Source organism: Acidiphilium rubrum, from assembly GCF_900156265.1.
Lineage (GTDB): Bacteria > Pseudomonadota > Alphaproteobacteria > Acetobacterales > Acetobacteraceae > Acidiphilium > Acidiphilium rubrum.
In genome coordinates this window covers 115,343-172,098 of sequence record NZ_FTNE01000008.1, presented here as the reverse complement: position 1 = coordinate 172,098, position 56,756 = coordinate 115,343, and the positions used below count along the sequence as shown (strand labels likewise).

Sequence of the window (56,756 nt, the reverse complement as noted above, 5' to 3'; positions counted from 1 at the left end):
CGAATTGGCACGACATACGAGGTCAAAGCCCGCCGATAATGAACGAATTTCGACGATCGAGATCAATCAGGCATTTTTTGACGTTACGACATATGCGCCAATTGACGAGTCGGCAGCGATGCTTCAGCGCCTACCATATCTCGGACGTGTTGGTTCCGGAAGCTCGGATCGAATATTTATTGATCCGTACGCTAAGGACGGTCTTAGAGGTATGTCAGAGGCGAATTCATTTGCTCGCTCGGATAGGAAAGTTGCTCAAAGCAAATGGCTTCAGCCGCTAGAGAGGTTCGGCGTTCGCGTCTTTGGAAACCGCATCAAGTGCGGGGTTGAGCCGGAAAAATTCGTTCGACTATGCATCAATCACGGCAACTATCAGGTCGCATGTGATTACATCGCCCTTAAAATAATGCAAAGCAATGAAATTTGTGACTTTCAAGGATTGAGCGTTTCAGACGGAAAGATTCCCTACCTGGAGTTCGTAGAAACAGAGCTTAAAAATCTGCACCTCTCTGGAATCGAAATCGATGAAGTTACTATTGAAGCTGCCAGATTTCACAACGTGGATGTTCGAGACTGCGTTATTGGGTCATTAAAGGGGGTAGGTAGCACCGACAAACTTCCGGATGTTTTCCAAAATTGTCATATCGAACGATTTCAAGCGGCTCTCACGATTTCCAGGATCAGCGAACTAAATCTTCCAAATTCACAAAAAACACTCCTTGCTCTTATCAAGAAATTGTTTTTTCAGCCTGGAGCGGGAAGACAGGAGCAAGCCCTTTTGCGTGGCGCAGAGAATTATTGGGATACCGTCGCCGCACAGGATGTGTTGTCGTATATGCAGCACCATGATCTCATTCTGAAAATACCTGGAGACCATGGCGATGTCTTCATCCCCAGACGGCGGCACACACGCCGAATGGCCCGGATTTGGGAACTTCAGTCTAACTGCGATGATGAATTGTGGCTGAATATGAGGAGAGTTTAAACGATCGCTTTCAATGCGTCTGAAGCTATAATTTCTATCGTTAGCAGTCGATGCATCTTCGTGATTTCATCTAAGCATCATCGCGAAGTCGTCTTTAGGCGGTTAGGCTGTTTACGGCCCACCATGTTGTTGAGGCGTGCGTCCGGCTACCTTGGCCGACCCAGGTAGCGGACAGGCAGTTCACCACCCCATTTCCGCCATCCAGCGGCTTGGATGACGGGTCTGCTTTTGCTGGTGCCGACGAACCGCCATAGATGACTAGGAAGGGCGCGTTGTCGTTAATACTGGCCGACACGGAATGACCGCTCCTGAGATTACGTCCCGAGCCAGCCAACGCCCGACTTGGGTCGAAACCCGCCAGCTCAACTACCTGCCACCAATCTCCGCTTACCTACATCTTTGCTCCCGAAGCCGTCAGGCAGCTCCCGGCCAACTCTTGCCATATGGCGAAGGTCCAATATCCGTGTTCGTCCGCCGTAAGCAGTCCACCACGTGTTGTTCAACAATTTCGGGACCAGCAAGCGCGGGGTGAGATGCTCTTTCGTACGCCATCCTTTCGGGGCCATAATGGCGACGGTGAAATCAGATGGTGAAAGGATGCCACAATATCGGCGACATTACGTCGACGGCGGGACGTATTTCTTCACTGTTGCCTTGGTGGATCGGCGCGGCGATCTGTTGGTGAGGGAGGTTGCCGCGCTGCGCGCTTCTGTTTCACGGGTGCGCGCGCTTTATCCGTTCACGATCGATGCATGGGTTGTGTTGCCTGAGCATTTGCATGCGGTATGGACATTGCCGGATGGTGATGCTGATTTTTCGGGGCGGTGGAGTCTTATCAAGCGCGGATTCTCGGCGAGGGTTGGGAGAGGTGAGAGCAGATCCGCCTCGCGGATTGCGAAGGGCGAACGCGGTATCTGGCAGCGCCGGTTTTGGGAGCACGCGATCCGTGATGAGGCTGATTTCAGGCGTCACGTCGATTATGTTCATTTCAATCCGGTCAAGCATGGGTTGGTCGGGAATGCTTGGGATTGGCCGTTCTCATCGTTTCGGCGGGCTGTGGCACGCGGGGATTATCCGGCCGATTGGGGTGGTTTGGGGGAGATGGGTGGTGAGTTTGGTGAGAAATCGGAGGGGTGATGTGGGGTGAAGGTGGTGGGGTGCGGAAGGGCACCCCACCCTACGGGGGCTCATAAAGAGTCGGAAAGTTTTTTGCGCGCTTTTTTTCAAAAAAGCGCTACTTGCTTCCTTGCAGCATCGTGATCCCCAGATAGATCGCGAGGCCGATGCCGAGGATGACGATCAGGCCGGCGAGGATGAGGTCGAGGCGGTCGTTTTCGGCGGGGTGGGTTTCATCGTCGATGATGTCGGCGCGGTTTTTGACGAAGCGGAGCATCGAGGCGGCGACCATGGCGGCGCCGGCGATGATCAGGGCGAGGCCGACGAGGCTGCCGGCGACCTGGCCGGACATGGTGAAGGTTTTGCCGAGGGATTTGCCGGCGATTTTCAGGAATATGTCAAAGCGTTCGACCAGGAAGCCGAACGCCATGACGGCGATGGCGGTGCGGACCCAGGCGAGGAAGGTCCGCTCGTTTGCCGCGTGATCGGTGAAGCGCGGGACGCTCACGCGGCGCGCTTGGCGACCTCGGCCGGGGACATGCGGACCAGGGCGTCGTAATCGTCGATCAGGGTGCGGGTGAGTGCGCCGGGGGTGAAGTGCAGGTCGCCGATCTGGCGGACGGGGGTGACTTCGGCGGCGGTGCCGGCGAGGAAGACCTCGGTTGCCTGGGCCATTTCCTCGGGCATGATGAGGCGTTCGTGCACGGGGATTTGGCGGGCGCGGGCGAGGGCCATGACGGTGCGGCGGGTGATGCCATCGAGGAAGCTGTCGGGCGTGGGGGTGTGCAGGGCGCCGTCGATCAAGAAGAAGATGTTGGCACCGGTGGCTTCGGCGACGTGGCCATCGAGGGTGAGCATCAGGGCGTCGTTGAAGCCTTCGGCTTCGGCGGCGTGTTTGGAGAGGGTGCCGATCATGTAGAGGCCGGCGGCTTTGGAGGCGGTGGGGGCGGTGCGCGGGTCGGGGCGGCGCCATTTCGCCATGCCGAGGGTGACGCCCTTCATGCGATCGGCGCCGAACAGGTTGGGCCAGGCCCAGGCGGCGATGGCGAGGTGGATTTTGGTTTGTTGGGCGGAGACCGAGAGTTGTTCGGAGCCGCGCCAGGCGAGGGGGCGTATATAGGCATCGGTGAAGCCGTTGACTTCGAGGACCTGGTTGCAGGCGGCGTCGATTTCATCGGCGGTGTAGGGAATGTCGAAGCCGAGCAGCTTGCCGGACTGGATCAGGCGGTTGGTGTGGTCGCGCAGGCGGAAGATGTTGCCGGCGTAGGCGCGTTCGCCTTCGAACACGGCGGAGGCGTAGTGCAGGCCGTGGGAGAGGACGTGGAGATTGGCTTCGCGCCAGGGGCGCAGGGCGCCGTCCCACCAGATCATGCCGTCCCGGTCGTCGAATGGTATCAGGCTCATTGGTCACGTTCCCCTCATGGTAGGCCGCAGCCGGCTGGGGCTGGCTGGACGTTCGGGATTATCTTTAGAGAGGTGGCGCGTGGCAGCCAAGGGGGATCGGGTGGGGCGGGGGTTGGGTTGGGGCGGGAAAGTCATGGTTGCGCCACATTCGAATTCTAAATAGGGAGTGATCCTGTCTTATCACATAGCACCCATACCAGTATTGCTGAGCCAGCCATGCATGACAAACTAAATCAGACTGGGCCGACGGCCGGACTTTTGTTTTTACGCGAGGACGAGATCCGTCTGGCGCAGGACATGATTTTTTTCGCCAATCGCGATCTGGTGGCGACGGCGGATGCGATGCTGGCGGAGATGGGGTTCGGGCGGGCGCATCATCGGACGTTGCATTTCATTGCGCGCAACCCCGGGCTGCCGGTGGGGGAGTTGCTGCATATTCTGGGGATTGCGAAGCAGAGCCTGGCACGGGTGCTGGGGCCGCTGATCCGGCAGGGGTATGTGCAGCAGACGCCGGGGCGGACGGATCGGCGGCAGCGGCTGCTGTCGTTGACGCCGAGCGGGGCGGCGCTGGAGCGGCGGTTGTTCGAATTGCAGCATGAGCGGTTGACGACGGCGTTTCGTGAGGCGGGCGGGCCGGCGGTGGAGGGGTTTCGCAAGGTGTTGCGGGGCATGATGAAGGAGGAGGCGCGGCAGTGGCTCGATCGGGCCGAGGCGGCGCGCGCGCCGAAGCGTTGAGCGGGGTGCGGCGATGAACGGCACGGCGGCGCATATTCTGCTGGTCGATGACGATGCGCGGCTGCGGGGGTTGATGTCGCGCTATCTGATCGAGAACGGGTTTCGGGTGACGACGGCGGAGAGTGCGGCGGCGGCGCGGGAGACGTTGCGGATTGTCGATCCGGATATGCTGGTGCTGGATGTGATGATGCCGGAGGAATCCGGGCTGGCGCTGACGGAATCGCTACGGGCGGAGCGGGCGCCGACCTTGCCGATTTTGCTGCTGACGGCGCGCGGCGCGCCGGAGGACCGGATTGCCGGGTTCGAGGCGGGGGCGGATGATTATCTGGGCAAGCCGTTCGATCCGCGGGAATTGCTGCTGCGGATAAGGGCGATGCTGCGGCGGACGACCACGCCGGTGGCATCGTCCGGCCCGGTGCAGCTGGGGCGGGCCAGTTTCGATCCGGATCGCGGCGAGTTGATCACCGAGCGCGGGCCGATCCGGCTGACCGGGGGCGAGGCGAGTTTGCTTGGTGTGCTGGCGTCGCGGGCTAATGAGGTTTTGTCCCGCGAGGGGTTGGCGCAGATTTTGGGGATGGACGAGGCGGGGGAACGCGCGATCGATGTGCAGGTGACGCGGTTGCGGCGCAAGATCGAGGCGGACCCGCGGGAGCCGCGGTATTTGCAGACGGTGCGGGGGCGGGGTTATATTTTAAAGCCGGGGCCATGACGGGGTGGGGTGAGGGTAGGTCTTCTTTTTTTGTAAAAAAAGAAGCAAAAAAACTTTTATTCGCTGGGGCTGTGCTGTTGGAAGCGCCCGTGCATCAAATTAGGGAAAGTTTTTTGCTTCTTTTTTACAAAAAAGAAGTGCTTCCTTCCCTGAATTCTTCTGCATGAGACTAGTCCCGCACGGTCTCGAACCCGACCGCGCGCTGCGCAAGATTTTGCCGCGCAGCCTGTTCGGCCGCACCTTGCTGATCGTGGTGCTGCCGCTGATCCTGCTGGAGGGCGTGGCGCTTCAGATATTTTATGGCAGTCATCTCGATACGCTGTCGCGCCGATTGGCGGGGGGTGTGGCGGGTGAGATTGCGTTCGTGCTGGATCAGGCGGATGCGTTTCCCGATGCGCGGTCGCAGATTTTTGCCAATGCGGCGTATCGGTTCGAGTTCGCGTTTCATTTTCATCCGGGGCGGAAGTTGACGCCGCGGCGTTTGCCGCATGTGTTCGGGCCGGTCGATACCGATTTGGCGTCTGCGCTGTCGGTCGGGTTGGGGCGGCCGTTCGTGCTGGTCTGGCATGGGCCGCCGGGGATGGTGCGGGTGGATATTCAGGTGTCGGACGGGGTGCTGACGATCGATGTGCCGCGCAAGCGGTTGTATATCGGCGAGCTTTACATTTTTTTCGCCTGGCTGGGCGGCACCACGTTGATTTTGCTCAGTCTGGCGATTTTGTTTCTGCGCAATCAGGTGCGGGGGATTCGCCGGCTGGCGCTGGCGGCCGAGGCGTTCGGCATGGGGCGCGATACCGGGCCGATCCGGCCGGAAGGCGCGACCGAGGTGCGGCGCGCGGGGGCGGCGTTCAACCGGATGCAGGATCGGGTGCGGCGGTTTCTGGCGCAGCGGACCGCGATGCTGGCCGGGGTTTCGCATGATCTGCGCACGCCGCTGACGCGGTTGCGGCTGGCGATTGCGATGCTGCCGGGCGAGACCTCGGATATCGACGGCATGACCAGCGACATCGATGAGATGGAGCGGTTGATCGGGCTTTATCTGGCGTTCGCGCGCGGTGAGGGGACGGAACAGGCGCAGGTGACCGATCTTGCCGTGCTGATCGAGGAGATCACGGCGCGGGCGGCGCGCGGCGGGGCGGTGATTGCGCTGAATATCGCGCCGCTGCCGAGCATTACGCTGCGGCCTGAGGCGATGCGCCGGGCGCTGGCCAATCTGCTCGACAATGCGGCGCGGCACGCCAGGCGGATCGAGTTTGCGGCGCTGCCGGAGGGCGAGCGCAGTGTGCGCGTGCTGATCGATGACGATGGGCCGGGCATTCCGGTCGAGCGGCGTGAGGAGGTATTTCGCCCGTTCGAGAGCGGCAGCGCGGCGGGGACCGGGTTGGGGCTGGCGATTGCGCGCGATATCATTGCGGCGCACGGCGGGGATATCAGGCTCGATGACAGCCCGCTCGGCGGGTTGCGGGTTGTGGTGGTGCTGCCGGTATGATTTTGCGCCCGATGGTCGAGACCGATGCGGCGGCGGTGATCGAGGCGAATCGGGCGAACCGCGCCTATCACGCGCCATGGGTGCAGCCGCCGGTCGATCGGGCGTCGTTCGATCGGTGGTTTGCCAGCGTGGCGGCGGGGCGCACCGTTTCGATGCTCGGGTCGATGCCGGATGGCGCGGTGATCGGGGTGCTGAACTTCAGCGAGATCGTGCGGGGGAATTTTCTGTCGTGCTATCTGGGGTATTACGGCATGGCGGCGTTTGCCGGGCGGGGGTTGATGAGCCTGTGCCTGCGGGCCGGGTTGATCCATATGCGCGAGGCGGTGGGGTTGCACCGGGTGGAGGCGAATATCCAGCCGGGCAATCTGCGCTCGCGGGCGCTGGTGGAGCGGTTGGGGTTTCGCCGCGAAGGGTATTCGCCTGCGTATTTATACATCGATGGCGCGTGGCGCGATCATGAGCGGTGGGCGATTTTGCTTGAGGCGGTGTCCGCCGTGGTGCCTGCGCGATGAACTGGTACGAGCGGGTGGTGCTGCCGCGGGTGCTGAATTTCGCGATGCGCCAGGAGGTTTTGCTGCCGTTTCGCCGCCGGGTGATCGCTGATGCGCGGGGGGCGGTGCTGGAACTCGGGATCGGGTCGGGGTTGAATCTGGCGTTGTATGGGCCGGGGGTGAGCGCGGTGACCGGGTGCGATCCCTCGGCCGCGCTGCTGCGCATGGCGCGGGAGCGGGCGGCCTCGGCGATCGTGCCGGTTGAATTGATCGAGGCATCGGCCGAGGCTTTGCCGGTTGCTGATGCCAGCATCGATACCGTGGTGACCACCTGGACGCTGTGCACGATTCCCGATGCGGCGCGCGCGCTGCGTGAGGCGCGGCGGGTGCTGAAACCGGACGGGGTGCTGCTGTTCGTCGAGCACGGCCGCGCGCCCGAACCCGGCGTGGCGCGCTGGCAGGACCGGCTGGACCGGCCGTGGGGGCTGGTGGCCGGGGGCTGCCATATCAATCGGCGGATCGATGCGCTGATCGGCGATGCCGGATTCCGGATCGAGCATTTGGCGCATGACCGGATGCCCGGACCACGGACCCATAATTATCTGTATCAGGGCCGCGCGCGGGTCGGATAGGGCCATCTGCGGCCGCGGCGGGTGGCGGTGATGCCGTTTGGGCATCGAATTGATACCTCGACTTTGTCGGTTACTGGATACATGTAAAGCCTGTCAGTCGATAGACCTGACACGGATCAATACTTGTTATTCGACGATATATGACAGACAAACTCAGGAGGATACCATGACAAATACTTTGAAATCATTGATGGCTGCAGGCTTGCTCGCGGCTGTCATCGGTGTGCCCGGGCTTGGCCATGCCGCTGGCGGCGGTGCCGAGGGCGGGGCGGCGTTTCCTGACACGGTGGGGACGCATATCTATTCACCGGGGCCGATGGCGCCGGCGCAGCCGTTTCGCCTGGAAATGCAGATGTCCGCGCCGGCGATGACGGTGATCCATACCGACATGATGATGCATCCGAGTATGGCGGGCACGACGAAGATTGCCTGCATCATGCAGCCGGTGCCGCACCATCGGGGCATGGTCGTTCTGACGTGTACGCCAGGCGCCTGAGGCGGAGCGGCGTTCGATACCACCAAAATTCAAATCATGGTCTGGCCCGGTTTTGCGGCCGTGGCTGACCTCATCAAGGACCTCATCATGAAACTATCACGTTTCGCTCTTGCTCTCGGAATTGTCATGGCCGGATCGTTTTTGGCGCGTGCCGATGCTGCGGCACCGCCCGCATTGTCGCCGGCGCAGATGACGGCGATGCATGCAAAGCTCAGCCAGGCCCAGAAATTGATCAACGAGATCGATCAATCATACGGCACGCAATTCGCCATCGGCCCGAAAATGGAAATGATGGCCATGAGCCATATGGCGAAGGCCAATATGGAAATGGCGAAGGCCATGATGGAGATGCAGGAGATGTGGACCGGCACGCCGTCGCCTTCGGCCTATCCGTCATCGCTGGGTGGTCAGTAGACAGCCTGACCGTTTGCGGCTGGCGCTGCTGCGTCAGCCGCATCTGGTGGGACGGATCGCGGCATGATCGATTTCGAGCGATCGTGCCGGGGGATTATTCGGCGGCGGCGGCGTAGTCGGTCATGGGGGCGCAGGAACAGACCAGGTTGCGGTCGCCGTAGACGTTATCAACGCGTTTGACCGGTGGCCAGTATTTGGTGGTGGTGAGGTAGGGCAGCGGGAAGGCGGCTTGTTCGCGGGTGTAGCTGTGGCTCCAGGTGGTTGCGGTGAGTTCGGCGGCGGTGTGGGGCGCGTTTTTCAGCGGGTTGTCGTCGCGCGGCATGGTGCCGGCGGCGATCGCGGCAATTTCGGTGCTGATCGAAATCATCGCGTCGCAGAACCGGTCGATCTCGGCTTTGGATTCGCTCTCGGTTGGTTCGATCATCAGCGTGCCGGGCACCGGCCAGGACATGGTGGGGGCGTGGAACCCGTAGTCCTGCAGGCGTTTGGCGATGTCTTCGACCTGGATGCCGGTGGTGGCCTGAAAACCCCGACAGTCGATGATGCACTCATGGGCGACGGTGCCGCCGGCGCCGGTGTAGAGGATGGGGTAGTGGGGTGCCAGGCGGTGGGCGATGTAGTTGGCGTTGAGGATGGCGATGGAGGTGGCTTCGCGCAGGCCTTCAGGCCCCATCATGCGGATATAGGCGTAGGGGATCGGCAGGATCGAGGCGCTGCCGAACGGGGCGGCGGCGATCGGGCCGTAGCCGGTGGCGGGGCCGGCGTCGTCGCGCATCGGGTGATTGGGCAGATGGGGTGCGAGATGGGCGGCGACGCCGATCGGGCCGACGCCGGGGCCGCCGCCGCCGTGCGGGATGCAGAAGGTCTTGTGCAGGTTGAGGTGGCAGACATCCGCGCCGATCGCGGCGGGGCTGGTCAGGCCGACCTGCGCGTTCATGTTCGCCCCGTCCATATAGACCTGGCCGCCGGCGGCGTGGACACGGTCGCAGATGGTGCGGATGGTGGATTCGAATACGCCATGGGTCGAGGGGTAGGTGATCATCAGCGCGGCGAGGTGTTCGGCGTGCTGGCTGATTTTCGCATCGAGATCGGCGAGGTCGATGTTGCCGGCCTTGTCGCAGCCGATCACCACCACACGGTAGCCGGCCATGGTGGCGGAGGCGGGGTTGGTGCCGTGGGCGGATGAGGGGATCAGGCAGATGTCGCGCGCGCCTTCGCCGCGGGCGGCGTGGTAGGCGCGGATGCTGAGCAGGCCGGCGAATTCGCCTTGCGCGCCGGAATTGGGTTGCAGCGAGACGGCGGCAAAGCCGGTGATGCGGGCGAGATCGGTGCTGAGTGTTTCGATCAGGGCGCGGTAGCCTTCGGTCTGATCGGCCGGGGCGAAGGGGTGGATGTCGGCGAAGGCGCGCCAGGTGATCGGGATCATTTCGGCGGTCGCGTTGAGTTTCATGGTGCAGGAGCCGAGCGGGATCATGCTGCGGTTCAGCGCGATGTCCTTGTCCTCGAGGCGTTTGAGGTAGCGCAGCATGGCATGTTCCGAGCGATGGGCATGGAACACCGGTGCGGTCATGAAGGCGCTGCGGCGGGTGAGCGGGGCGAGCGGTGAGGCGAGGGCTTCGGCGCCGGTGGTGAACAGGGTGGTGAGGGATTTGAGTTCGGCGTGGGTGATTGCTTCGTCGAGCGTGATGCCGATGGTGGTGGCATCGATCCGGCGCAGGTTGAAGCCGGCGGCGAGGGCGCGGGCCATCAGGGCGTCGGTCTGGGCGCCGGTTTCGAGCGCGATCGTATCGAAGAACGTATCGTGGCGCAGGGTGAAGCCGGCGGCGGTCGCGGCACCGGCCACGATGCGGGCGGCGAGGTGGATGCGGGTGGCGATGCGCGCGAGGCCGTCCGGCCCGTGCCAGACGCCGTAGAAGCCGGCGATGACGGCGAGCAGCACCTGGGCGGTGCAGATGTTCGAGGTCGCTTTTTCGCGGCGGATGTGTTGTTCGCGGGTTTGCAGCGCGAGGCGCAGCGCGGGGGCGCCGGCGGCATCGATCGAGACGCCGACCAGGCGGCCGGCCATGTGGCGTTTCAGACTGTCGCGGGTGGCGAAATAGGCGGCGTGCGGGCCGCCGAAGCCCATCGGCACGCCGAAGCGCTGGGTCGAGCCGACCACGATGTCGGCCCCCATTTCGCCGGGCGGTTTGAGCAGGGCGAGGGAGAGCGGGTCGGCCGCGACGATGGCGAGCGCGCCTGCGGTGTGGGCGGCGGTGATTTCGGTTGTGAGATCGCGCACGCCGCCGGTGGTGCCGGGATATTGCAGCACCAGAGCGAAGGGGGCGGCGCGTTCGATGGCCGCGATATCATCGGGTTCGATGTCGGTCAGGGTCCAGCCGAGCGGGGCGGCGCGGGTGGCGATGACGGCGCGGGTTTGCGGGTGCAGATCGGTCGCGACGGCGATGGTGGTGGATTTGCCTTTATGGACGGCGTGGGCGAGGGCGACGCCTTCGGCGGCGGCGGTGGCTTCATCCAGCAGCGAGGCGTTGGCGATCGCCATGCCGGCGAGTTCGGCCATCATGGTCTGGAAATTCAGCAGCGCTTCGAGCCGGCCCTGGGCGATTTCGGCCTGGTAGGGGGTGTAGGCGGTGTACCAGCCGGGGTTTTCCAGCACGTTGCGCAGCACGACCAGCGGCGTGACGGTGCCGTGATAGCCGAGGCCGATCAGGCTGCGCTTGACCTGGTTTTTTGCGGCGAAGATGCGCAGATCGTCGAGGATTTCACCTTCGGTCAACGGTGGCGCGAGGTCGAGCGGGTTTTGGGTGAGGATGGCGCCGGGCACGGTGCGGGTGATCAGCGCCTCGATCGAGGCATCGCCGAGGGCGCGCAGCATGGCGTCGCGCTCGGCGGTGCCGGGGCCGATGTGGCGATCGGCGAAGCGATCGGCGGCGAGGATGGTATCGAAGGCGGCGAAATCATGGGGCATGGCGTGGGCTCCGATCAGAGCGATTGAACGAAAGCCTGATAGGCATCGGCGGTGAGCAGCACATCGAACGCGGCCCGGTCGGCGAGGCGGAGTTTGAAGAACCAGGCGCCGGCTTCGGCATCCTTGTTGACCAGAGCGGGGTCGTCGGCGAGGGCGGCGTTGTGTTCGGTGATGGTGCCGGCGAGCGGGGCATAGACATCCGACGCGGCCTTGACGCTTTCGACCACGGCGCAGGCCTCGGCCTCGGCGACGGAGCGGCCGGGCTCGGGCAGTTCGACGAAGACGACGTCGCCGAGGGCGGATTGGGCGTGATCGGTGATGCCGATGGTGGCGATGTCGCCATCGAGGCTGACCCATTCATGGTCTTTAGTGAAGCGGATCTCGGTCATGATCGGGCCTTTCAGCGGGCGTAGCGGTGGGGGACGAAGGGCAGCGGGCTGACGTGGAGCGCAATGGCGCGGCCGCGCAGCGTGGCGGTGAGGGCGGTGCCGTCGGTTGCCAGATCGGCGCGGACGTAGCCCAGCGCGATCGGGGCATCGAGGCTGGGGGCGAAGGTGCCGGAGGTGATCTGGCCGGCGGCGGCGCCGGCGGCATCGTGCAGCGTGGCTCCGGCGCGGACCGGGGCGCGGCCTTCGGCGCGCAGGCCGACCAGGCGTTCGGCGGGGCCGTTGTCGTGCGCGGCACGGACAGCGGCGCCGCCGAGGAAATCCCAGGTCATTTTGCGGCGTTTGCCGATGGCGAAGCCGAGGTTGGCGGCGATCGGGGTACGGGATTCATCGATATCGTTGCCATAAAGCGGCAGGCCGGCTTCGAGCCGGAGCGAGTCGCGGGCGCCGAGACCGGCGGGTTTGACGCGGGGGTCGGCCAGCAGGGCGGTGGCGACATCCGCGGCATGGGCGGCGGGCATGCCGATCTCGAAACCATCCTCGCCGGTGTAGCCGGAGCGGGTGATGGTGAGGTCGGTGCCGAGGGCGGTGGTTTCGATCGCGTCCATGAAGCGCATGGCGGCGGTGGCGGGGATGAGTTCGGCCAGGACGGCGGCGGCCTGCGGGCCTTGCAGGGCGAGGAGGGCGCGGTCGAACGCTGGGGTGAGGGTGACGCCGGTGGGGAGATGGGCGGTGATATGCGCGACATCGGCGTGTTTGCGGCCGGCGTTGAGGACGAGGAGGAGGTGATTGCCGAAATTGGCGACCATCAGATCGTCGACGATGCCGCCGGCCTGGTTCATCAGCAGGGTGTAGCGCTGGCGGCCGGGTTTGAGGGCAGCGATGTCGCCGGTGACGACGCGTTCGAGGGCGGCGGCGGCTGCGGGACCGGCGAGCGTGGCCTGGCCCATGTGCGAGACATCGAACAGGGCGGCGCCGGTGCGGCAGTGCAGATGCTCGGTGATGATGCCCTCGTATTGCACGGGCATCAGATAGCCGGCGAAATCGACCATGCGGGCGCCGTGGGATCGGTGCCAGGCATCGAGCGGCACGGTTTGGGGTTCGTGGTCAACCAAGGGTCGCGTGTCTCCCGCGTGTGCAGCGGACGGGTGCAGAACCGTCCAGACTGACCCCCCTCTGTCGCGGAACCTGAGAGATTCGGATCGGGGTTGACCCGGTCCTTACGCCGTCGGTGCGGCGCAGGGCGCCGGCTTTCCAGAGATTCGTTTTTCCGCGCGGTCCCTGGTGCCTGAGCGTTTCCGGGGGCCGGTTGCGCCTTCGGCGGTGATGCTCGGGTGGGCGTTGGTTACCCTGGCAGCACACTCTCCCGCGGGGGAGTTCGAATGACATGGTGATGACGGAGATGGCGGGTAAAAGCAAGCGGGATGTCGGGGGGAGGAAAGGCTTCTTTTTTGTAAAAAAGAAGCAAAAAACTTTTTGACTCGGGGCTGCGGGCGGTTTTACCGGCACGGGATTCGGTCAGTGGACCTATTTGCTTCTTTTTTGTTCACAAAAGAGAAGACTCTCTTTCGCCTTTCGATTGACGCGGATCAGACCGACATATTGAGCAGGGAGCCGCGCGGCATCGGGCTGGGGCCGACGGGTGCGGGGGCCGGTTGCGGCGCGCTGGATTGCGGGGTGGGGTTTACCGGTGCCATGCGCATCGGCGGGGTGCTGAGGCTCGACGACCCGATCGGGGCGGCGAAGGCCGAGAAGGATGCTGCTGCGATCATGAACATGAGTATAATCACCATTCCCTAATAATAAGTTAACAGATCGCATCACGCCATCGATCTTAAGTCGTATTCCTCGTGGCTTGCAGGGTTGCCAGCACCGCGGGCAGGGCTTCCGCGAGGTCTTCGGCGATCAGGCCGGGTCCGTGGGTGTGGGCGGCCGCACCGTGCAGCCAGACGCCGGCGCAGGCGGCTTCGAATGCCGGCATGCCCTGGGTGAGCAGGCCGGCGATGATGCCGGACAGCGTGTCGCCCGATCCGGCGGTGGCGAGGCTGGGGGGCGCGTTGTCGTTGATCGCGGCGCGGCCATCGGGGGCGGCGATGACGGTATCCTCGCCTTTCAGGACGACGATAGCGCCGGTGATTGTGGCGGCGGCGCGGGCGCGGGACAGTTTATCGCCGGCGAGGTGGGGGAAGACGCGGCTGAATTCGCCCTCGTGCGGGGTGATCACGCGCACGCCGTGCAGGCGGTCCGGGTGATCGGCGCAGGCGGTCAGGGCATCGGCGTCGGCGAGGATGGTGCGGTTGGCGGCGATCAGGGTCGCGAGCAGCGGACCCGCCCGGTCGATCCCGAGGCCGGGGCCGCAGAGCCAGACCTGGCGGCGGTGATCGGCGAGCAGGGTGTCGATGGGGTCGGTGCGGATCATGATGCCCGGCGCGGTGCCAGTGAGCGGGGTATCGGTGAGCGAGGTTTCGGTGAGCGAGGTTTCGGTGGCGAGGCTGAGCAGGCCGACGCCGGCGCGGCGGGCGGCGTTGGCCGCGAGGATGGCGGCGCCGGACATCGGGCCGGCGAGGATGGTGAGGTGGCCACGGTCGAATTTATGGCCGGCGGCGGCGAGGACGGGGAGTTGCCAGAGTGCCGGCGTATTGCGCCACAATGTGGGTGTGATGGTCGCGACCGCGCCGGCCGGCATGCCGATGTCGGCGCAGAGCACGATACCGCAGTGCGCCTTGCCTGGCAGCAGCAGATGGCCGGGTTTGCGGGCGACGAAGGTGATGGTGAGGGCAGCCTGGGCGGCCTTGCCGCGCAAGGCGCCGGTTGCGCCATCGACGCCGCTGGGCATGTCGATCGCGACCAATGTGCGGGCGGCGGCGAGCAGGCCAGCGCACTCCGGCGTGATGGCGCGCGCGAGGCCGGCGCCGAAGATCGCATCGATGACCAGCGCGGCGGCGGCGACTCGGGCGATCGTGGGTTCGACCAGCGGGCCGCGCCATCGCGCTGCGGCGTCGGCCGCTGGCGAGCCGGGACGGGGCGTGCCGACCGGCGCGACAACGACTGGCCAGCCGCGCGCTGCGAGGTGGCGGGCGGTGACGTAGCCGTCGCCGCCATTGTTGCCGGGACCGGCGAGGACCAGCACGCGACACGGTCGGTAGCGGCGGTGAATGGCGCGGGCGACCGCGCTGCCGGCATTTTCCATCAGGGCGGGCACGTTGGCACCGTGGGCGGGGGCGGCGTGGTCGATCTCGGTCATTTCGGCGGGGGTGAACAGAGCTTCCATGGTGGATATGTGGGACAGGCGCGCCGGGATTTGCTAGGCATAATGCGAAACCGGAGGCTTGGATGGTGAAAGTGATCGCGGTGGCGCAGCAAAAGGGCGGCGCGGGCAAGACCATGCTGGCGGCCCAGCTGGCGGTGGCGTTGGCGCCGGGGCGGCGGGTGGCGGTGCTGGATATCGATCCGCAGGCCTCGCTGACCGCCTGGGGACGGCTGCGGGCGGCGAACCCGAAGGCGGCGGCGGCTGTGACGGTCGAGACCGTTTCAGGCTGGCGGTTGGCGGCGGCGCTCGATGGGTTGAAGCGCGATCATGACATCGTGCTGATCGATACGCCGCCGGTGCTCGATTCCGACGCGCGGCGGGCGATCCGGGGGGCGGATCTGGTGCTGGTCCCGATGAACCCGACGCCACCCGATTTATGGGCGGCGGAGGGGACGCTGAAACTGGCGGCGGAGGAGCGGCGCCCGGTGGCGCTGGTGTTCAACCGGGCGGCCGCGGCATCGAAGCTGCGGCGGCGGTTGGAGGCGGAGATCGCGGCGCGGCGGCTGGTGCTGCTTGATGAGGCGCTGGGTAATCGGGCGGGTTATGCCAATGCGTTCGCCGAGGGGCTGGGCGTGGCGGAATCGGCGCCGGCGAGCGTCGCGGGGATCGAAATTGGCGCGCTGGCGGCGCGGGTTGTGGCGCTGCTGGGCGCGGCGGCATGAATTATGATGCCGTTTCGGCGGTGCTGGCGGTGCATTTGCTGGCATTTGCCGGGTGGACCGGGTTTTTGGCGGGGTATTTGTTGATCGGCCCGCCGGCTTTGCGGCTGTTGCGGTGGTGCCTGATGATCATGCCGGTGTCGCTGCTGTCCGGGTGGGGGCTGGCGTTGGTGCAATATGGCGGGCCGGCGGGATGGCCCTGGGCGATCAATGCGATGCAGACGGCGGGGCTGGCCATGGCGATCGTGCTGCTGATCGCGTGGTTCGGCGGGGTGCTGCTGGTGCGCGACGCCGAGTCTGCCGCTGATCCGCTGGCGATGGCCGTCGCGGTGCGGCGGTTGACCCGGTTGGTAGCGGTCGATGTGCTGCTCGGGGTGCTGATTCTGGGGTTCGCGGTGCTCGGCCGGTTCGGGTGAAACGCGAATGTATCAGAAATTAGCGCGGTCATATCCGTTTGTAATACATTTTTTCTTTCAATACCCCCGGTACGACACGAAAGGGTCTTGCTCGATTGTCAAAAATCCGCCATTTATCAGGTGTGGCGCTTACGGGAATTCGGCAGGTCGCAACTGACCTACAAAATTTTCAGCGGTGCCAGCCGCCAAGTTTAGGGAGCCTCTTTATTGCATCAGAATGATGCCGGCCGGTCAAAGACCGGCCTTTTTTTATGCGCGGTTGCGGGCGCGGATTGAGGCTTTGCATGTGGGAACAGTGGGGGGCTTCTGTTGCCCGGTGCCCCCCGAACCGCGCTTATCGCTTATGCAGCGACAGCGAATGCCTCGAAATTATCGTTGGCACTTGTGATATAGCCCGATAACGGCGGTACAATGCCGAGCGAAAGATGGGTCTTTACCGTGCGTGTCGAGCCTGTTTCACCCCCATGATCTGCCTCGGAGGGCGGAGTTTGCCCCAAAGCCAGAATTTGGTGGAGGCGCCGGGTACTGCCCCCGGGTCCACAACACTTATTCCACGCACCGTTTATCGCCATAGCCGGTTGCCCGGCTCGACCTATATAGGCGATATGAGCGCCCTGCGAAAGGGACCCCGATGAACCTCACCGAATTCGACCAGGCCGAGATTGCCGCGGCGCGCGACCAGAACGCGCCGACCAGGCGCGCCACCGTGCCCGCGCTGGAGGCGCTGCTGTTCACGCCCGTGCCGGTGCTCGATCATGGCTTTGTGCGCGTGATCGATTACATGGGCGACGATGCGGCCGTGGTGCAGGCGGCGCGGGTTTCGTATGGGCGGGGCACGCGCAAGGTGAGCGAGGACGAGGGGCTGATCCGCTATTTGATGCGCCATCGGCATTCCACGCCGTTCGAGATGTGCGAGATCAAGTTTCATGTGAAGCTGCCGATTTTCGTGGCGCGGCAGTGGATCCGGCATCGGACCGCGAATGTGAACGAGTATTCCGCCCGGTATTCGGTGATGGACCGGGAGTTCTATATCCCGGCGCCGGAGCATCTGGCGGCGCAATCGGCCAGCAACCGGCAGGGGCGGGGCGATGTGCTCGAGGGCGATGAGGCTGCGGCGGTGCTGGCTTTGCTGCGTGAGGACGCCGACCGTAATTATTCGCATTACGAGTATATGTTGAACGAGGCCGAGGCGGACCCGGACCGGCGGGGGCTCGCGCGCGAGCTGGCACGGATGAATTTGACGCTGAATGCCTATACGCAATGGTATTGGAAGACCGATCTGCATAATCTGTTTCATTTCCTGTCGCTACGGGCGGATTCTCATGCGCAGTATGAAATCCGGGTTTACGCCGATGCGATGCTGGCGATGACGCGGGCGTGGGTGCCGGCGAGTTGCCGCGCGTTCGAGGAGTATCGGCTGGGGGCGGTGAGTTTTTCCGCGACGATGCTGGCGATCCTGCGGCGGATGCTGGCGGGCGAGGCGGTCGATCAGGCGAGTTCGGGGTTGTCGAAGCGCGAATGGGGCGAAATGATGAGCGTCTTGCACCGTTGAGCCGCGCATAGCTCCGATGTGATCGGCACAGCGGTAAAAAACTGTCGGAATGGAATATATCCCCTTGACGGCACCGCCTGACATCCGCGCAATATCGTGTTGCCGTTTCGGCCAATAGGATATCACATCGAACCGCGCCGGCGTTTTGGGGCGGCCAGGAGCAGGACATGAACCGCGACCACAAGTTTATCGCGCAATGTGACAAGGCGCTGGCGGAAATCCGCGCGGCCGGGCGGTATCGGCGGTTCGTCGCGCTGGAAAAACTGGCGGATCGGTTTCCGTATTATCGGGTGACGATGGAGGGCAGGACCGAGGATATTCTGGTCTGGTCCTCGAACGACTATTTGGCGATGGGCACCGACCCCGAGGTGATCGAGGCTTCGATCGAGGCGGCGCGGACCATGGGCGCCGGGGCGGGCGGGACGCGCAATATCGCCGGCTCGTCGCCGATCCATGTGGCGCTGGAGGCCGAACTGGCGGCGCTGCATGGCAAGGACGCGGCGCTGCTGTTCACTTCGGGCTATGTGTCGAACCAGGCGACGCTGGGGTCCGTATTGAACGCGCTGCCCGACTGGCATGTGTTTTCCGACGCGCAGAACCATAATTCGATGATCGTCGGCATCAAGGGCGGCAAGACCTCGACCGTACATGTGTTCAAGCACAATGATCTCGCCGATCTGGAGCGGCTCCTCGCGGCAGCCCCGGTCGATGCGCCGAAGATGGTCGCGTTCGAGAGCGTGTATTCGATGGATGGCGATATCGCGCCGATCGGGGCGATCTGTGATCTGGCCGACAAATATAACGCGATCACGTATTTGGACGAGGTGCATGCGGTTGGGATGTATGGGCCGCATGGCGGCGGCGTCTCCGAGCGGGATGGTGTGGCGCACCGGCTGACCATTATCGAGGGCACGCTGGCGAAGGCCTATGGCTGCCACGGCGGTTATGTGGCGGGGGATTCCAGCGTGATCGACTACATCCGTTCGACCGCGGCGGGGTTTATTTTCACGACCGCCCTGCCGCCGCCGACCGTGGCCGCGGCGCTCGCCTCGATCCGCCGGTTGAAGGTCGATCAGGCGCGGCGTGATACGCTGTTTGAGCGGGCGACGATGCTGAAGGCGAAGTTCGATGCCGCCGGGCTGCCGCGCCTGCATTCGGAGAGCCATATCGTGCCGCTGATGATCGGCAATGCGGCGCGGGCGACCGAGGTTTCGATGCGGCTGATCCGTGAGTTCGGCATGTATGCGACCCCGATCAATTATCCGACCGTGCCGGCCGGCACCGAGCGCCTGCGCTTCACGCCCGGGCCGAAGCATACCGAGGCGATGATGGATGATCTGGTGGGGGCGCTGAAGCAGATCCTGTCCGGCGAAAGCGCGGTTGCGGCGGCCTGAGGCACCGGCTTGCGACGGCGGCCCGGCCTCGCTATAGCGGGCGCGTGGCCGACATAGCTCAGCGGTAGAGCAACTGATTCGTAATCAGTAGGTCCGCGGTTCAATCCCGCGTGTCGGCACCATCATTTTCAATGAGTGACACGGTTTTTAGCCGGTACTGGCGAAATATATTCACCGTCCCGGGCCCGCTGGGGTCTTGCAACGCGGTTGCTCAGCAGTCGGTGATATATGCGATCGTTGGTGCACACCCCGCCGCCGCGCACGCGCCCTACCGCCGTCAACCGGATGGTTTGAAGGGTGTGTCGATCAAAACTGCGGCCGTCCCGTGTCGTGCCGGAATGATATCGCGCCCACAAAGATGCGCCGAGCAAATCGTCGTCTTGCTGACCGACTTGTGATTAATGGGGGCCGCGCAACGATGCTGTTGGGACGATACAGGAAATGGTATCCTGGATCATGGTCGTCACGTAAACAGCCGCTCATGATTTGCCGCTCGATTCGTGGATCCGGCAGTCAGGTACGGATATACTCTCAGATGCACAAGGAGCAGCGCTATGGCTTTAACGACCAAGACGCAGATTCTCATCGTCGAGGATGATCCCGATGTCGGTCGTTTCCTGGTCACCGCCCTGTCCGAGGCTGGACATGACGTGAGTTGGGCCTCCAGCGGTAAGGATGGAATGGCCGATGCCCTCGGCGGCAGCCATGGCCTCATCATCCTGGACCGCCAGCTTGGCGATGACATCGATGGTGTGGACATCCTGAAAGCCGTGCGCGCGACCGGCCGCACCGTTCCAGCCCTGTTTCTGTCGGGGCAGGGCGAACTCTCCGATTGGGTTCAGGGCCTGCAGGCAGGGGGCGACGACTACCTGATCAAGCCGTTCTCCTTCGCCGAGCTGCTGACCCGGATCGATGCGTTGCTCCAACCCCACGCCGAAACCGCCCCGGCCGGTGCATCAAGCGGCATCTGATCCGGGGCGAGCGGCGATACCGGCGCGCTGCCGGGCGGCGGACCGCACCGCGCAGCGCGGCTGCGTCCACCCCTCGGTCGTCATCTTGCTCTCGGTTGATTCAAACGTCATGGCGAATCAGGGCCTGACCGTCGGGGCAAATACAATGTCTGAATGGCGCAGCCAAAAAGGTGGCAGGTCATTTTCAAGCATTCGGCACGTTGTACCTATTGATAATGTGCGCTGTCCCCACCCGTCACGTCGAATGTCGCGCCACTGATCATCCGGGCCGCGTCCGATGCCAGAAACGCGATCACTGGAGCGACATCGTCGGGGTCAATCCACGGAACGCCAAGCGGTGTCTTCGCAATCAACCCATCGCGCGCGCTCGCTTCATCCGCGGCAACATTGCCGCTCGGCACTTTGCCCGCCTCCTGCAATGCCTGGGCATAGCGGCTTTCATGTCGTGTCAGCGGCGTGTCGATCAGCCCCGGGATAACAGCATTGACGGTGACGCCATGGGCGCCGAGTTCGAGAGCGGCGGATTTCATCAACCCGATGATCCCCCACTTCGAAGCGGAGTACGCGGCGCCGAACTTTGTTCCGTGCCGCCCTTGCGTCGAGGAGGACACGATGATCCTTCCACCACCGTGTTGCGCGGCATGGGCGACGATCCCCGGCGCAAAGGCGCGAATTGCATTGGCCGTACCCGTGAGATTGACGTCGATCTGGTCATGCCAGTCAGCGTCCGCCATTTCGAGGAGAGGCTTGAATGCCTGGATGCCGGCATTGGCAAACAGGATATCGATCCCGCCGAACCGTGCGCACGCCTCGTCAGCACATCGGCGTAAAGCGGCGAGGTCGCGCTGATCCGCGGTCAGAGCAAGAAATGCCCGGCCCATTGCGCTGACGGAAGCGCCGGTTTGAGCCAGGTCGTCCGGCGTTGCCACGTTCACCTCGAGTGTCTGACTGACGGGGCCCGCAATATCGATACCCACAATATCCGCGCCAGCGCTGGCCAGCACTATCGCCGCTGCCCGCCCGATCCCACGCGCCGCACCGGTCACGACTGCTGCTCGTCCATCGAGACGCAGGCGATCGGCATAAGAACGGTCCATCTCGGTCACTCCCTCTCTTGTCGCCCGCGTCAGATGGCGACACGGGGCGGCAAGATCAATCGGGCCATCACGACGCAGGGGTTACTGGAGGATGTTGCCCCATGCGTGGGGTGTGACCCGCCATTATCGTGTCTTTCAAAAACGAACACGCCTTAGCCCGGTCGAACCGGATCGGCCGCGATCCGTAACGTCTTCACATCTCGTACTGTTTAAATTCCTGCAAGAAATCCTGGCTTTATTGAAAGCGCACGTAAATTTGACAATTTCGCTTTCATGTCTCCGAACGAACCAACCATCGTCGCCGTCCCTGTCCGTAACGAGGAATTTCACCTCAATTCGTGCCTCGATGCGCTGGTCGCCCAGACAAGTCCCGCCGATAAAATCGTTCTGCTGCTGAACAACTGTACCGATGACAGTCGAGCGATCTGTCAAACAGCAAAACAGTTTCATGCCTCCATCCAGATCGTGGAATGTCAGTTGGACGATCATGAAGCCACCGCCGGCGAGGCGCGTCGCCGCACCATCGATCATGCACTCGGCGTCGCCGCCGACGGGGTCGTTCTGACCACGGATGCCGATTCCGTCGTGCCTGTCACATGGATTGCCGACAACCTCGCCGAGATCGCCAATGGCGTGGATTGTGTTTGCGGCATGGCGGTGATCGACCCTGCGGGCTGCGGCGAAGACCGCAGGCGTCTCGCGTTCGACGCGCTGCGCGAGGCCCTGCTTCTCAACGTACAGGACGAAGTCGCCGCGATGGTCGATCCTGATCCGTTCGATCCATGGCCGCGGCATCAGCAGCATTCCGGTGCGAGCATCGCGGCGCGGGCATCGCTGCTGCGCCGGGCCGGCGGGGTGCCGCGTGTCGTCTCCGGTGAGGACCGCGCGCTGATTGCAAGACTAGCAGGGCTCGACGCCAAGATCCGTCACGCGCCCCACATCCAGGTTCGGGTCTCCGGTCGGCTGCACGGCCGCGCATCCGGTGGCATGGCCGAAACCATGAGGCGCCGCCTGCAATCACAGGATCGGCTGACCGATGACATGCTCGAACCGACGGTCGATGCCTATCGGCGGGTTCTGACCCGCGCGCGCCTGCGCCGTCTCCGGCTTGGCGACATCATCGACGAGCCGATCGACCGCGTCGCGACGGATTTGCTGGTCCTACCGGACATTGTGTCCACCGCACGCCACGCGCCACATTTTGGCACGGCGTGGGATACCATCCAGCGCGCAAGTCCGATGCTGCGACGCCGACGGGTCGCCTTCCTCGACCTCGCGCGCGAAACCCGCCAGGCATTGGCGTTGCGCGACCATCTGCGTGCGGCCAAGGTGCAGTGCCGCGAGCGCCTCGATTGGCAGGATGTGCGCCATGCTCTGTGAACGAACCGCCTTGTGCGAGGCGGTCGGCGCGATGGTGCCGGTGCTGCAGCAGCAGGCCGCGGCCGACGACGCCGCGGGTGACTTCCCCGGCGACAGTTTTCACCGCCTGAGGCAGTTGGGCCTGCTGCGCGCACCGCTGCCCGAAACCCTCGGCGGCCTTGGATTGGGCGATGGTGCCTCCGGTGCGGCGGCGTTGCTGCGATTGTTGGCGTTGCTGGGGGAAGCGAGCCTGCCGGTCGCACGGCTTTACGAGGCTCATGTCAATGCCCTGCAACTCATCTGCCGTTACGGCAACGAATCCCTGATCCGACGGTGCGCGGCCGATGCCGTGGCCGGTGCCTTGTTCGCTTTGTGGGTGACCGACCCGCCGGAAGGCGCACTGACCATGCACGGCGAAGGTGATGGATATGGTCTCGTCGGCGCCAAGGCATTCTGTTCCGGCGCAGGCACCGCGACCCGCGCCCTCGTGACCGCCGCGACGCTGAGCGGCACACAGATGCTCATCATCAGCGTGGACCCAGGCACCAGAGTGTTGCCAAGTCCGATCAAACTCAGCGGCATGCGGGCGGCGACCACGGGCAGCATGGAGCTGACCGGCATCCACGTACCGGCCGACGCCCTGCTGGGCGAGACGGGCGATTACCTGCGCGAGCCGGTTTTCTCCGCCGGCGCCTGGCGCAGTGCCGCGGCGGCGCTTGGTGGTTTGAAGGCGCTGGTCGCGCTTCACCGCGATGAAATCCGCCGCCGTGGCCGGGCGCAGGACCCGCACCAGCAGGCACGCTTCGGGGCGCTGCTCATCGCCTATGAAACCGCCCGGTTGTGGATGGACCAGGCGGCGCTGCGCGGCTGCCTCGAAGATGACAGCGCGGCGGCCATCGTCGCCTACGTCAACCTCGCCCGCCTGGCCGTCGAATCGGCGTGTCTGGACGCGATGCGGCTGTCCCAGCGCAGCCTGGGGCTGGGTGCATTCATCGCGGGCCATCCCGCCGAGCGCATCTGCCGCGACCTCGCCACCTATCTGCGCCAACCCGCCCCGGATGAGACCCTGGTGAAAGCGGCCAGCCATTATTTCCACGCGCCGCTCCCCGGCCCGGCATCGGCAACGGCCGCATGAGGACGGTCGCCGACGTCCTGGCCGGTTTCCGGTCGCTGCCCGTAGCCGATATCCACACCGTGCTCGACGGCGGCAAAGCCCTGATCCTCGCCCCCCATCCCGATGACGAGAGCCTCGGCTGCGGCGGTTTCATCGCCTCCGCCTGCATAGCCGGCCACGCCCCGATCGTCGTGATCCTGACCGACGGCGCCGCCTCGCATCCCGGCTCACGTCAGTGTCCACCGGCCCGCCTGCGCGCGGTCCGCGAAGCGGAAGCGCGCGATGCGGTAGCGCGGCTGGGTCTGCCGCCGGACAATCTGATCTTTCTCCGCCATGCCGATACTGGGCTGCCGGCCTCCGGGCCCGATTTCGAAACTGCCTGCAACAACATCGCGATGATCGCGCACACGACCGGCTGCGCGCTCCTGGTGGCCCCCTGGCACGGCGATCCGCATTGCGATCACCAGGCCGCGGCCCTGATGGCGGCGGCGGTCGCCGCGCGCGGCCGGCTGCGCCTGCTCTCCTACCCGGTGTGGGGCTGGCTGCGCGACGGTGATGATCGGGTCGGCGAAGCCCGGCACGGCGGCTATCGGCTCGACATCACGGACCACCTGAGCGCGAAGCAGCACGCCATCGCGGCCCATGTGTCGCAATATGGCGGATTGATCACCGACTCGCCCGCCGGCTTTCAACTTCCGCCAGCGCTTCTGGCGGTGTTCGAGGCCCCGTTCGAAGTGTTCATCGAATGACCGCACCACCCTGGCGATCGCGCGATGCCGCCTATTTCGCTGCACTATACGACGCCAACCCCGATCCGTGGAATTTCGCTGGCAGCGCGTATGAACATCGGAAATATCAGGCGACGATGGCCGCGCTCGAATTCCGCCGGTTCGACCGCGCGTTTGAAATCGGTTGCTCGATCGGCGTCCTCACCCGCCAGCTCGCACCCCACTGCGCCAGCCTGCTCGCCGTCGATATCGTCGAGGCGGCGCTGGCGCACGCCCGCGCCCGCTGCGCTGCGCTGCCGCACGTCCGTTTCGCCGCCCTGCGCGTGCCAGACGCGTGGCCGGCGGGGGACATGTTCGATCTGATCCTGCTGTCCGAAGTGCTCTATTTTCTGACGCCTGATGACATCACGCGCGTGGCCGCCCACGTGAGCAGCACGCTCGCGCCGGGCGGCATCGTGCTCCTGGTCAACTACACCGAACAGATCGACGAGCCGTGCAGCGGCGATCAGGCGGCGGCGCATTTCATCGAGGCCGCAGCGCCGCGGCTCCGTGTCGATTTGCAGCAACGCCATCAGAGTTTCCGAATCGACCGATTACACAGGGATGGGAGCGCGCATGACTGACAAGGATTACATGAGGCTGGCAATCGAAATGGCCAGGCAAGGCGACCGCGCCAGCAAATGCAGCCCGATCGGTTGCGTGCTGGTGCTCGACGGCGCGGTGATCGCGCAGGCGCATAACGAGGTCGAGCACCGCTGCGACCCGACCGCCCATGCCGAAATTCTCGCGATGCGCCAAGCCGGCGCGCATCTGCACCGGTCACGCTTTCCAGGGGCGGTGTTGTATTCGACGCTGCAACCCTGCGGCATGTGCAGCATGGCGAGCATCTGGGCCGGCATATCGCGCATCGTTTATGGGGCGGAGCGCCATCAGGTGCATCAGATGTATTTCGAGGATCGTGATCTCGACACGGTCGATTTCCTGCGTGATGCGTATAAGGACGACGTGCAGATCGAAGCGGGTCTGCTCGGTGAGGAATGCGCCGCTCTTTATTACGGACCGCAGGACGATCCGCCCGCAGACGAACAAGCCAATCTATGATCAGGCCCCCCGCGATCAAATCCCGCAGGCGCCGGCCCAGCGTGTCCATCGAAAATGGTTTCGTGACGTGCTGGATATGGCGGCGCCTTGAGTCTGATTGCGCGGCGGTTGATTGGGGATTGGATGGCTGAGCGGGGGAGGAAGGCTTCTTTTTTGTAAAAAAGAAGCAAAAAACTTTCCGACCCTGGGGCACGGGCGTTTCCACCGGCACGAACCCAAATTAACAAAGTTTTTTTTGCTTCTTTTTTGTTCACAAAAAAGAAGTGCTTCCCTTGTCTTTTTGTGTTGTTTGTTACGTTATCGTAACAAAATAGACGTGCGAAATCATGGCCCCTTCCGCCAGAGTTTTTTGACGTTGAAGGAGGGGATGAACGGCTGGTGCCAGGGCGGCACGGGCGGTGGCGGCGGGCCGAGGATTTCGTGGAGTTGTTCGGGCGTGAAGTCGATGCTGCCGTCGGGGTTGATTTTGTATTGGTCCATGAAGCTGGGCTGGCGCTTTGGTTTGCGGATGCGCTTGGGCCGGGGCTTGGTCGATTTGGGGCGCTTGATGCTGGCTGGGTAGCGCAGGCCGAGCATGGTGTGGAGCGGGCGGAGGATGCGGCCGAGGCTGGGGTGGGTGGCGAGGAGGGCCTGGACGATGGGATCTTCCATGAAGTGCTGGAGTTCGAGGCGGGCGTTGGCACCGGCGACGATGGGGGCGGCGGGGCCGTTGGGCAGCAGGCGGATGAGCCAGGCGAAGCCGCGCGGCAGGGTGAGAGCTGGTTTGGGTTTGGGTTCGGTGGGTTTGCGCTCGACCGTTCTGGGAGCGCGGGGGGTTCGCGGCGGATGGGCGGCGATTTTGGCGAAGCGGGCGATCTGGCGGCTGAGGTAGTTCCAGATCAGGACGAGGAGCGGGCCGTGGATTTTGAGGCGGTAGCCGTTGTCGGCCACGGAGCGTTGCAGGGCGCGGAAGATCATCGCGAAGCGCTCGGACGGGTCGGCGGGCATGAAAGGCGCGTTCGAGATCATGACCGCACATAAACCATGGCGGGTGGGGGGTGAGAAAGAGGTTTGTTAGCGTGTTTGTTAGAATTTTTAGGTTGTGGGGTGTGGCGGGGCTGGATTGCCGCGCTGCGCTCGCAATGACGTTGTGGGGTTGGGGGCTTGGGTGATGGGTATCGGGGGATACAAATCCTATGGGTTTGCGGTCGCGATGACGGGGTTCAGCGCTGCCTGGTCGCATCGGGCGGATTGGGACTGACCTGCGGCAGCGTTGGTATGGTGTTGATGCCTCCGGGGGGCATCGCGCTGCATGATCGGACCGATTGGAGTGTGGCGAGCACGGACTGGATCGGGTCGGACCAGTCGCCCAGCCGGGTCTGGCGGTGAAGGTGGAGGTGGTCGTACCAGGGTGTGGTGGTGCGCCCGAGCAGCCAGCGCCAGTCGCATGAGGCCGAGAGCAGGACGTGGCAGGGTTTGCCCATGGCGCCGGCGAGGTGGGCGATCGAGGTATCGACGGTGACGACGGCGTCGAGATTGGCGAGGATGCCGGCGGTGCTGGCGAAATCGGTGATCTGCGGTGCGAGGCTCGGGATATCGTATTCGGCGTGGCGGGCGCCGAGTTGCAGCGCGATGAAGCGGGTATTGGGCAAAGCGAGCAACGGCGTGAGCGCGCCTTGCGGCAGGGAGCGCCGCTGGTCGTTGTTGTGGCCGGGGTTGCCGGCCCAGACGAGGCCGATCAGGCGTTGGCCGATCAGGCGTTGGCCGGGTTGGCGATGTTCGGGTTGGCGGGTCAGGATGGCGCGCCAATGCTCGATGTTCCAGTGGTCGGCATTGGCGGTGGTTGGTGCCAGATAGCCCTCGGCGGCGGGGATGGTGGTGGGGGTGAGTGCCAGGACGTGAGGCAGGCTCATCTGGTCGATCGCGCAATCGACATCGGGCGGGGCGGGGTCCTCGAGCGTGCACAGGCCGATGCCCATGCCGGCGAACAGCGTGTGCAGGGTTTTGTGGCACGCGAGGGTGAGATGACGCGCCTGACTTGCGAGTGCCGGCAGGAAGCGGGCGAACATGATGGTATCGCCCAGCCCCTGTTCGGCGCGCACCAGCAAATGGCGGCCGGCGAGCGGTTCGCCCTGCCACGTCGGTGCCGGCAGGCGATCGAAATGGCGGCCGTAGACGGGATGGCGCTTCCGCCATTCATAGGCGGCGAAGCCTGCGGCGAAATCGCCGCCGAGCAGGGCGGCGACGCCGCGATTCCAGTGAGCGACCGCGAAATCGGGGTCGAGTGCGATGGCATGGTCGCACGCGGTGATCGCGGCTGCGGTGTCGGCCTGGATGGTCAGGGCGACGCCGAGGCTCGCCCAGGCTTCCTTCAGGCCGGGGTTGATCGCGAGGGCGGCGCGGAGATCGGCCACGCCGCCTGCGATGTCGTTGCAATTGATGCGGGCGTTGCCGCGATTGAGGTAGGCGCCGGCATGGGCGGTATCGGCTGCCAGCACCTGATTGAATTGATGGATCGCGCCGAGCGGGTCGCCTTGCGCCGAGCGGGCGGAACCCAGGGTGAAGCGGGCGTGGATGCAGTTTGGATCGAGCGAGAGCGCGAGTGCCGCCGCCTGTTCGGCGCTGGCATGCTGCCCGGCCGCGAGGCAGGCGGCGGCGAGGCCGGCCCGGGCGGCGGCGAGTTCGGGGCGGAGCGCGACGGCGCGTTGATAATGCGCGATCGCGCCCGGTTGATCGCCACGGTCGATCAGGATGGCACCGGCGACCAGCCATGCTTCGGCAAGGTCCGGCGTGGCGCGGCAGGCGGCCTGGGCATCCGCCGCCGCGTGATCGAGGTTGCCGAGCGACCAGGCGGCGAGGGCGCGGTTGGTCAGCGCGGGCGGAAAGCCGGGCAGCTGGACCAGAACCTCGGAGAACGCCTGCACGGCGTAGGTCAGTTCGCCTGCATGATAGGCGCGCAAACCGTCCTGGAAGATCTGTTCGACTGAGACCTGGGCGAGGATGCGGGGATCGAGCGTGTGGTTCATCGCCTCATGATAGCGGCGAAACATTAAGATCGGGTTGCCGGGCGGCTTTGAGGGTGGGCGGCTTTGAGGTTGGGCGGGTTTGAGGCTGGGCGTCAGTCGCCGGCGTCGGCCAGGGCGGTGCCGTAGGGGGAGAGGCGGGGGAATTTGCCTTCGGCCATCGCGTCCAGGCTTTCCGGCGTGGTGCCGAGTTGTTCGGCGTAGAGCCAGCTGTCGGCGAGGACCTGGCGGACGAAGCGGCGGGTCTGGGCGAGCGGGATCGATTCGAGGAAGATCAGCGGATCGCCGCCGTCGTGGATCGAGTGGGCCCAGGCGGCGGCGGCGACCGGACCGGCGTTGTAGCTGGCCAGAATGTCGAGCAGGTTGCGCTGCACGCCGGGTTGCTTGCCGAGGTAGCGCAGATAGCTCTGCCCCAGCGCGAGGTTGACGGCGGGCGCGCTCATGTTGCCGCCGATGCCGCCGATCCGGGCCATGGCGGCCGCGGTTTGCGGCATCAGCTGCATCAGGCCGCGGGCACCGACCGGGGAGACGGCGTTGACGTTGAAGCCCGATTCGGTGCGGGCGAGGGCGTAGATCAATGAGGGATCGACATTGAAGCCGCCGGCCGGGTGCAGTGCGGGCAAGGGCAGGCTGGTGCCGGCGATGGCGTTGCCGGGCAGCCTCTGGTCGAGCGCCACCGCGACATCGACCAAGCCGGCGCGGGCGGCGACGCGCATGACGGCGCGGCCGAAACCGGCCTCGCGGCGGATATCCGGCCAGAGGGCGCGGAGCGCGCGCGCGGCATCGGCCGGGCGGCCGACCTCGATCAGGGCGAAGGCCAGCGCGCCGTTCTTGTGGGCGGCGACCGCTTCGATATCGGCTTCGGAAAGGCTGGCGGACAGGCCGGTGCCATCGAGCCCGTGGCCGAGCAAGCGTCCGGCCAGCATGCCGTAGAAACTGTCGGGTGCCGCGGCCGCCTGATCGAGCCAGTGGAGATAGGCATCCGGATGGCGCAGGCGGAGCGCGGCGCGGGCTGCCCAGAAGGCGCCCGCCGCCCGCTCACCGGGGCTGGTGTGGGTCGCGCTGGCGGCGGCGGTGAAATAGGGCAGGGCTTCGGCAATTTTGTGCAACTGCCAGGCGGCGAGGCCGGCGATGAAATCGGGGCGCCAGACGGCATCGCCACCTTCATGGGCGGCCTGGCTCGCCACCGTGAACGCTTCGGCGTAGCGCGCGTTGATGAACAGATTGCGCGCGACATCGCCGCGCAGCGCGGCACCGGCGGCGGTGGAGATGTGATTGTCACGGCCGATCAGATCGATCGCGAGGCTGGTGTGGCCGGCGCGCGTCAGGTTTGCCACGCGATCGGCCAGGTAGCGCGGCACCGGCACACCGGGTGGCGGGGGCGGTGCCGCACCGCTGGCCGCCATGATCGGTTCGGGCAGGTAGGTGACGGCGGCGGTGGGGGCCGATGCGCCGCGCGGCAGGCGCTGGAGGAGCAGGGCACGGATGCGCAGCGTGTGGGGTTGGCCGTTGTAGGCGGCGAGCCAGGCCTGGAGTTCGGCCGGCGTCGCGTGGTGATAGGGGCCGAGGTAGCGCTGGGCGAGGACCTGGCCTTTGAGCAGCGGGTTGTCGACGCGGTCGAGCAGGCGCTGCGCCGCTGCCATTTTGCCCTGATGCTGATCGGCGAAGATGCGCTGGTAGGTAGCGGCGTCGCTGGGGGTGAGCGGCTGCGCGAGCATGGTTTCGGCGCCGTTCAACGGCGTCGAGCGCGGTATGGCATAGGCAACGCTTTCGGATCCGGATGATCCGAGTGGTTCTGTTGCCGGCTGGCTGACGCCAGCGTGTTTCGCGGTTGTAGACCCCCTTTGCCCGGCCGGTGCCGCACTGGCAGGTGCGACGGTGGCGAGCAGTGCCGCGGAGACGATACACGCCCGGGCGACACTTAGGCGGGAGAGCTTTTTAACGGCCCCTCGCATGAGCCAAGGGGCTACACGGCTTATCTGGCCCGCGGCAACCCCTTAAATTGAGACCACTTCTAATTTTTAACACAAAATACGCGATTAGAGGGGGTTACGTTACGACTCTGATATCAACTTTCCGTGATCGATTGCTGTTTTTGCGGAGCAGCATTGAGTAAAACGCTGTCTTCGACACAGTCCTGCCGCAATGTCAGCAGGTCGGTCCAGGCGAGGCGTTTCGCCGAAGGCTGGCGCAGCAGAAACGCCGGATGATAGGTCGGCAGGGCGCGGACCGGCTGATCGAGCCCGGGAATCGTGACCGATTTCCAGCTGCCGCGCACCCGGCTGATGCCCTCCTTGCCGCCGATCAGCGCGCGTACCGCGACCGCGCCGAGCAGCAGCAGGCGCTGCGGCCGGATCAGGGCGATGTGCTGGTGCAGAAAGGGCAGGCATTGCGCGATTTCGGCCTCCGACGGGTTTCGGTTGCCGGGCGGCCGCCAGGGCACCACGTTGACGATGCGCACCTGGGTGCGGTCGAGCCCGATGCTGGCCAACATGCGGTCGAGCAGCTGGCCGGCCGGGCCGACGAAGGGGCGGCCGGCGCGATCTTCCTCGCCGCCCGGCGCTTCACCGATCAGCATGATGCGGGCGGTCTCGCTGCCATCGGCGAAGACGAGCTGGGTGGCGGTGCGCTTGAGCGCGCAATCGTCGAACGCTTCCAGCGCGGCGCGCAGCCCGGCGAGGGACATGGCTGGGGCCGGCGCGGCGGTGGTTGGGGCGGCGGCCGGGCGCGGTGGGGAATGTGTGGTGGGGCGAAGCGGGATCGGGCGGGTCGGTTCGGCGCGCGGGGGCGGCTGCGTGTGATCCTGCGGCGCATCGGCCAGACCATCGACCGCGCCCCATTCGGCCTGGAGCGCGAGCCAGGCCAGCGCGAGATCGGGCGGTACGGGATCGGGCGATTGCATGGGACGATGTGACGCAGGAAGCCGGTGCAGCGCAATGGCGATGTTTGGGGGGTGATGTTGGGGGGTGATGTTGGGGCGATGGCGCGCGGGGCTTTACCAAACGATCAACCCGCATGATATGACCATATCGTTTACGTCAATCTGTCCGGGAGGCACCGATGTCCGAGCACGATCAAGCGCGTGAAGCCATGGAGTTCGATGTCGTCGTGATCGGCGCCGGACCGGCCGGGCTGGCCGCGGCGATCCGGCTCAAACAGCTGAACCCGGAGATCACGGTCTGCGTCGTTGAAAAGGGCGGCGAGGTCGGGGCGCATATTCTTTCGGGCTGCGTGCTGGAGCCGCGCGCGATGGCGGAATTGCTGCCCGAGGCGGATATCGGCGCGATCGATGGCTCGGTGCCGGCCGGCGAGGATCGGTTCATGTTCCTCACCGAGACCGCCAGCTACAAACTGCCGACGCCGCCGCAGATGAACAACCACGGCAATTACGTGGTCAGCCTGGGCAACGTGGTGCGGTTTCTCGGTGCGCAGGCCGAGGCGCTGGGGGTGGAGATCTATCCCGGTTTCGCGGCCGCCGAAGTGCTGATCGAGGCGGGCAGGGTGGTCGGTGTCGCGACCGGCGACATGGGGATCGGCAAGGACGGCGCGCATACCGAGTTGTATCAGCGCGGCATGGAACTGCGCGCGACCTACACCGTGTTCGCCGAGGGATGCCGCGGCAGCCTGGGCAAGCAACTCATGGTGCAATACGGGTTGAACGCCGGCGTCGATCCGCAGACCTATGGCATCGGCATCAAGGAACTGTGGGAAGTGCCCGCCGCCAGCCACAAGCCGGGCCTGGTGATGCACAGCATCGGCTGGCCGCTTGATACCAAAACCTATGGTGGGTCGTTTTTGTATCATCTCGGCGGCAATCTGATGGCGTATGGCTTCGTCGTCGGGCTCGATTACGAGAACCCGTTCTTTTCGCCGTTCGAGGAGATGCAGCGGTTCAAGAGCCATCCGGCGATCAAGCCGTATTTCGAGGGCGCCAAACGGATTTCCTACGGCGCGCGGGCGTTGAACGAGGGCGGGTTCCAGTCGATCCCGAAGCTGGTGTTTCCCGGTGGCGTGCTGGTCGGCTGCGAGGCCGGGTTTCTGAACGTGCCGAAGATCAAGGGTACGCACACTGCCATGAAATCGGGGATGCTGGCGGCCGAGGCGATCGGCGAGGCGCTTGCGGGCGACCGGCCGGCGACGCTCGATGCGTTTCCCGCGAAAATCCGCGATTCCTGGCTGTGGCCGGAACTCGAAGCGGTGCGCAACATCCGCCCTGGATTCGCCCGGTTCGGTCTGTTCGGCGGCTTGCTCAACGCCGCGTTCGAAACCTATGTCAGTCGGGGAAAATCGCCCTGGACGCTGCGCAACCACGCCGATCATACGACCCTGCAACCCGCGGCCCAGGCGACGCCCATTGCGTACCCGAAACCGGATGGCAGGCTCACGTTCGATCGGCTGTCATCGGTGTTTCTCTCGAACACCAACCACGCGGAAAACCAGCCCGCCCACCTGACGCTGCGCGACCCTGCGGTTGCCATCACGGTGAACTGGGACAAATTCCGCAGCCCGGAAACCCGCTACTGCCCTGCCGGGGTCTATGAGATCATCGGGGCGGAAACCAGCGCGCCAATACTCCAGATCAACGCGCAGAACTGCGTGCATTGCAAAACCTGCGACATCAAGGACCCGACCCAGAACATCAACTGGGTGGTGCCCGAAGGCGCCGGCGGCCCGGCCTATCCGGGGGGCATGTAGTCGGAGGGGGTGGAGCCCCTGGCCTGGCTTTCACACCCCCCCCTCCGACTACGAGCCGAACCGGATCAGACCGAGGCTGGTGAGGATGGTGTGTTGGCTGGTGGCGGGGGCGTTCAGGAGGTCCCAGGCGACGTATTGTTCGGCGTAGGGGTGCGTTGAGGACATGCCGTTGTAAGGCAGGATGACGGTGTAGCCGCGGTAGGCGGCTTCGCTGGCGGTTGCGAGCACCGCACCCTCGGCGGCGGTGCCGGTGATGATGACGGTTTTGATGCCGTCCTGGCGGAGGAGTTGCGCGAGGTTGGTGTGGAGGAACTTGTCGGGGCCGGACTGGACGCTGGCTTCGCCGGGGCGGGGCGTGAGGGCAGGGTTGATATCGGCCTTGGTGCCGCTGAGCACGTAGGAATAGATGATGGTGGCGTGATGGGCGCGGGCGGTGGCGAGCAGGGTGCGGATGGCGGGGATGGTGGCGACGCATTGCGGCCGATTGGTGTTGCTGCAGGTCTGGGTGACGAAATCGAGCAGCAGGAGGGCGGTGGTTTTCGGATCGAGCGTGACCTTGTGCACAATCGGGGCGGGTGGTGCGGTGATGCCGGCCCAGTGGCGGATCAGATCGTTCGCCTGGGCGGCGGGTGCGGCGCCGGCGAGGAGGGCGGCGCTCAGCAGGTATTGCGTGATCTGGCGGCGGGGTCTGGTTGCCATGGGGGTCCTTGGTTTTCGCGGGATGGTTGGCATGGGTTCGGTGGCGCGGCCGAGCGTAGCGCGCGGTGCAGTGATTGGCGATGCGGCGTTGGCTGATGCACGGGGTTCAGAGCGGCGGCGGGCCGAAACCGCCGCCGCCGGGGGTTTCGATCACGATGGCGTCGCCGGTTTGCAGTTCGGCCTGATCGCGGCCGCCGAGCGCCTCGGTGCTGCCATCGGCGCGTTCGATCCATTGGGTGCCGGCGGCGCCGGGCAGGCCGCCCGCCATGCCGAACGGCGGGATGGTGCGGCGCGAGGCGAGGATGGTGACGGTCATGGGTTCGAGGAAGCGCAGGCGGCGGATGGCGCCATCGCCGCCACGGTGCTGCCCGGCGCCGCCTGAGCCGCGCCGGATCGCGAACTCTTCGACGCGGACCGGGTAGCGCAGTTCGAGCACTTCGGGGTCGGTCATGCGGGTGTTGGTCATGTGGGTGTGGACGGCCGAGCAGCCGTCAAAGCCGGGTCCGGCGCCGGCGCCGCCGCAGATGGTTTCGTAATATTGGTAGCGTTGGTTGCCGAACAGCAGGTTGTTCATGGTCGCCTGGGCCGAGGCGCAGACGCCGAGCGCGCCGAGCAGGGCGGCGGTGACGGCCTGGCTGACTTCGGTATTGCCGGCGACCACCGCGGCGCCGGGTTGCGGGTTGAGGAAGCTGCCGGGCGGGTTGATGATGGTGAGCGGGCGGAGGCAGCCTTCGTTGAGCGGGATATCATCATCGACCAGGCAGCGGAACACATAGAGCACGGCGGCGCGGGTGACGGCGGGTGGGGCGTTGAAATTACCGGCGTGCTGCGCGCCGGTGCCGGTGAAGTCGATGGTGGCGGCGCGGTGGGCGTGATCGATCGTGATGCGCACCGTGAGGGGCGTGCCATCGTCCATCCGGTAAGCGAACGCACCATCGTGCAGGCGTTCGATGGCGGTGCGGACGCTGGCTTCGCCGTTGTCCATGACGTGGCGGGTGTAGGCCTGCACCGTGGGCCAGCCGTATTGCGCCACCATCGCCTCGAACGCGGCGATGCCGGCGGCGTTGGCGGCGAGCTGGGCCTTGAGGTCGGCGACCGATTCATCGGGGTTGCGGGCCGGGTAGCGCGCGCTGGCGAGCGCATCGCGCAGGGTGGTTTCCTGAAACACGCCCTGGGCGACCACCAGCATATCGTCGATGATCACGCCTTCCTGTTCCAGCGTGGTCGCGAAGGGCGGCATCGAGCCGGGGGTCTGGCCGCCGATATCGGCATGGTGGCCGCGCGAGGCGACGAAGCCGCGCAGGGTGGTGCCGGCATCATCGAACATCGGGGTGATGACGGTGATGTCGGGCAGGTGGGTGCCGCCGTTGAACGGGTTGTTCAGCGCGACGGCATCGCCGGGGCGCAGCGTGGCACCGCGCCGGCGCAGCACGACGCGCACGCTCTCGCTCATCGCGCCGAGATGCACCGGCACATGCGGGGCATTGGCGATCAGCGCGCCATCCGCGTCGAACAGGGCGCAGGAAAAATCGAGCCGTTCCTTGATGTTGACGCTGCTCGCGGTGTTGCGCAGCACGGCACCGCTTTGCTCGGCGATCGCCATGAACAGGTTGTTGAACAATTCGAGTTGGACCGGATCGGGGGGTGAAGCGGCGTCGGGCCTGGCATCGGCCATGATGGTGCGGGCGGGTTGCGCCTGCCGGGTCATGATCAGGTGGTTGCGGTCGGTGATGGCGGCGCGCCAGCCCGGCTCGACGATGGTGGTGGCGTTGGCTTCGCGCAGCATCGCCGGGCCTTCGATGACATCGCCGGCGAGCAGGCTGTCGCGGTCGAACACGGCGGCGTCGTGCCAGGTGTTGCGGCTGAACATGCGGATGGTCTCGCACATGATGGGCGCGCCGGTGGTGCGGGGCGGCAGGGCGGGTTCGATGATGGTTTCGCCGGGTGCGATGGCTTCGATCGCGATGGCGCCGACGATCAGGGCGCGGCCGGGCGCGATGAAGCCGAACAGGCGGCGGTGGGCGGCCTCGAAATCGGTGCGCATGGTTGCGGGGTTGGTCAGATCGATGATCAGCGGCGTGTCGGTGCCGGCGTAGCGCAGATGGGCGCGGTGGTTGATGTGGAGTGCCGCCGGTTCGGCGCCCTGGGCGATCAGGGCTTGGCGGGCGGCATCGGCGAGGTCGGCCGCGGTGGCGTGCAGGCCCGGCATGGCGGCATCGGTGAGCGGGGTTTCGACCGCCTGTTCGCGCAGCACGATCTGGTCGGCCAGGCCCATGCCGTAGGCCGACAGCACGCCGGCCAGCGGATGGATGAAAATCGTGCTCATGCCGAGATCTTCGGCGACCAGGCAGGCGTGCTGGCCGCCGGCGCCGCCGAAACAGGCGAGCGCGAAGCCGGCGGGGTCGCGGCCTTTCTGGATCGAGATTTGCTTGATCGCCTGGGCCATGCTGGTGACGGCGATGGTGATGAAGCCGGCGGCGAGTTGTTCGATCGAATGGGTCGCCCCGGTGGCCGCGTTGATGCGCTGGGCGAGGTGGGTGAATGCGCGCTGCACCACATCGGCATCGAGCGGCTGATTCTGCGCGGGGCCGAAGATCGGCGGGAAATGCTGCGGCGCCAGTTTGCCGAGGCAGAGATTGGCATCGGTCACGGTCAGCGGGCCGCCGCGGCGGTAGCAGGCCGGGCCGGGGTTGGCGCCGGCACTGTCCGGGCCGACGCGCAGGCGCGCGCCATCGAAGCCGAGCACCGAACCGCCGCCGGCGGCGACGGTGTTGATCGCGAGCATCGGCACCAGCAGGCGGACGCCGGCGATTTCGGTCTCGAAACTGCGTTCGAAGCCGCGATCGTAGATCGACACGTCGGTTGAGGTGCCGCCCATGTCGAACCCGATGATCCGCTCGAGGCCGGCCATGCCGGCGGTGCGCGCGGCGCCGACGATGCCGCCGGCCGGGCCGGACAGGATGGCGTCCTTGCCGCTGAAGTGATGCGCCTCGGCGAGGCCGCCGTGGGATTGCATGAAATAGAGTTTCGAGCCGGGCAGGCCGGTCGCGATCCGATCGACATAGCGGCGCAGGATGGGGGTGAGATAGGCATCCGCCACCGTGGTATCGCCGCGCGGCACCAGGCGGAGCAGCGGGCTGACAACGTGGCTGGCCGAGACCTGGGTGAAGCCGGCGGCGGTGGCGAGGCCTGCGAGCGTTTGCTCGTGCGCCGGATAGCGCCAGGCGTGCATCCGCGCGATGGCGACGCTTGCGATCCCATCGGCGCGCGCCTGGGCCAGGGCGGCGCGCGCGGCGGCTTGATCGAGCGGTTCGATGATGGTGCCATCGGCGGCGATGCGCCCGCCGAGTTCGACCACGCGCTCATAGATCATGCCGGGGAGGCGGATGTCGAAGGTGAACAGGCGCGGGCGGGCCTGCGAGCCGATGCGCAACAGATCGGCCATGCCGCGATCGATCAGCAGCAGCACGCGCGCGCCCTTGCGTTCGAGCAGGGCGTTGGTGGCGACGGTGGTGCCCATTTTGACGGCGGCGATCGCGGCCGGCGGCAGCGGTTCGGTCGCGGTGAGGCCGAGCAGCGCGCGGATGCCGGCGAGGGCGGCATCGTCGTATTGATCGGGGTTTTCGGACAGGAGTTTGCTGGTGTGGCGGGTACCGTCCGGTGCGGTTGCGACGATGTCGGTGAAGGTGCCGCCGCGATCGATCCAGAAGCGCCAGCCGGCGTCGGGCGCGGGTGAGGGGGGTGGGGTGGACTGCGCGGGGCGGGAGGCGTTTGGCATCGTGTATCGCTTTGAATTCAACGATGATGGCGCGCACATGGTGGCCGATTCGTCAATCGTGCGGCGCGGCGACGTCGGTGAAGGTTTGTATAGGGGGAAGCTCGGTTGGGACTGACGGGCGGTGCAGCCGGCCGACGTATTGCGCCAGCGCGCCTTGCCAGGAAAGGGGCATCGTCAGGAAGAGCGTGTCGCGTGTGGGATCGTCAAAGCCTTCCGCATGGAGCGAGCGGTCGCCAGGATGAGGCGTGCTGCATCGTCAGGCACACGCAATACCGTCGCGGACGCCGTGTGTCCGGCGGCCGAGATTCCGCCCGGGAGGACAATGAGGACCGACATCGGCGCTTCAGACATCATCAGGTTCGCGTGCGCGCTGATCCTGATCAAACCTCGCCACACGGCCTGGGGAATTTTTGCACCGGGCGTGAAGAAGACCCGGCTGGGTTCATTGGGCTTCAATGCTGCGTCTTGGCCTCGGCGATCAGACGCAGGATGAGCGGGAGCAGGCGTTTGACCTCGATCCGCACGCCGGCGGCGTTCGGGTGCAGCCCATCCGCCTGCACCAGCCCCGGCTTGCCCGGCAATCCCTGCAGAAAAAACGGGTCGAACAGGACCCCCTTTCGATGGCCCAGCGCGGCGAACACTGCCTTGAACCGTGCGCCATAGGCCGCTCCCAGGCTGGGTGGCGCGATCATGCCGCTCAGCAGCACTGGGATGTGCCGCGCCGCCAGATCGTTGAGAATCCGCGTCAGATTGTGCTGCATCGTCACGGTGCTCAATCCGCGCAACCCGTCATTGCCGCCGAGTTCGACCAGCGCCGCATCCACCGTGCTGCCGGCCAGCACCCAATCGAGCCGCGCCGCCGCATCCGTCGTGGTATCGCCGGAGACCGCGCCGTTCACCAGCACCACATTCGCGCCGTGCGCCCGCAATGCCGCTTGCAGCTGCGCCTGAAACCCATCGGCGACCGGCAATCCGTATCCGGCGGTCAGCGAGTCGCCCAGGATGAGCAGCCGGACCGGCGCCTTCGCGTTGGCGTGCGCCATGCCGAGCGCAAGCGCGATGCAAACGCACAACACACCGATGAAACCAAACACGATCTGGCCATTCCGGCGCGCTCGCCCATATAGGTATTTCATGCTCGAACGACTCCGAACGCCGGACATACCAGACGTGATGATCCGGCTCCGCGATCTTCGCCTGACCATCCCTGCCGCGTCGGGCCCTGTCAATATTTTGCTCGGCATCGATCTCGATGTCGCGGCGGGGCAGACGATCAGCGTGCTCGGCGCCTCCGGCTCGGGCAAGACCAGCCTGCTGATGCTGATCGCCGGGCTCGAACGCGCCACCGGCGGCACGATCGAGGTTGCCGGTCAAAATATCGCAGCGCTTGATGAAGATGCGCGTGCGCGTTTCCGCCTCGCCACGCTCGGCATCGTGTTCCAGGCGTTCCATCTGATCCCGAGCATGACCGCGCTCGAGAACGTTGCCGTCCCGTTGGAACTCGCCGGGCGGCGCGATGCGCATGATATTGCGGCCGAAGCGCTCCGCCGGGTCGAGCTCGGTCATCGGCTCGGCCACCGCCCGGCGCAGCTGTCGGGTGGCGAGCAGCAGCGTGTTGCGCTGGCACGCGCCTTCGCGCCGACGCCGCGCTTGCTGCTGGCCGACGAACCCACCGGCAATCTCGACCTCGAAACCGGCCAGACCGTGATGGACCTGCTGTTCGCGCTGTGCCGCACCCACGGCACCACCCTGCTGCTGATCAGCCACGACCCCGTGCTGGCGGCGCGCTGCGACCGCATCGTCACGCTCCGCAACGGCGTGATCGCGTCGTGATCCGGCTCGCCTGGCGTCTGGCGTGGCGCGATCTGCGGGGGAGCAAGCGCGGGCTGTTGATCGTGCTGCTGTGCCTGGGCGTCGGTGTCGCCTCGGTCGCCGGCATCGGTTCGCTACGCGCGGCGTTGCAACAGGGGATCTCGCAGAGCGGCCGGACCATCCTGGGCGGCGATCTGGCTTTGTCCACCGGACTCGGCCCCTTGCCAAGCGCGGTATCCGCCTGGTTCCGTGCCCATGGCGCGCGCGTGACCGAGACGGTCGATACGCGGTCGATCCTGGTCGCACCGTCCGGCCATCGGCTGCTCGCGGCCGTCCGCGCGGTCGGACCCGGTTGGCCGATGCTCGGTCACGTCGCGACCAGCCCGCCCGGACGGTTCGGGGGCCTGGCACCCGGACCGGGCCACCGGCCCGGCCTGCTGCTGGCCCCCACCGGTGCCGCGACACTCGGCTTGCATCCCGGCGACGTCGTCACACTCGGCGGTGTCAAACTGGTGTACCGCGGCACGATCAGGTCCACGCCCGACAGTATCGGCGACAGCCAGCTGTTCGGGGTCAAAGCGTTCGTCGCCCTGCAATCGCTCGCCGGCACGCCGCTGATCCAGCCGGGCGGGCTCGTCAGCTTCGGCCTGCAGGTTCTGCTGCCGCCGGGGCGCGACCCGCATCGTGTCGCTGCGGCGTTCGAACGCGAATTTCCCGGCAATGCCTGGCGGCTGCGTGATGCGGCACGGGCTGCCCGCGGCGTGACGCGCTTCGTCGATCAGGCGGCCATGTTCATGACGCTGCTGGGCCTCGCTGGCTTGCTGGTCGGCGGCATCGGCGTTGCCAACGGGGTGGACGCGTGGCTCGCCGCGCGCGCCCGCACCATTGCCACGCTCCGCTGCCTCGGCGCATCGGCGCGGTTGATCAGCCTGATCAATGTCATTCAGTTATTGATCCTGGGCGTGCCGGGCATCGTGATCGGGCTGGCGGTGGGCGCGGGCGCACCGGTGCTGGTGCTGCCGCTGCTGCGCGGCGCCTTGCCGGTGCCGCACCATATTGGTCTGTATCCGGCACCGCTACTGCTATCGGCGGGGTTCGGCCTGCTGGTGGGCCTGGTGTTCGCGCTGCCGCCACTGCAACGCGCGGCGACGATTTCGGGCGGCGCGCTGTTTCGCTCGGCGAGCGTCGCGCTGCAGGTGCCGCGCTCCTGGCGCGCCATCGCCATTCAACTCATCGCCGTCCTTGTTCTGGCGGCCCTTGCCGTGCTTTCGGTGCCACGGCCGCTGCTGGCGCTGGGTTTCAGTGGCGGCGCGATCGCGACCCTGTTGCTGCTGCGCTTGGTCGCTTTTCTGCTGATCCGCCTTTTGTCGGTGCTCCCCGCGCCGCGCAATGCCGCCATCGCGCTCGGCCTGCGGCGCCTGACCGGGCCGGCGTCCACGCTGCCGCTCATGCTGCTTTCGGCCGGTGCGGGACTGACCGTGATGGTCGCTGTGGCGGAAATCCGCAGCAATCTGCTCGCCGAATTCACCCATGCGCTGCCTGCGAGCGCCCCCGGTTTCTACTTTATCGATATTCAGCCGCATGACCTGCCGAAATTCGAGGCCGCGCTGAAATCCACCGGTGCCGCGCATCATCTGGCGTTCATGCCGAGCCTGCGGGCGCGCATCATGGCGGTCGACGGCGTGGGTGTCGCGCAATTCCGCCCGCCCGAACAAAGTGCATGGCCGCTGCGGAGTGATATCGGCTTTACCTATGCCGCAGCACCGCCGCCGGGAACGCACATCACCGCGGGACAGTGGTGGGGACAGCCGTATCACGGACCGCCGCTGGTCTCGTTCGATGCAAGGATCGCCCGCCAATGGGGGCTCAGGGTCGGTGATACCATCGCCGTCAACGTGCTCGGCCGCGATTTTGTGCTGCGGATCGCCAATCTTCGGCGGATCGACTGGCAGTCGCTTCAGATCAACTTCCTGATGATCGGCGCGCCCGACCCGTTCGCCGGCGCGCCGCACACCATGGTCGCGACGGTCGAGGTCGATCCCGGCCGCAAGGGCGCGGTGCTGGCCGCCGTGACCGATGCGCTGCCCGGGGTGACCGGGATCGATGTCAGCCAGATCCTGCGCGGCCTGGCCGGCCTGATCGGTGAGATCGCCACGGCGATCAGCGCGGTCGGGCTGGTCGCACTGCTTGCCGGCGGCCTTGTGCTGGTCAGCGCGATCGCCGCCGGCCGCGAGGCGCGCATCGCCGAAGCCGTGGTGCTGAAAACGCTCGGGGCTGCCGCGTCACAAATCCGCGGCGCCTGGCTCACCGAATTCGCCGTGGCCGGCGGTGCTGCCGGGCTGATGGCCGCCTCGATCGGCACGCTGGCGGCGGCCCTGGTGGTGCGGTTGGTGTTTCATATCGCATTTCATGTCGCCATCGGTGTCATGCTGATCACGCTCGGCTTCAGTATCGCATCGATGACCGCGCTCGGCTTTGCCGCCACCGCCCGGGTACTGCGCCGCCCCCCGGCGGCCCGCCTGCGGCTTGAAACAGGCGGCTGAGGTTGGCCGCCACGCTACCCTGCTGCACCCGCCACGCCAAATTGCAGCAGGGCCAGTCGCGCATAGAGCTTGCCGGTCGCAACCAGTTCCGCGTGGCTGCCCTGTTCCACCACAGACCCATCCTGCATCACGATGATCCGGTCCGCCTTCAGAATCGTGGCCAGTCGGTGCGCGATCACAATGGTGGTGCGCCCTGCCATTGCCACCTCCAGCGCCTGCTGCACCCATTGTTCGTTCTCGGCATCGAGCGCGCTGGTTGCTTCATCGAGCAGTAGGATCGGCGCATCGCGCACCAGTGCCCGCGCAATCGCCAGCCGCTGGCGCTGACCGCCCGACAGCGATTTCGCCCGCTCGCCGATCGGTGTATCGAACCCCTCGGGCAGCCGGTCGATAAAGCCGGTTGCCTGCGCCGCATCCGCCGCCCTGCGCAACTCATCGCGCGTCGCGCCCTCGCGGCCATAGCGCAGATTTTCGTAAGCCGAGCCGGAAAACAGCGCGGCATCCTGGCCAACCATGGCGATGCGCGCGCGTAACTCTGCTGGCGTCGTCGCCTTGAGATCGACGCCGTCGATCCGGATGATGCCGGCCTGCGGATCATAAAATCGCAGCAGCAAACGCAGGACCGTGCTCTTGCCTGCGCCGGATGGCCCGACCAGCGCCACCCGCTCGCCGTGCCGCACGGTCAGCGAAAAATCCCGCAGCGCCGGCAGATCGGGCCGTCCCGGATACGCGAACGTCACGCCCGAAAACACGATGTCGCCGCGCGCCGGCAGCGGCATCGCGACAGGGACCGGCGGTGCCGCAATCCCGGGCGTGGCATCCAGCAGTTCGGCGATCCGCTCCATCGCGCCGGATGCCTTTTGGACATCGCCAGCGACCTCGCCGACCGAGCCGATCGAGGTTACCACCAAGATCGCCAGAAAAATGAATTGCAGAAACACACCCGGCGACACGCTGTGTTCGATGAACGTATCCTTCGCCGCCAGATACACGATCGAGCCGATCGCCACGAAGCTGAGCACGGACACGACCCCGGTCAGCAGCGAGCGCATTCTGATCCGCGCGAGCGATGCCGCGAACGCTGCCTCGACCGCGGTGCCGAACCGCGCGGCGCTATCCGTTTCACGGCCGAACGCCTGCACCGTTTCGATCGCATCGAGGCTCTCGCCTGCGAACCCCACCGCCGCGGCAAACCGGTCCTGCGCGGCCATTGAGCGTGATCGCACCCGCCGGCCGAGATAGAACACCGGCCCCAGCACGAACGGCACGATCAGCAACACCAGCAGCGTGAAACGCGGGGTGATCACGATCAGAGACACCAGCGCGCCGATGAACATGATCGAACTGCGCAGCGCCACCGAGATCGACGATCCCAGCATTGTCTCGACAATGGTGAGATCCGTGGTCATGCGCGACAGGACCTCCCCGGTGCGCGTCGTCAGGAAAAAAGCCTGATCCAGCCGGAGAATATGCTCATAAACCGCCTTGCGCAGATCAGCGACCACCCGCTCACCAAGCCGGGTGATGAAATAGAATCGCAGCGCACTGCACAAGGCGAACACCACGGTAATGCCGCCCATCTGCACCATCGTCCGCTGCAATGCCGCGACGTTTGCCATACCGTCATTGCCGATGCGCCGCACCGCGATGGTCAAACCAAGATTGGCAAGCGTGGCGCTGACCAGGAATATCAACGCGAGACCCGCATCGCGCCGATGTGCCGCCAGATACGGCATCAGCCGCTTCAAGGGACCGAGACGGCGCGTGCCGGGTCGTCCCCGCGCTGATCGCATCAATTGCGCCGCCAGTTCCGAACCGGCTCCGGGCCGTCCGGCCACCGCGCCGTTCGGTTGGGAATCACTCATGTCACCCTCTGCGCCAAAGCCGCGGTTCATCTCATACGCGCTACCGGATTTGACCTCAAACAAGGGCCTTCGCGATGGACGCCGCGATAGGGACAAGCGATGCCGTGTGGGAAACAAGCCATTACCGCCGCTGTGATCCGCACACAGCCACGGTTGGTCCGATCGTGCGGCCCGACATGGTGGATCGATGTCTGAGCTGGTTTGCGGAGAGGGGCCGGTTGCGGATCAGCCCGTCAGCGGGCGCGGTGGCGTACGCGCGTCGCGCTCCGACCGATCGGATAAGCCAAGGTCGCGGCGATGCTGACGGCGATCTCAACCGAGTCGGTCAGCAATGCCGCGGGGATCACCGCTGCCCCGTCGGTCCAGCGTCCGCCGGGTTCGGGGTTGTGCCAGCCTTCGGTCAGGGCCGTGTGGTCGAGCGGGATGATCGTGTCATCGATCGTCAGTGTCGCGATCTTGATGCCGAGCTGGCGGCAGTCGCGCGGGTCGTGGGTGATGTGGCCGGGAATGGCGCTGCGGCTTTCAATGATCGCGGCACCATCGGCGCGGCGGCGGATGATCATCGCGGGATCACTGGTGGTGGTGATGGCGGCGCGTGCGAGCAGGCGGCGGCGGACGCGTTCGACGATGCGGCCCGCGGTCGCGAACGGTGCGCAGCCATCCGATTCGCGCCGGAATTGCGCAAATTCGGGGTGCAGGACGAGTGGTCCGTCGCCGTTGTCGAACGCGGCGCGACTGCGGGTTTTGCGGAGGGATTCCGCCGGAACACCCTCGGCCTGCACCACGGCGTGGGTCGGTAGCTCGACATGATAATAGGTGATGGTCCCTGATCCGACCTGACGGATGGTAACGCCATTGATCAGCGACCTGGCAGGGATCAGGTGACCTTCAAGCAACAACGCATGGTCAGGCGAAAGCATCAGGTCACGCCTGGGCATACCATCGGCGATGGCACTGGCCTCGATCAGTACGGGCAGGTCGCGTTCGCGCTGCGGGTGGAGGAGCAGATCGATCCGCCGATGTCCGAGCCATACGAGCGGTGCGGTCTGGCCATTTGCCAGAACAAGCGCCTCGCCAGCGCGCAGATGCTCCACCGCGACTTCGCCCCTGGCGGTCAGGATACGGGTCCCGGCGACGAAACAGGGCGGCGGGCTCGGGTCGGCCGCGCGGCCTTGCTTCAGTGTGGTGATCGTCGTGCTGCCGATGGTGCTGCTGCTCATGTCGGATGTTCCTGACTAGGGCGCCGGTGAACGCCACCAGGCGCGGCTGCACGTGGTGGGGGGATAAAGCGTGGAAACGACAGGTACCGCGCGCGGAAATTCGGTCTTCTGCAAAAAAACTCTCGATTTATGCGTCGTCTGGAAAGGCTTGGTTCAGTAATTCGATAGGTTTTGTTAACCATGCTTGACCGAAACGGATAGTATAATAATCAGGCCACCCCGTTGCCGAAAACAGAACGCGGCGCGGCTGGTTCAGGCCTGATCGGTGCCGGACAGGCCGGCCTGCAGCGCCTCGGCCACGGCCTGGGCGCTGCTGGACAGAATGCGACCGCGGCGGGCGGCAAGAAACAGCCGTGCGCTGGCGAGCTGCCGGTCAGCCAGGGGGATCGCGATGACGCCGTCGAGCGGCGCGCGGGCGCTGCCGGCGAGGTGGAACTGAAAGGACACCGCGTCGGTCAGGCGTACGTAGTGCTTCATCACCTCGAACATGTTGGTGATCAGCACCGGTTTGGTCTTGATGGTGGCACTGCCCATGGTGATTTCCGAATCGGCCAGGGCGGTATCGACCAGCGCACGCGCGGCGAGGTCGGCCTCGGCCAGGACGATCGGGTAGCCCAGGCAGTCGTGGATCGACAGTACGGGGTGGGCGGCCAGCGGATGGCCGATGCGCATCATGGCGCAGAACGACTTGCCGATCTCAGCGAGCACCGCGACATCGTGATGGTGCGGCTCCTCATGGGTCAGGATCAGATCGGCCCGGTCGTCCAGCAGATCAGCCAGCAGGGCGGCGGGCGTGCCGACCGCGACGCTGAACCGCACATGCGGAAATTGCTGCTGGAATTGCACCATCATGCCGGGCAGCAGTTCGATCGCCGCGGATTCGGCGGAGGCGAGGATGACATGGCCGCGCATCGGCCCCTGCAATTCCTGCAACGCCTCGCTGGTCTGGCGAACATCGGCCAGCACGCGGCGGACATGGGCGGCGAAGATTTCACCAGCCGGCGTGAGCTGCACACCTTTCTGCGAGCGGTCGAACAAGGCGGTGCCGAGCTCGGCTTCGAGGTCGAGAATGCGGCGGCTGACCGCCGAAGCGGCAACGCGCAGTGCCTCCGCCGCGCCGCGGATCGACCCGTGGCGGATCACCGCATCGAAATACAGGTACAGGCGGGGTGGGGTGATGTCCAAGCGATCACTCTAGCCAGGTGCAGCGTGAACGCAACGATGCGGGAACTACGCCAGCCGCGACGTCATCAACCGGCACGCCCGCCGGACCGCCCGCAAATCGGTCAGCGCCACGTCGAAATCGCGGTTCTCGATGATGAAATCGAACTCGGTCTGGTGTGCCAACTCGGTCTCCGCCTCCGCCATCCGCCGCGCGATCGTCGCTGCGTCATCGCCGCGCCCGATCAGCCTGGTGCGCAGATCCGCAAGCGTCGGCGTGCGGATGAACACGCCCATCACATCGTTCGGCAGCGCCGCGCGCAATTGCCGGTAGCCTTGCCAGTCGATATCGAACAGAATATCGCGCCCAGCCGCCAGCGCCGCTTCAACCGGTGCGCGCGGCGTGCCGTACGACCGCCCGAACACGCTGGCATGCTCCAGGAAATCCCCTGCGGCGATCATTGCGGCGAAGGTTTCAGGCGTCTTGAAATAATAATGCACGCCCTCCTGCTCGCCCGGCCGCGGCGCGCGGGTGGTGGCACTCACCGAGAGCGACATGAACTCATCCCCGTCCAGCAACGCGCGCGAGAGCGATGTCTTGCCCGCACCCGAAGGCGCCGCCAGCACCAGGCAAAGCCCGCGCCGCTTCATCGGGGTCTATTCAATATTCTGCACCTGTTCGCGCAATTGCTCGATCGCCGCCTTCATCTCGAGCCCGATCGCGGTCAGCGCCAGCGCGGTCGATTTGCTGCACAGCGTATTCGCCTCGCGATTGAACTCCTGCATCAGAAAATCGAACCGCCGCCCGATCGGCGCCGCCTCGCCCAGCAGCGCCCGCGCTGCCGCGCAATGGGCACCCAGACGGTCCAACTCCTCGCGCACGTCCGATTTGGTCGCCAGCAGCGCCACCTCCTGCGCCAGCCGATCCGGTGCGACCGGATTGGCCTCGCTCAGCAAAACCGCCAGCGCCGCTTCCAGCCGGGCCCGATGCTGCGTCACCTGCTCATCGGCACGCGCCCACGCGGCCTGCACCTGCGCCTCGATCCGGTCAAGAAACGCCGCGATCATCACACCCAGCCGCGCGCCCTCGGCAAGCCGCGCCACCACCAGGTCGTCCAGCGCCGCCTCGAAACTCGCTGCCAATTCGCTCGCCAGCGCCACCTGCGCCGCCTCATCGTCCTCGATCTCGCCGGCATCGTGGCTCACCGGGCGGATCACCCCCGGCAACGCCAGCAACGCCGCCGCGCAGGGGGCCGGCGCGCCGGGAATCTGCGCCGCCAACGCCACCGCCCGCGCGCGATACCGCTCGAGCACCGCCTCATCGATCATGGTGCCCACCGCCGCCTCACGCTTGAGCGTCAGCGTCACCGAAACATTGCCGCGCTTCAGCCGTCGCCCTGCCGCGTCGCGCAGCGCCGGTTCCAGCGCATCGAATCCGGGCGGCAGCCGCAGCTTGAGGTCGAACCCCTTGCCGTTAACGCTGCGCAACTCCCAGGCATAGCTGGTCGCCTCATGCGCCCCGGCCACCCGGGCAAACCCGGTCATCGAAGCGAGCCCAGGCGAAATCATCGAAACAGTATTGCTCATGGTCGCAAGGTTTCGCGCACATGGTCCAGCGCGACAAGCCTGCCGTCCCGCTCGACATGCCAGAACGTCCACCCGTTGCAACTCGCTGCGTTCTGCACCAGCGAGCCGACCTGATGGATCGAGCCGCGATGCGCCCCGGCGATGATCGTGCCATCCGCCGTCACCGTCGCCGCAATCCGCCGCAACCGGTCGTGCAGCACGGTTCCCGCCGGCACCAGCCCGCGCTCCACCAGCACCCCGAACGCGATCCGCGGCGCCTCGCGCCGGTTGGTCGCCGAACTGGTCAGATGCGCCGGCGCCGCCCGCAGCGCGCGCAGCCGTGCCCACCCCGCCTCGACATAGGCGGGATGCCGCTCGATCCCGATGAAATGCCGGTTCAGCCGCTTCGCCACCGCCGCCGTCGTCGCCGTGCCGGAAAACGGGTCGAGCACCACGTCATCCACATTGGTCGCCGCCAGAATAACCCGGTGCAGCAACGCCTCGGGCTTTTGGGTCGGGTGCAGCTTCAGCCCGTGCTGATTGCGCAGCCGCTCGTTGCCGGTGCACAGCGGAATCGTCCAGTCGCTGCGCATCTGCGTGTCGTCGTTCAATGATTTCATCGCCTGATAATTGAACCGGTAGCGCGATTTCGGCTCCCGCGCCGCCCAGATCATGGTCTCATGCGCGTTGGTGAACCGCCGGCCGCGGAAATTCGGCATCGGGTTGGTCTTGCGCCAGATCACGTCGTTCAAAATCCAGAATCCCAGATCCTGCATGATCGCGCCAAGCCTGAAAATATTATGATACGACCCGATCACCCAGATCGTCGCATCCTTGTGCAGCAACCGCCGCGCCTCGGTCAGCCAGGCCCGCGAAAACGCGTCATAGGCGGCGAAATCGGAAAATTTATCCCAATCGTCATCCACCCCATCGACCAGACTGTCATCCGGCCGCCGCAATTCCCCGCGCAACTGCAGATTATACGGCGGATCGGCGAAAATACAGTCGATCGACGCATCGGGCAGCATCCGCATCGTCTCGGCGGCATCGCCGAGAAGCAACTGGTCGAGCGGCAGTTCACGGATCGCGGACAAGGGCAAGGGCAGCCTCAGCAGGTTTCGACCCTTATACCTGACGAAGCCGCCGTAGTCGCGTCAATGGGCATCGTGGCGGGACATCGGGAAAACAGGGTTCACCTGTCTCCCTGAAGCGTCCCGAGCCGCGCTAAGCAGCGCCCGCCCAATCGCCGATCCGGTCGAGCACCGCCATCGCCGCCGCCGGCAATACCAGCGCCCCCGCCGCCAGATTCTCCCGCAGATGAGCGACCGAGGATGTGCCCGGGATCAGCAGAATATTCGGTGCCCGCCGCAGCAGCCAGGCCAGCGCCACCTGCATTGGCGTCGCACCCAGCCCCGCCGCCACCTCGTCGAGCGCGCTGGACTGCAACGGCGAAAATCCACCCAGCGGAAAGAACGGCACATAGGCAATCCCGGCCGCACCCAGCGTATCGATCAACCCATCGTCGTGGCGCTGCACCAGATTATAGTGGTTCTGCACGCAAACGATGTCAGCAATCCCCCGCGCCTCGGCAATCTGCGCCGGTGTTGCGTTGCTCAGCCCGATGTGGCGCACCAACCCCTGGCGCTGCAGTTCCGCCAGCACCGTCAGCGGCGCCGCCAGCGATCCTTCGGCCGGACCATGACTCCCGAACATCAGCCGCAGATTGACCACATCAAGCGCCGCAACCCCCAGATGTCGCAGGTTGTCATGCACCGCCTGCGTCAGTTCCGCGGCCGAAAATGCCGGGTTCCACGATGCATCATCGCCCCGCCACGCGCCGATCTTGGTCACGATCACCAGATCGTCCGGATACGGATGCAACGCCGACCGGATCAATTGATTCGTCACATGCGGCCCGTAGAAATCGCTGGTATCGATATGGTTCACCCCAGCGTCCACCGCCGCCCGCAGCACCGCAATCGCCGCATCGGGATCTTTCGGCGGCCCGAACACGCCCGGCCCGGCAAGCTGCATCGCCCCGTAGCCCATCCGCCGCACGTCACGCCCACCCAGCCGAAAGGTGCCGGAGTTGCCGATCTCGCTCATTTTACGCCTCCAGAATATCACCCGCATCGGGCTTGACCTTGCAGATAGGCAGCATGCGCCCGCGTGATAATACGGAGTAATCGGCACAGGCTGTGCGGGGTGGCGTACAATGACCCAGACGCTGTTCGAACTCGGCGATCTCGCAGGTTTCATGGCAAAGACAGTGTCCCACCGCCACCACCGCCATGAGCCACATCGCGGTGCAGAAAAAGCTGAACGGCTCGCCGGTCGATTGGCTGGAACATGTCACCAACCAACAATACCGAGCCGGCGGTACCGCGTTACACACCCACCGCAACACACCAGGACAACACCATGCCGCATGTGATCATCAAGCTTCAGACCGGTCGCTCTGACGCACAAAAATCCATCATCGCCGATGAAATTACCAAAGCCCTGATGGCCAGCGCCAACGTCACCGCAGACGCCGTCTCCGTCAGCCTGGAAGATATCGAGCCAGACGACTGGGTCGAAACCGTCTACCGGCCGGACATCATCGGCAAACCGGCAACCCTGTTCAAAAAACCCGGCTACGATCCGCTCTGAGCGAGCAACCGGCCAAGGTGGCTCACGCCGTCAAATCCGCCTCCGGCCGATCACTGCCCAACGCCACCTCGGTGTGCCAGGCGCCCGTCTCATCCTGAAACTGGATCGTCGCGGTCTCGCCCGGCACGCTCTGCTCGCGCGCGACCCGATGCGCCGCCTTCATCGCCGCCGCCTTGGTGGCAAACGTCTCGGAAAACACATCCCCCAGCTTGTACGCCCAACCGCCGTCATGCGGCACGACATGATAATGCACAGTGGCCATCGTTGATCCTCCAATAATCCGTCACAACCGAACTGACCCTAGACCGATCATGCGACGAGGGCGAATTGCAGGCCGAAGGTAACCACGCCTCGTTGGCCCTGAACCATCGGCGGTTGCACCGGCGCACGCCCGGATGACTCAAGCCGGCTTTGCCCGGTCGTTGACAACGATGCCTGGAGTGGATGGAAGTCCCTTGATCCTCTTTAATCCAGCGACCGTGACCGGACCGATTGTCTGCGGGCGGATCACACCCAGGCCCCCGCCGGAGCGACCGATCATGCGTGGGCTGCGCGGCGCGTGACCGTTCGCGCCATGGGAGCGGGCAAGCGGGCCGCAGGGCCGGCGGTATCGCGGCTGGCGTGCGACCCGATTCTGAACTGGTCGATCAAGCGTTCCAATTCGGTGGCCTCGCCAGCGAGATGATGGCTGGCCGCCGTGGATTGCTCGACCATTGCCGCGTTCTGCTGCGTCACCTGGTCCATCTGATTGACGGCGGTATTGACCTGATTGAGGCCGGTCGCCTGTTCCTGCGCGGATAACGCGATATCCGCGATCAGGCTGTTCAACCGGTCGATCTGCTCACCGATCCGGTTCAGGGCGTTGCCGGTTTCCGCGACCAGCTTCACCCCGACATCGACCTGCTGGCCGGAGCCCGAGATCAACACCTTGATTTCCTTTGCGGCATCCGTCGAGCGCTGGGCGAGAGCGCGCACTTCGGTGGCGACGACGGCAAAACCCCGCCCCGCATCGCCGGCGCGGGCGGCTTCGACGCCCGCGTTCAGGGCAAGCAGATTGGTCTGAAACGCAATCTCGTCGATCACGCCGATGATGCTGCCGATCTGTTTGGACGATGCCTCGATCCCGCTCATTGCGGCAATCGTATCCTGCACCACGCTGGTCGAGGATACGGCATCGTTTTTGGTGGCGCTGACGATATCGCGCGCTTGGTTCGCCCCCTCGGCGGTCTTGCGCACGGTGGCGGTGATCTGGTCGAGAGCGGCGGCGGTCTGTTCAAGCGTCGCGGCCTGTTGTTCGGTGCGGCGTGACAGATCGTCCGACGCCTGGGTAATCTCGGCGGAACCGGCACTGACACCCTTGGTGTTCACCGCGATCGAGACCATGGTCTCCTGAAGCTTGACCATCGCCTGATTGAAATGGCTGCGGAGTTTTTCGTATTCGGCAGAAAACTGCGTATCCAGCCGAACCATCAGATCGCCCTGGCTGAGTTTTTCCAAGCCATCACCCACAGCATCGACCACGGTTTCAAGTTGCTTTGCCGCCAGGGCGCGCGCCGCTTCGGTCGTGCTGCGCTCGGCTTCAGCGCGTTGGGCGCTGATCTGCGCTTCTGCTTCGAGGCGACGTTTCTCGACACCGGCCTCCTTGAAGACCTGAACGGCGCGCGCCATGCCGCCGACATCGTCACCCCGATCGATCCCCGGAATTGCGGCAATCGGCTCGTCCGCCGCAAGGCGGCGCATGGCCTCGGCGAGGGCGGCGATCGGGTTCGAAACCTTGGTCATGATCAGCCAATTGATGACAATGGTGCCCAGGGCCATGACGCCCAGCACGATCGCGATCCACCAGGTGCTGGAAGCCGCCGCGGCGGCGGCCGTTTGGTAGAGCCCACCCGCCTGACGTGCCTGATAGACGAAATCCTTACCCATCGCAGCGTCGAACCGATGCACCAAGGGCGGCAGTGTCTGCGCCAACAGAGCCGTCGCCTGGCGATGATGACCGGCCCCATCAAGCGCTGCGGCGGCACCTGCGGTTTTGACCAGCTGATGAAACGTCGCTTTGAATGTATTGCCGTACCCCGTTTCGATCCCGGGATCCATGCCGGCGGCATAGGTGGTCCATTGCGATGTGAACGCCTTCGCCGCCGCACGCTCTGCCGCGAGCACGCGCGCCTGGTTGGCCGCATTGGATGCGGTCGCGACGACGGAATCCCAATGATCGCGCATGGTCAGGTCATAGGTACGGAGAAATTGGGTCTGCATCGCATTGAGCGGCTGCGCGGTGACGAGGTTCTGTTCGATATTGTCGGCGGCGGTTCTGAGGAGATTGATCCGCATGATGCTGATGCTGCCCAGCCCTGCCGCCAGGGCCAGGATTGCCAGAAACGCGACAAGCAGTTTGAGCCGGATCGACAGAGCGGCAAGTGATGTCATGCCAGTAACCTTCGTGAATTCATCAGCAATGAATAACCTGGATTTATTAACAAACTGCTTACGCACATATCGGACGGCGCGGTCAGCGCCGCCGTATTGGCACTTGGCGGCCTCCTTGTGACCGGCGCGAAGACGGATTGATCTGCCGGCGTTGGCGGTCAGTCTCCACCGGATCGCCAGCACGATGAAAAGCGGCATCGCCGCGCGTCCCCGGCGACCTCACGGTGGCCGCAACGTGAACACGCGATCATCCGCCGGTGCGGCTGAACAGCGTCCGGTTCGGCAGGGGATGAAACTCGCTGATCTCCCACGCCGGTTTGCCGAACAGATACCCTTGAACATAGTTGCATCCGCAGTCGCGCACGAATTGCAACGTGTCTGCCGTGTCAACCATTTCGGCGATCGTTTCGATCCCCATGCGCCGGCATAATTCGGTCAGGGCCGAAAGAAATGCCCGCCCTTTCTGCGCTTTCTGGGCGTTGCGCACCGCGGAGCCATCCAGTTTCACCACATCGACATCGAGTACCGACAAATACTGAAATGACGCTGCACCGGCGCCGAAATCATCGAGGCTGACATGAAAACCTCGCTGGCGGAGCGCCTGAATGAAGCGATCGGCCGTCTCCAGATTGGCGATCCGCGCACTTTCCGTGATCTCAAACATCAGCCGCCCGCGCAGCCAGTCGTTTTCCGCAAGCAGGTCGAGCAGCGCCACGGTGTAGGCCGGCTGTTCGATCGAATACCCCGATACATTGACCGCAATCCGCTCACGCGCATTGTTGAGCGGCCGGGTCAACAGCCAGTCAATCACCTTGCGCACCATGACAAGGTCGAACGCCGCGATCAGGCCAAGCTCCTCGGCGACCTGAATGGTCTTGAAGGGCGAGTCCTCACCCTGGCCCTCGAAGCGGCACAGCGCCTCGAAGTGGTGGATATGGCCGGTTTTGACATGCACGATCGGCTGAAACGCCACACGAAACGTCTGATCGCTGATCGCCCGCTGGATACTCCCAACGGTCCTGACCGAATTCTGGAACACGCTGCGCAGATTGCCCGCCATCGCGCGGAAATCAGGGCCGGATGCCTCCCCGAACCGCCGCAGCGTGTGCATCAAAGCGAGTGCCAGATCGGTCTCGGCCACCACGCCGGTATCGACCGCGAGGGTCGAAGCATCGATCGCCAAGCCGATGCCCGCCGGGTCCGCCGCTCTGGTGATCGCCTCGAGCTGGCGCATCAATTCATCGATTGGCGCACCCGCTTGGTGTAGCAGCGAGAATTTGTCGTCGCTGATCCGCGCCGCCATGTCGCCACCGATCGAGCTTGCTTTCAAAGCCTCGCCGACCGCTTGCAGCATGCCGTCCCGACCGCTGCCCAGCCGCTCCTGCAAACCATGCAGATCCGGCATCGCTACCAGCGTGAGTTCAGGAGCACGACCGGCGGCGTGACCGCGCTGCATCCGCTCGGCAACCCGATCGACGAAATTGCGGCAATCGGCAAGCCCGGTCGCAGGATCCAAACCCGCAGTCCTGGCCATGATCTGTGCGGTGTCGCGCCGCTGCACGGCGATATGAATAGTCCCGATTTCACTGTCGAGGCAATTCGCTGCCAGCGAAACCCACAGCGGCGGCGCTCCGGGGCAACTCAGCCTGACCGTCTCGATCATCGCGCGCCCGGCCTGCGGCAGACGCTGCAACCAGGGTTCGATCATCGGCCGATCAGACGGCGCGACCACATTCCGAAAATCCTGCCCGATCAACGCCTCGCTGCCGCATCCCAGCACTGCTTGGCAGGTGTTGGATACATAGGATATAGCAAAATGCCGATCCAACTCGAACAGAACCTCCCCCCAGCAGAACGCGAGGGCGACGTAGCGATTCCGCTCGGCGCGCATCGCATGCGGATAAGTGGCATGATCCGACATAACGTCCGCTCTTTCAGGACAATGCCAAGACGGAGGTTTCCAATCGGCACATTCTTGTTCAGGGGCTGAGACTGCTAAAGGCCGTGTACGCCGAAATTATCTCCAAAAGATGAATCGCCAGGGATTTTTTCGTTCCGCTGCTGATGCGCCCGGCCGCACAATGTTCGTCATGAGCGCGTCCCGACGCTATCCCGGCCCAGCGCGGATCCCGCCACCATCGCGTCGTGTACCCGACGCTGACTGCCCGTCACATAAAGATTTCTGCTTACCCATAAACCTCCGCCAATTTGAGCAACCGTAGGGCATGGCGGGCGCTTCGATGAGGGCGTAGCCGAGTTGAGGGATCATGCTGGTGCGGTCGTATCGGCGATTGAAGCGGTACTCGAATTCGGCGAGGCATCTTGGCACGTGCTTGGTGCTGATCGCCCGGTAGGTTCCGTTGATCGCGGATTTGATATTGCCGAGGCCCCGAAAATCGCGAAATCGCCTGGCCGGTGAACCCCGCGATACGGCGCAGTTTCAGCCGGACCGGTTTGCCGTCGTCGGTGGTTTCGACCGCCGCGACAAACGGCGTCTTGCCGGGGGCGCCGCGCCCGCGGTTGCCGCCCGAACGCTCACCACTCAGGACCGCATCGTCGATTTGCCCCCGTCCGTTCAGGCGTTTGCGCCCGTCGCGCTCCATCATAGCCTGCTGGATCTTGTGCTTGAGCATCTACGCCGTGGTCTGGCGCACGCCAAGCCGCCGGCCGAGTTCGATCAAGGATATCCCCTGTTTGCCCTGCGTCATATGATACATCGCCCGGAACCAGGTGCGCAGCGGCAGTTTGGTCGAAGCAAACATCGTCCCCGCGATCGGCGAGGTCTGACGGCGGCACGCGGTGGATTGCAACAACCCGCGCGTCTTGACCACGCTGTACGAAGCCCCGCCGCAGACCGGGCAGGAAAACCCATCCGGCCAGCGCAACTTGATCACCACCGGCCGGCATTGCTCCTCAGTGCCGTACAGCCGATCAAATTCGGCCTCGCTCAGCCCCTTCTGCAACTGCACCGCATTGCGCGCCATCGAAAACCTCCGCTCGTGCCTTTGTGTTCCTGTTTTGTGCCAAGCTGGAAGCGGCTGATCAAGATGGGTGAGCAGGCTGTTTTATTAACAAACCGTTTACGTTGGAATTATGTGTGGGCTTCCGACGGGCCGGTTGACGCGGTCGTGTCGGCAACCGAGGGCGTCGCCCGGTTTGGTATGCTGCCATCACCGACATTCCGATGACGCGCGGCGGTCTGTCTCCGGTGGTGATCATGGCGGCGGAAGGGGCCGGTTCACCGGATGTTTGAGCGAGACCCGCGCGCGCATGAGCATGGGCGGCCGCGGGCGCTGGATAAACGATGTTTTCATCGAGCGGCTGTGGCGGTCGTTCAGATATCATTCGGGGAGGTGTTTAAAAATGCGCTGCCGACAGTACCCCTGCGATGCCGGCCAGCCCCACGACACCGGTGATGACATGCGCGAACGTTGCCGGCGAGACGCGCCGCACCGCCAAGATGCCCGTAACTGTACCCAGCCCGGCCGGCGGCAGCAGCCACAGGCCGGAGGCAAGCCACCGCCCCGGCGCGACGCCGGTGCCGAGCGCAATCGCAATCGCGAGCAGATAGCCGAGCAGGTTGAATACGACGAGGATCGACCGGCTCTCATCGACGCCGCGACCCTGCCACGCAACGATCAGCGCCGGCACCGGTCCGCCCATGCTGGTGCAGCCGTTCAGGACCCCGCCCAGACCGGCCCCCGCCGCGAGCGGAACAGCGCCGGGGCGGATTGCGATGCGGATATCGATCACGCGCAGCACCGTCACGCCGAGCGCAACACCGGCAATGATCAGTTTCAACGTGCTCGC

The 56,756-nt window shown here is 65.2% G+C and carries 51 protein-coding genes, 1 tRNA gene, 1 other RNA gene, 1 pseudogene and 1 riboswitch (2 of these 55 running past the window's edge); of the genes and pseudogenes, 26 read left to right on the top strand and 28 right to left on the bottom strand.

The genetic code is table 11. The features are described 5' to 3' along the window. On the top strand, positions 1–985 hold the end of the coding sequence (locus tag BW994_RS08375; RefSeq protein WP_076454458.1) for an NACHT domain-containing protein. The gene continues 1,217 nt to the left of window position 1, outside the view; only the last 985 of its 2,202 coding nucleotides appear in the window; the start codon falls outside the window, past its left edge; its stop codon occupies positions 983–985. A 567-nt stretch (positions 986–1,552) separates the two neighbouring features. Then, positions 1,553–2,122, top strand: a complete 570-nt coding sequence (locus tag BW994_RS08370; RefSeq protein WP_281174457.1) for an REP-associated tyrosine transposase — start codon at positions 1,553–1,555, stop codon at positions 2,120–2,122. Between the two features lie 97 nt (positions 2,123–2,219). Here the strand turns inward: BW994_RS08370 and BW994_RS08365 are convergent, their stop codons facing one another. After that, a complete protein-coding gene (locus tag BW994_RS08365; RefSeq protein WP_029313388.1) occupies positions 2,220–2,609 on the bottom strand; it encodes a YidH family protein in 390 nt (129 codons plus the stop codon). After that, positions 2,606–3,505, bottom strand: coding sequence for a branched-chain amino acid aminotransferase (locus BW994_RS08360; protein ID WP_029313387.1), 900 nt, complete (start codon positions 3,503–3,505; stop codon positions 2,606–2,608). The genes BW994_RS08365 and BW994_RS08360 overlap by 4 nt, the downstream gene beginning before the upstream one ends. A 216-nt stretch (positions 3,506–3,721) precedes the next feature. On the opposite strand from BW994_RS08360, the gene BW994_RS08355 reads away from it, so the two are divergent. The 8 genes from BW994_RS08355 to BW994_RS08325 all read left to right on the top strand — a co-directional run bounded on the left by BW994_RS08355 (position 3,722) and on the right by BW994_RS08325 (position 8,471). Further along, positions 3,722–4,240, top strand: coding sequence for a MarR family winged helix-turn-helix transcriptional regulator (locus BW994_RS08355; protein WP_029313386.1), 519 nt, complete (start codon positions 3,722–3,724; stop codon positions 4,238–4,240). Positions 4,241–4,253: 13 nt separating this feature from the next. Then, positions 4,254–4,949, top strand: a complete 696-nt coding sequence (locus BW994_RS08350) for a response regulator (RefSeq protein ID WP_029313385.1) — start codon at positions 4,254–4,256, stop codon at positions 4,947–4,949. Then, positions 4,946–5,116 (top strand): hypothetical protein, encoded by a 171-nt coding sequence (locus BW994_RS19935; RefSeq protein WP_217696448.1) that lies wholly within the window; start codon positions 4,946–4,948, stop codon positions 5,114–5,116. Before BW994_RS08350 ends, BW994_RS19935 begins: the two co-directional genes overlap by 4 nt. After that, entirely contained in the window at positions 5,113–6,438 is a 1,326-nt protein-coding gene (locus tag BW994_RS08345; RefSeq protein WP_029313384.1) for an ATP-binding protein, read from the top strand. Before BW994_RS19935 ends, BW994_RS08345 begins: the two co-directional genes overlap by 4 nt. Next, the gene (locus BW994_RS08340; protein WP_029313383.1) at positions 6,435–6,950 is read left to right on the top strand and encodes a GNAT family N-acetyltransferase; all 516 of its coding nucleotides are present in this window, start codon (positions 6,435–6,437) and stop codon (positions 6,948–6,950) included. The genes BW994_RS08345 and BW994_RS08340 overlap by 4 nt, the downstream gene beginning before the upstream one ends. After that, positions 6,947–7,561 (top strand): class I SAM-dependent methyltransferase, encoded by a 615-nt coding sequence (locus BW994_RS08335; RefSeq protein ID WP_029313382.1) that lies wholly within the window; start codon positions 6,947–6,949, stop codon positions 7,559–7,561. Before BW994_RS08340 ends, BW994_RS08335 begins: the two co-directional genes overlap by 4 nt. Positions 7,562–7,727: 166 nt before the next feature. After that, positions 7,728–8,057, top strand: a complete 330-nt coding sequence (locus BW994_RS08330; protein WP_139334036.1) for a hypothetical protein — start codon at positions 7,728–7,730, stop codon at positions 8,055–8,057. Between the two features lie 87 nt (positions 8,058–8,144). Continuing rightward, positions 8,145–8,471: a hypothetical protein gene (locus tag BW994_RS08325; RefSeq protein ID WP_076454473.1), complete on the top strand. Its 327-nt coding sequence runs from the start codon at positions 8,145–8,147 to the stop codon at positions 8,469–8,471. Between the two features lie 94 nt (positions 8,472–8,565). On the opposite strand, the gene gcvP is transcribed toward BW994_RS08325, so the two are convergent. From gcvP to gcvT, 3 genes are read right to left on the bottom strand one after another with little or no spacing between them, the layout of a single operon-like run. Further along, entirely contained in the window at positions 8,566–11,436 is a 2,871-nt protein-coding gene (gene gcvP, locus BW994_RS08320; RefSeq protein ID WP_029313377.1) for an aminomethyl-transferring glycine dehydrogenase, read from the bottom strand. Positions 11,437–11,450: 14 nt separating this feature from the next. Next, positions 11,451–11,825: a glycine cleavage system protein GcvH gene (gcvH, locus tag BW994_RS08315; protein ID WP_029313375.1), complete on the bottom strand. Its 375-nt coding sequence runs from the start codon at positions 11,823–11,825 to the stop codon at positions 11,451–11,453. Between the two features lie 11 nt (positions 11,826–11,836). Continuing rightward, on the bottom strand, positions 11,837–12,937 hold the full coding sequence (gcvT, locus tag BW994_RS08310; protein ID WP_029313374.1) for a glycine cleavage system aminomethyltransferase GcvT: 1,101 nt from the start codon (positions 12,935–12,937) through the stop codon (positions 11,837–11,839). A 51-nt stretch (positions 12,938–12,988) separates the two neighbouring features. Further along, positions 12,989–13,090: riboswitch (glycine riboswitch) on the bottom strand. Between the two features lie 334 nt (positions 13,091–13,424). On the opposite strand from gcvT, the gene BW994_RS08305 reads away from it, so the two are divergent. Further along, a complete protein-coding gene (locus tag BW994_RS08305; protein ID WP_139334035.1) occupies positions 13,425–13,622 on the top strand; it encodes a hypothetical protein in 198 nt (65 codons plus the stop codon). 34 nt (positions 13,623–13,656) lie between these two features. On the opposite strand, the gene BW994_RS08300 is transcribed toward BW994_RS08305, so the two are convergent. Further along, on the bottom strand, positions 13,657–15,093 hold the full coding sequence (locus BW994_RS08300) for a bifunctional ADP-dependent NAD(P)H-hydrate dehydratase/NAD(P)H-hydrate epimerase (RefSeq protein WP_035230221.1): 1,437 nt from the start codon (positions 15,091–15,093) through the stop codon (positions 13,657–13,659). Between the two features lie 62 nt (positions 15,094–15,155). Between BW994_RS08300 and BW994_RS08295 the strand changes: the two genes are divergently transcribed. After that, positions 15,156–15,794: a ParA family protein gene (locus BW994_RS08295; RefSeq protein WP_029313370.1), complete on the top strand. Its 639-nt coding sequence runs from the start codon at positions 15,156–15,158 to the stop codon at positions 15,792–15,794. Beyond that, positions 15,791–16,207, top strand: coding sequence for a hypothetical protein (locus BW994_RS08290; RefSeq protein ID WP_029313368.1), 417 nt, complete (start codon positions 15,791–15,793; stop codon positions 16,205–16,207). The genes BW994_RS08295 and BW994_RS08290 overlap by 4 nt, the downstream gene beginning before the upstream one ends. Before the next feature lie 294 nt (positions 16,208–16,501). Here BW994_RS08290 and ssrA read toward each other — a convergent pair. After that, positions 16,502–16,833, bottom strand: a transfer-messenger RNA (tmRNA) gene (gene ssrA, locus BW994_RS08285). A 5-nt stretch (positions 16,834–16,838) separates the two neighbouring features. Between ssrA and thyX the strand changes: the two genes are divergently transcribed. The 4 genes from thyX to BW994_RS08265 all read left to right on the top strand — a co-directional run bounded on the left by thyX (position 16,839) and on the right by BW994_RS08265 (position 20,124). Next, positions 16,839–17,759, top strand: a complete 921-nt coding sequence (thyX, locus tag BW994_RS08280) for an FAD-dependent thymidylate synthase (RefSeq protein WP_029313366.1) — start codon at positions 16,839–16,841, stop codon at positions 17,757–17,759. 167 nt (positions 17,760–17,926) lie between these two features. Next, a complete protein-coding gene (hemA, locus tag BW994_RS08275) occupies positions 17,927–19,153 on the top strand; it encodes a 5-aminolevulinate synthase (protein WP_029313365.1) in 1,227 nt (408 codons plus the stop codon). 47 nt (positions 19,154–19,200) lie between these two features. Continuing rightward, positions 19,201–19,275 (top strand) — tRNA-Thr (locus tag BW994_RS08270). A 432-nt stretch (positions 19,276–19,707) separates the two neighbouring features. Next, on the top strand, positions 19,708–20,124 hold the full coding sequence (locus tag BW994_RS08265) for a response regulator transcription factor (RefSeq protein WP_051657581.1): 417 nt from the start codon (positions 19,708–19,710) through the stop codon (positions 20,122–20,124). A 206-nt stretch (positions 20,125–20,330) separates the two neighbouring features. Here BW994_RS08265 and BW994_RS08260 read toward each other — a convergent pair whose 3' ends face one another. Further along, the gene (locus tag BW994_RS08260) at positions 20,331–21,221 is read right to left on the bottom strand and encodes an SDR family NAD(P)-dependent oxidoreductase (protein WP_029313361.1); all 891 of its coding nucleotides are present in this window, start codon (positions 21,219–21,221) and stop codon (positions 20,331–20,333) included. A 273-nt stretch (positions 21,222–21,494) separates the two neighbouring features. Here BW994_RS08260 and BW994_RS08255 point away from each other — a divergent pair, with 273 nt between their 5' ends. From BW994_RS08255 to BW994_RS08235, 5 genes are read left to right on the top strand one after another with little or no spacing between them, the layout of a single operon-like run. Continuing rightward, the gene (locus BW994_RS08255) at positions 21,495–22,601 is read left to right on the top strand and encodes a glycosyltransferase (protein ID WP_051657580.1); all 1,107 of its coding nucleotides are present in this window, start codon (positions 21,495–21,497) and stop codon (positions 22,599–22,601) included. Further along, positions 22,591–23,715 carry an acyl-CoA dehydrogenase family protein gene (locus BW994_RS08250; RefSeq protein ID WP_029313359.1) on the top strand — a complete coding sequence of 375 codons (1,125 nt, stop codon included), beginning with the start codon at positions 22,591–22,593 and terminating at the stop codon, positions 23,713–23,715. Before BW994_RS08255 ends, BW994_RS08250 begins: the two co-directional genes overlap by 11 nt. Beyond that, positions 23,712–24,443 (top strand): PIG-L deacetylase family protein, encoded by a 732-nt coding sequence (locus BW994_RS08245; protein WP_029313358.1) that lies wholly within the window; start codon positions 23,712–23,714, stop codon positions 24,441–24,443. The genes BW994_RS08250 and BW994_RS08245 overlap by 4 nt, the downstream gene beginning before the upstream one ends. Next, positions 24,440–25,045 (top strand): class I SAM-dependent DNA methyltransferase, encoded by a 606-nt coding sequence (locus BW994_RS08240; RefSeq protein ID WP_029313356.1) that lies wholly within the window; start codon positions 24,440–24,442, stop codon positions 25,043–25,045. The genes BW994_RS08245 and BW994_RS08240 overlap by 4 nt, the downstream gene beginning before the upstream one ends. Then, a complete protein-coding gene (locus BW994_RS08235) occupies positions 25,038–25,523 on the top strand; it encodes a nucleoside deaminase (RefSeq protein ID WP_029313354.1) in 486 nt (161 codons plus the stop codon). The genes BW994_RS08240 and BW994_RS08235 overlap by 8 nt, the downstream gene beginning before the upstream one ends. 324 nt (positions 25,524–25,847) lie before the next feature. On the opposite strand, the gene BW994_RS08230 is transcribed toward BW994_RS08235, so the two are convergent. The 4 genes from BW994_RS08230 to BW994_RS08215 form a co-directional block, all read right to left on the bottom strand. Beyond that, complete coding sequence (locus BW994_RS08230; RefSeq protein WP_139334034.1) at positions 25,848–26,510, bottom strand: hypothetical protein; 663 nt, start codon at positions 26,508–26,510, stop codon at positions 25,848–25,850. Between the two features lie 215 nt (positions 26,511–26,725). Beyond that, positions 26,726–28,552 carry a tetratricopeptide repeat protein gene (locus BW994_RS08225; protein ID WP_076454454.1) on the bottom strand — a complete coding sequence of 609 codons (1,827 nt, stop codon included), beginning with the start codon at positions 28,550–28,552 and terminating at the stop codon, positions 26,726–26,728. A 68-nt stretch (positions 28,553–28,620) separates the two neighbouring features. Continuing rightward, positions 28,621–30,261, bottom strand: coding sequence for a lytic transglycosylase domain-containing protein (locus tag BW994_RS20400; protein ID WP_281247768.1), 1,641 nt, complete (start codon positions 30,259–30,261; stop codon positions 28,621–28,623). Between the two features lie 332 nt (positions 30,262–30,593). After that, a complete protein-coding gene (locus BW994_RS08215) occupies positions 30,594–31,427 on the bottom strand; it encodes a uracil-DNA glycosylase (protein WP_051657127.1) in 834 nt (277 codons plus the stop codon). A gap of 158 nt (positions 31,428–31,585) precedes the next feature. Here BW994_RS08215 and BW994_RS08210 point away from each other — a divergent pair, with 158 nt between their 5' ends. Next, positions 31,586–33,220: an electron transfer flavoprotein-ubiquinone oxidoreductase gene (locus BW994_RS08210; protein WP_029310598.1), complete on the top strand. Its 1,635-nt coding sequence runs from the start codon at positions 31,586–31,588 to the stop codon at positions 33,218–33,220. A 48-nt stretch (positions 33,221–33,268) separates the two neighbouring features. Here the strand turns inward: BW994_RS08210 and BW994_RS08205 are convergent, their stop codons facing one another. The 3 genes from BW994_RS08205 to BW994_RS08190 form a co-directional block, all read right to left on the bottom strand. Continuing rightward, positions 33,269–33,919: an isochorismatase family protein gene (locus BW994_RS08205; RefSeq protein WP_051657128.1), complete on the bottom strand. Its 651-nt coding sequence runs from the start codon at positions 33,917–33,919 to the stop codon at positions 33,269–33,271. Between the two features lie 106 nt (positions 33,920–34,025). Further along, positions 34,026–37,697: a hydantoinase B/oxoprolinase family protein gene (locus BW994_RS08200; protein ID WP_029310600.1), complete on the bottom strand. Its 3,672-nt coding sequence runs from the start codon at positions 37,695–37,697 to the stop codon at positions 34,026–34,028. 452 nt (positions 37,698–38,149) lie between these two features. Next, positions 38,150–38,833 (bottom strand): arylesterase, encoded by a 684-nt coding sequence (locus BW994_RS08190; RefSeq protein ID WP_245594037.1) that lies wholly within the window; start codon positions 38,831–38,833, stop codon positions 38,150–38,152. Between the two features lie 37 nt (positions 38,834–38,870). On the opposite strand from BW994_RS08190, the gene BW994_RS08185 reads away from it, so the two are divergent. Next, positions 38,871–39,530 (top strand): ABC transporter ATP-binding protein, encoded by a 660-nt coding sequence (locus tag BW994_RS08185; RefSeq protein WP_029310603.1) that lies wholly within the window; start codon positions 38,871–38,873, stop codon positions 39,528–39,530. Continuing rightward, the gene (locus BW994_RS08180; RefSeq protein WP_035227907.1) at positions 39,527–42,052 is read left to right on the top strand and encodes an ABC transporter permease; all 2,526 of its coding nucleotides are present in this window, start codon (positions 39,527–39,529) and stop codon (positions 42,050–42,052) included. The genes BW994_RS08185 and BW994_RS08180 overlap by 4 nt, the downstream gene beginning before the upstream one ends. Before the next feature lie 14 nt (positions 42,053–42,066). On the opposite strand, the gene BW994_RS08175 is transcribed toward BW994_RS08180, so the two are convergent. The 8 genes from BW994_RS08175 to BW994_RS19930 all read right to left on the bottom strand — a co-directional run bounded on the left by BW994_RS08175 (position 42,067) and on the right by BW994_RS19930 (position 50,220). Beyond that, positions 42,067–43,917 (bottom strand): ABC transporter transmembrane domain-containing protein, encoded by a 1,851-nt coding sequence (locus BW994_RS08175; protein ID WP_029310605.1) that lies wholly within the window; start codon positions 43,915–43,917, stop codon positions 42,067–42,069. Between the two features lie 233 nt (positions 43,918–44,150). Then, entirely contained in the window at positions 44,151–45,137 is a 987-nt protein-coding gene (locus BW994_RS08170) for a Hint domain-containing protein (RefSeq protein WP_051657129.1), read from the bottom strand. A 252-nt stretch (positions 45,138–45,389) separates the two neighbouring features. Then, a complete protein-coding gene (locus BW994_RS08165; protein ID WP_051657130.1) occupies positions 45,390–46,322 on the bottom strand; it encodes a LysR family transcriptional regulator in 933 nt (310 codons plus the stop codon). Between the two features lie 45 nt (positions 46,323–46,367). After that, complete coding sequence (gmk, locus tag BW994_RS08160; protein ID WP_029310608.1) at positions 46,368–46,949, bottom strand: guanylate kinase; 582 nt, start codon at positions 46,947–46,949, stop codon at positions 46,368–46,370. Between the two features lie 6 nt (positions 46,950–46,955). Next, positions 46,956–47,885, bottom strand: a complete 930-nt coding sequence (locus tag BW994_RS08155; RefSeq protein WP_245594038.1) for a YicC/YloC family endoribonuclease — start codon at positions 47,883–47,885, stop codon at positions 46,956–46,958. Then, the gene (locus BW994_RS08150) at positions 47,882–48,898 is read right to left on the bottom strand and encodes a site-specific DNA-methyltransferase (RefSeq protein ID WP_175612103.1); all 1,017 of its coding nucleotides are present in this window, start codon (positions 48,896–48,898) and stop codon (positions 47,882–47,884) included. The genes BW994_RS08155 and BW994_RS08150 overlap by 4 nt, the downstream gene beginning before the upstream one ends. A gap of 190 nt (positions 48,899–49,088) precedes the next feature. Continuing rightward, on the bottom strand, positions 49,089–49,970 hold the full coding sequence (locus BW994_RS08145; protein WP_029310611.1) for an aldo/keto reductase family oxidoreductase: 882 nt from the start codon (positions 49,968–49,970) through the stop codon (positions 49,089–49,091). A gap of 1 nt (position 49,971) precedes the next feature. Then, positions 49,972–50,220, bottom strand: coding sequence for a hypothetical protein (locus tag BW994_RS19930; RefSeq protein WP_217696447.1), 249 nt, complete (start codon positions 50,218–50,220; stop codon positions 49,972–49,974). Between BW994_RS19930 and BW994_RS08130 the strand changes: the two genes are divergently transcribed. Next, complete coding sequence (locus BW994_RS08130; RefSeq protein ID WP_245594039.1) at positions 50,214–50,516, top strand: tautomerase family protein; 303 nt, start codon at positions 50,214–50,216, stop codon at positions 50,514–50,516. The genes BW994_RS19930 and BW994_RS08130 overlap by 7 nt on opposite strands. A gap of 22 nt (positions 50,517–50,538) precedes the next feature. Here the strand turns inward: BW994_RS08130 and BW994_RS08125 are convergent, their stop codons facing one another. The 5 genes and pseudogenes from BW994_RS08125 to BW994_RS08105 form a co-directional block, all read right to left on the bottom strand. Next, positions 50,539–50,778, bottom strand: coding sequence for a DUF2188 domain-containing protein (locus BW994_RS08125; protein ID WP_029310614.1), 240 nt, complete (start codon positions 50,776–50,778; stop codon positions 50,539–50,541). A gap of 275 nt (positions 50,779–51,053) precedes the next feature. Beyond that, positions 51,054–52,946 carry a methyl-accepting chemotaxis protein gene (locus BW994_RS08120; RefSeq protein WP_051657131.1) on the bottom strand — a complete coding sequence of 631 codons (1,893 nt, stop codon included), beginning with the start codon at positions 52,944–52,946 and terminating at the stop codon, positions 51,054–51,056. A 247-nt stretch (positions 52,947–53,193) separates the two neighbouring features. After that, entirely contained in the window at positions 53,194–54,867 is a 1,674-nt protein-coding gene (locus tag BW994_RS08115) for an EAL domain-containing protein (RefSeq protein ID WP_035227910.1), read from the bottom strand. A 265-nt stretch (positions 54,868–55,132) separates the two neighbouring features. Beyond that, a pseudogene (locus BW994_RS08110) lies at positions 55,133–55,930 on the bottom strand (IS1595 family transposase). 373 nt (positions 55,931–56,303) lie between these two features. Then, on the bottom strand, positions 56,304–56,756 hold the 3' portion of the coding sequence (locus BW994_RS08105) for a sulfite exporter TauE/SafE family protein (protein ID WP_029310617.1). It continues 297 nt past the right edge of the window; the window shows 453 of its 750 coding nt (coding positions 298–750); its start codon lies beyond the right edge, outside the window — the gene reads right to left on this strand; it ends in the stop codon at positions 56,304–56,306.

What these genes read in the sequence shown, in the direction of transcription:
- BW994_RS08370 (WP_281174457.1), top strand. Translation starts at nt 1,553, where the DNA reads ATGGCGACGGTGAAATCAGATGGTGAAAGGATGCCACAATATCGGCGA.
- BW994_RS08360 (WP_029313387.1), bottom strand. Translation starts at nt 3,505, where the DNA reads ATGAGCCTGATACCATTCGACGACCGGGACGGCATGATCTGGTGGGAC.
- BW994_RS08355 (WP_029313386.1), top strand. Translation starts at nt 3,722, where the DNA reads ATGCATGACAAACTAAATCAGACTGGGCCGACGGCCGGACTTTTGTTT.
- BW994_RS08350 (WP_029313385.1), top strand. Translation starts at nt 4,254, where the DNA reads ATGAACGGCACGGCGGCGCATATTCTGCTGGTCGATGACGATGCGCGG.
- BW994_RS19935 (WP_217696448.1), top strand. Translation starts at nt 4,946, where the DNA reads ATGACGGGGTGGGGTGAGGGTAGGTCTTCTTTTTTTGTAAAAAAAGAA.
- BW994_RS08345 (WP_029313384.1), top strand. Translation starts at nt 5,113, where the DNA reads ATGAGACTAGTCCCGCACGGTCTCGAACCCGACCGCGCGCTGCGCAAG.
- BW994_RS08340 (WP_029313383.1), top strand. Translation starts at nt 6,435, where the DNA reads ATGATTTTGCGCCCGATGGTCGAGACCGATGCGGCGGCGGTGATCGAG.
- BW994_RS08335 (WP_029313382.1), top strand. Translation starts at nt 6,947, where the DNA reads ATGAACTGGTACGAGCGGGTGGTGCTGCCGCGGGTGCTGAATTTCGCG.
- BW994_RS08330 (WP_139334036.1), top strand. Translation starts at nt 7,728, where the DNA reads ATGACAAATACTTTGAAATCATTGATGGCTGCAGGCTTGCTCGCGGCT.
- BW994_RS08325 (WP_076454473.1), top strand. Translation starts at nt 8,145, where the DNA reads ATGAAACTATCACGTTTCGCTCTTGCTCTCGGAATTGTCATGGCCGGA.
- gcvP (WP_029313377.1), bottom strand. Translation starts at nt 11,436, where the DNA reads ATGCCCCATGATTTCGCCGCCTTCGATACCATCCTCGCCGCCGATCGC.
- gcvH (WP_029313375.1), bottom strand. Translation starts at nt 11,825, where the DNA reads ATGACCGAGATCCGCTTCACTAAAGACCATGAATGGGTCAGCCTCGAT.
- BW994_RS08300 (WP_035230221.1), bottom strand. Translation starts at nt 15,093, where the DNA reads ATGGAAGCTCTGTTCACCCCCGCCGAAATGACCGAGATCGACCACGCC.
- BW994_RS08295 (WP_029313370.1), top strand. Translation starts at nt 15,156, where the DNA reads ATGGTGAAAGTGATCGCGGTGGCGCAGCAAAAGGGCGGCGCGGGCAAG.
- BW994_RS08290 (WP_029313368.1), top strand. Translation starts at nt 15,791, where the DNA reads ATGAATTATGATGCCGTTTCGGCGGTGCTGGCGGTGCATTTGCTGGCA.
- thyX (WP_029313366.1), top strand. Translation starts at nt 16,839, where the DNA reads ATGAACCTCACCGAATTCGACCAGGCCGAGATTGCCGCGGCGCGCGAC.
- hemA (WP_029313365.1), top strand. Translation starts at nt 17,927, where the DNA reads ATGAACCGCGACCACAAGTTTATCGCGCAATGTGACAAGGCGCTGGCG.
- BW994_RS08265 (WP_051657581.1), top strand. Translation starts at nt 19,708, where the DNA reads ATGGCTTTAACGACCAAGACGCAGATTCTCATCGTCGAGGATGATCCC.
- BW994_RS08260 (WP_029313361.1), bottom strand. Translation starts at nt 21,221, where the DNA reads ATGGACCGTTCTTATGCCGATCGCCTGCGTCTCGATGGACGAGCAGCA.
- BW994_RS08255 (WP_051657580.1), top strand. Translation starts at nt 21,495, where the DNA reads ATGTCTCCGAACGAACCAACCATCGTCGCCGTCCCTGTCCGTAACGAG.
- BW994_RS08250 (WP_029313359.1), top strand. Translation starts at nt 22,591, where the DNA reads ATGCTCTGTGAACGAACCGCCTTGTGCGAGGCGGTCGGCGCGATGGTG.
- BW994_RS08245 (WP_029313358.1), top strand. Translation starts at nt 23,712, where the DNA reads ATGAGGACGGTCGCCGACGTCCTGGCCGGTTTCCGGTCGCTGCCCGTA.
- BW994_RS08240 (WP_029313356.1), top strand. Translation starts at nt 24,440, where the DNA reads ATGACCGCACCACCCTGGCGATCGCGCGATGCCGCCTATTTCGCTGCA.
- BW994_RS08235 (WP_029313354.1), top strand. Translation starts at nt 25,038, where the DNA reads ATGACTGACAAGGATTACATGAGGCTGGCAATCGAAATGGCCAGGCAA.
- BW994_RS08230 (WP_139334034.1), bottom strand. Translation starts at nt 26,510, where the DNA reads ATGCCCGCCGACCCGTCCGAGCGCTTCGCGATGATCTTCCGCGCCCTG.
- BW994_RS08225 (WP_076454454.1), bottom strand. Translation starts at nt 28,552, where the DNA reads ATGTTTCGCCGCTATCATGAGGCGATGAACCACACGCTCGATCCCCGC.
- BW994_RS08215 (WP_051657127.1), bottom strand. Translation starts at nt 31,427, where the DNA reads ATGCAATCGCCCGATCCCGTACCGCCCGATCTCGCGCTGGCCTGGCTC.
- BW994_RS08210 (WP_029310598.1), top strand. Translation starts at nt 31,586, where the DNA reads ATGTCCGAGCACGATCAAGCGCGTGAAGCCATGGAGTTCGATGTCGTC.
- BW994_RS08205 (WP_051657128.1), bottom strand. Translation starts at nt 33,919, where the DNA reads ATGGCAACCAGACCCCGCCGCCAGATCACGCAATACCTGCTGAGCGCC.
- BW994_RS08200 (WP_029310600.1), bottom strand. Translation starts at nt 37,697, where the DNA reads ATGCCAAACGCCTCCCGCCCCGCGCAGTCCACCCCACCCCCCTCACCC.
- BW994_RS08190 (WP_245594037.1), bottom strand. Translation starts at nt 38,833, where the DNA reads ATGAAATACCTATATGGGCGAGCGCGCCGGAATGGCCAGATCGTGTTT.
- BW994_RS08185 (WP_029310603.1), top strand. Translation starts at nt 38,871, where the DNA reads ATGATCCGGCTCCGCGATCTTCGCCTGACCATCCCTGCCGCGTCGGGC.
- BW994_RS08175 (WP_029310605.1), bottom strand. Translation starts at nt 43,917, where the DNA reads ATGAGTGATTCCCAACCGAACGGCGCGGTGGCCGGACGGCCCGGAGCC.
- BW994_RS08170 (WP_051657129.1), bottom strand. Translation starts at nt 45,137, where the DNA reads ATGAGCAGCAGCACCATCGGCAGCACGACGATCACCACACTGAAGCAA.
- gmk (WP_029310608.1), bottom strand. Translation starts at nt 46,949, where the DNA reads ATGAAGCGGCGCGGGCTTTGCCTGGTGCTGGCGGCGCCTTCGGGTGCG.
- BW994_RS08155 (WP_245594038.1), bottom strand. Translation starts at nt 47,885, where the DNA reads ATGAGCAATACTGTTTCGATGATTTCGCCTGGGCTCGCTTCGATGACC.
- BW994_RS08150 (WP_175612103.1), bottom strand. Translation starts at nt 48,898, where the DNA reads ATGCGGATGCTGCCCGATGCGTCGATCGACTGTATTTTCGCCGATCCG.
- BW994_RS08145 (WP_029310611.1), bottom strand. Translation starts at nt 49,970, where the DNA reads ATGAGCGAGATCGGCAACTCCGGCACCTTTCGGCTGGGTGGGCGTGAC.
- BW994_RS08130 (WP_245594039.1), top strand. Translation starts at nt 50,214, where the DNA reads ATGTCACCAACCAACAATACCGAGCCGGCGGTACCGCGTTACACACCC.
- BW994_RS08125 (WP_029310614.1), bottom strand. Translation starts at nt 50,778, where the DNA reads ATGGCCACTGTGCATTATCATGTCGTGCCGCATGACGGCGGTTGGGCG.
- BW994_RS08120 (WP_051657131.1), bottom strand. Translation starts at nt 52,946, where the DNA reads ATGACATCACTTGCCGCTCTGTCGATCCGGCTCAAACTGCTTGTCGCG.
- BW994_RS08115 (WP_035227910.1), bottom strand. Translation starts at nt 54,867, where the DNA reads ATGTCGGATCATGCCACTTATCCGCATGCGATGCGCGCCGAGCGGAAT.